Genomic DNA, 57,671 nt, shown 5'->3' on the forward strand with positions numbered 1-57,671 from the left:
TCAAGTCCGCTCGACTTGCATGTATTAGGCACGCCGCCAGCGTTCGTCCTGAGCCAGGATCAAACTCTCCAAGAAAGTTGGAAGAATCTGCTCACCCGAAGGGAGTAGCTTTCCAACGAAAGTTTGTAGCTCATTTTGAATCTGACGAGATTGATTTAATCTCAATCGCTCCGGTCATAAGACCGTCGCGTTTATACTCACTCGTTGTTCAGTTTTCAAAGATCAAACTTCGTTTCGTTACCGCCCAGTGTTTCAGCAGCAACTCTTATAATATATCATGTTCATTTCTTAATTGCAAGCTTTTTTTAATTTTCTTTTTTGCTTGCCGGTGCCTTATCAGCGGCCGGATTTATAATGTACCACGTCAGTACTTTTTTAACAAGTTGAAAAATATTCCATTTGCGGTCACCTTATAACATGGAACTCAAATTGAGTTTGTAACTAAAATGTTCTGCTGTCCCCCTCCAAGCCAGCTAAATAATATATGAAGTTAGGAATTCGTTCTTTGGGAATTTCGACTCCATCATGTACCCTACTATACAATCAGCCGCGATCGCTCGCGGCTGCGCAATACATATAAGCTCGAATCGAAGATCGCTTAGAAACCGCGCTCCCTTCTTCTAGCTACACCTGAAGCATAGGCTGCCTGAACCACGGCTTCTTTTACCTTTTCTGCTACATGGGGGTTAAAGACACTAGGGATAATATATTGCTCGTTCAGTTCCTCCTCCCCCACAACGGAAGCAATGGCCTTAGCGGCAGCAATCTTCATCTCCTCCGTTACCCTGGAAGCCCGGCAATCGAGCACGCCGCGAAACAATCCCGGGAAACAAAGGACGTTGTTTATTTGGTTCGGGTAATCTGATCTTCCGGTAGCAATCACCCGGACGATCCCTTCGGCTTCCTCCGGCGCAATCTCCGGGGTTGGGTTTGCCATCGCGAAGACGATCGGATCGGGAGCCATTTTGCCGATATCCCCACGACTTAAAACCCCGGGACCCGACACACCGATAAAAATGTCAGCATCCACAATCACGTCCGATAAGGTTCCCGACTCTTTGTCCGGATTCGTATGCTCGGCGTACCATCGCCAGGCGTCATGTGTATAATCGTTCCCGCGAACGATGGCACCCTCCCGATCCACCCCCACGATCCGCGTAACGCCGGCGGCTTGGAGGATCTTGGTACAAGCGATGCCGGCAGCGCCGATTCCGCAAAGGACGATTTTGCAATCCTCAAGTCTCTTTCCGACCAATTTCACTGCATTATAAAGGCCCGCCAGCAGCACGACAGCCGTCCCATGCTGGTCATCGTGAAACACGGGGATGTCCAGTTCCTCGATCAGCCGCCTCTCGATTTCAAAGCAGCGCGGAGACGAAATGTCCTCCAAATTAATGCCTCCAAACGCGGGAGCAATCCGTTTGATCGTCGCGATGATTTCCTCCGTATCCTGCGAGTCCAGACAGATGGGAAAGGCATCCACGCCCGCGAGCTGCTTGAACAGCATCGCTTTTCCCTCCATCACGGGCATGGCGGCGAGTGGGCCGATATTCCCGAGTCCAAGCACGGCGCTCCCGTCCGACACCACCGCAACCGTGTTGCGTTTGATGGTAAGGGTATGGGCACGGGACGGGTCCTCATGAATCGCCATACATACGCTGGCAACGCCGGGTGTATAGACACGGGACAGATCATCCCGGGATTTGATGGCCATTTTCGGCGTCACTTCGATTTTGCCTCCCAAATGCATCAGGAAGGTCTGGTCGGAAACCTGCAAAACCTTAACGCCGGGCAGCTTATTCAGCACCTGGACAATTAAATCCTTCGCCCCCGTGTCCGTAATGTTAACTGTCAGGTCCCGGATCGTCGTTACTTTACCGGTACCGCTGACATCAATAGCTACAATATCTCCTCCTGAATCCCCGATGGCCATGGCAATTCTTCCAAACGCTGCAGAGGCCTTGTCCATTTCCACCCGGACGATGATATTCGTGCTCCCTGATTTAGGCACAGCCATGTTCATCCACTCTCCTCCGTCAAATTTCAACCCTAAGGCCGTGCCTGACAAACGCCTCTTTCATCGCTGTTGTGGCCGCCGCTTCGTCAGGACCGTAAATTTCAAGCTGATACTGCTCCCGGCTCAACAGCGAAAAGCTCAAACCGAGGATGCTCTTGGCATCGATCGCCCGGCCACCGGCCTTAAGCACGATACTGGATGTAAACCGGTTAGCCGTCTGATTAATATCCACAATCGCCTTGGTCTCCAAACCACTCATGTGTTTACCTCCGTTCTTTATCTTTGTGGGGTACTTGCACCTGCATCGGTCCGGGATTCATGCATTTGACGGTAGTGCTGCAGCAGTCTGCCTCCCAGGACAATGCCAATAGCGAGCACCAGTGGAATAACCGTGTGAAGCGTATTAGGCAAGGCATCCGTGATATTGGCCAGCCTCTTCTCTTTTAGAATCATTTCACCCGATGTGTACCCGAGAAGAGCAACGCCAACAATAACAATAACCGGAAAACGGCCCATTAGAGTCATCAGCAGTCTGCTGCCCCAAATAATCAACGGAATGCTGACTGCAAGTCCAAGGGCAATTAAGAGATAATTTCCTGACGCCGCTCCAGCCACGGCCACCACATTATCAAGGCTCATCACCAAATCAGCGATCATAATCGTTTTAATGGCTTTTGCCAGGCGGGTGCTTGCTTCAAGCTTCCCCCCTTCGGCTTCACCCTGCATGAGTTTAAGCGCAATCCAGAGCAGCAGGATGCCTCCTGCCAATTGAACAAAAGGTATCTGCAGCAGCCAAACGGCTGCAATGGTAAGTACGAAGCGAAGCACGATCGCTCCGAAGCTGCCGAAGAAGACCGCCTTCTTCCTCTGTTCGGGCGGCAGGTTTTTGCAGGCGAGAGCGATAACGACAGCGTTATCGCCGCTCAGCACAATATTAATGACGATAATTTTTAATAGACCTAGAAGTAACCACTCCATATCCATAAGTGCCGTTTCCTTTCCTAGCCTTCCTCATTAACAAGAACTCTCCTGCCTTTCAGCTTCAGGATTAACGGAATCGTAATCCACAGCAGTCCAATGATCAGAAACACAAGGGAGACCGGCTTCTGGAGGAAGATCATAAAATCACCGTTGGAAATCGTCAGTGCGCGCCTCATGTTATTTTCCATCATGGGTCCAAGGATAAGTCCCAGAACGAGGGGAGCGAGCGGAAAGTCGTTTTTGGATAATACATAACCGACCACGCCGCAGCCCATAATTAAGAGAAGATCGAACGTTGAATACTGAACGGCGTACACTCCGAAGACCGAAAAGACAATAATTAAAGGGATCAAGTACTTGGCAGGCGTCTCGATCACCTTGGCGAACAGCTTGACGAGCGGCATGTTGAGAATCAGCAGCATCAGGTTGCCGACAAACATGCTGGCTATAACGCCCCAGGCCAGCTGGGGATGATCCTGAAACAGCAATGGGCCCGGCTGCACATTGTACATAATGAAGGCACCCATCAAGATGGCCGTCGTACCGGAAGACGGAATCCCCAGACTGAGCAGTGGAATCATGGCCCCGCCGGAAGCCGCATTATTTGCCGATTCGGGCGACGCTACGCCTTCGATGGCGCCTTTCCCGAATTTCTCGGGATGCTTGCTGATCTTTTTTTCTACAATATATGCAAAAAAGGACGCGAGAATGGCTCCTGCTCCTGGCAGCAGACCGATAAAGAAGCCAAGAATTGAACCGCGCGCGATCGGTGCGGCGCTATCCTTCATATCCTGCTTCGTTGGCAGAATGCGGCTGATTTTTGCGATTTCCCCGTCGTTATGGTCCCGTTCCAAAATGGTTTTGAACACTTCACCTACCGCGAACATACCGACTGCGATCGTCAAAAATTCCAGCCCCTGATAAAGCTCCGGAATCCCGAAGGTAAACCGTTCTACGCCAGATACGCTGTCGATCCCGATCGTCGCCAGAAGCAGGCCGAGTGCCGTCATCATCAGCGCCTTGACCATCGATTTGCCGGCCAGGCCGCTGATCGCAAGGAGTCCAAGCACCATCAGCGAAAAGTATTCGGCGGGACCAAATTTGATAGCAACAGCCGATAATGGGCGGGCCAGGAAGATGAGTCCAACCAAAGAGATAATGCCTGCGGCAAACGAACCGATGGCCGATATCGCGAGCGCTGCACCCGCCCGTCCCTGCTTCGCCATTTGATATCCGTCTAGAGTCGTGACGACAGACGAGGACTCGCCCGGCGTATTGAGCAGAATGGAAGTCGTGGAGCCGCCGTACATGGCGCCGTAATATACGCCAGCCAGCAGAATAATGGAACTTGTAGCCGCTTCTTCCGGACTCAGGCCTGATGTCATGGTTGCGGTAATAGGAATCAGCAGCGCCACGCCGCTCATCGGACCGATGCCTGGCAGCACGCCAACGACGGTGCCGATCAAGACGCCAAAAAACACAAAGACCAGATTATGCCACTGCATTGCCGTCCCAAGTCCATGCAGCAAATATTCAACTGTGCTCATTGTTTAACCCCCTAGAATAAGACTAACCAAGATGGAAAACCGGGCAGGGTACCATCCAGCACGTTGACATACAGATAATACACACCGTAAGAAAAACAGGCGGAGATCACGACCGATATCCAGATCCGGCCCCGCTGCATCGTTTGAAAGCCGATCATCAGGAACAGGAACGTTGAAATAACGAATCCGATATCCTCCAGGAAAAGGGCGTACAGCACGGCGGCCGTAAAAATAATACCGAAACGCTTGTAATCGAGCTTTTCCCGATTTTGCTGCTTCTGCTGCCTGCGGAAGGTTTCATATATCAGCCTAATGCTCATCAGCGAAAGAAATGCGCCGAGAAACAACGGAAAGATGTTCGCGCCGACGTTGCTGCCATAAGCGCTTGTCGATATGCTGGTGCTTCCGATGACAAAAGCGATGCCGACCGCACAAAATACGATGCCGGCATAGCGGTCAAATGAATGATTCATAGTCTTCACACCTCCTCTTCAGACAGGGAAAAGGGAAGTCCCCATCCCTTTCCCTCCCCCTGCATGGCCTAAGCCGTTACTTCTGCATGCCGAGTGCCGTCAGCATTTCTTTCAGCTGATCATTTTGTTGAGCCAGAAAAGCCTTAAAATCGTCGCTGTTCTTATAATCGCTTTCCCAGTTGTTCGCCGTCATCTCGGCCGCCCACTCTTTCGTCTCGGTCATTTTTTTGATGGCCTGATCCCAATAGCTCTTCGCTTCAGCGCTCATTTCCTTAGGTCCGAATATCCCCCGCCAAATGAGGAATTCCGCGTCAATTCCCTGCTCCTTCATCGTCGGCACGTCTTTCAAGCTTCCTCCCAAACGTTCAGGCGCGGCCACGCCAAGCACTTTGATTTTTCCGGCCTTTAAATACTGGTCAAGCGACGAGGCATCCGTACCCAGTACATCGGCGTTGCCGCCAAGCAGTGCGGTAATGGCTTCGCCGCCCCCGTCGTAAGAAACGTACTTGACGCTCTTAGGGTCGATCCCGTACTTGAACGCCGGCAGAATGGATACGAGATGATCCATAGAGCCGGGAGCCGATCCGCCGGCGATCGTGAACTTGGTCGGATCGGCTTTCAAGTCATCGAGCAGCGACTTCAGATCGTTGTATTTCGAGTCAGCCGCTACGGCAATGGCGCCATAGTCCTTCGTCAGCTGAGCCAGCGGCGTCGTATCCTGATATCCATATGGCGAATTGCCCTCCTTTTTCAAATTGTTGATCAGGATCGGCGGAGAGTTGACAAACAATTTGTAGTTATCCTTCTTGTCCTTGGTCGCATACTCGGCCATAAACACGGCGCCGCCTCCGCCCGGTTTATTTTCAACCGTAATCGCTTTGCTGACAGCCTTTGTCTCGGTCAATACTTTCGCAATGGTACGGGCCGTCATATCCCATCCCCCGCCCGCACCCGATGGGGCCACGAGCGTTAACGCTTTGTCGGGATAATTGGATTTTTTGGCCGAAGTCCCCTCTTTTGCTGCTCCCCCGTTGGCACAAGCCGCCAAACTAAGCGCCAGAATGGCCGCAGGTATTACTTTCCAGGTTTTGCTCATCATTTTTTTATTCATCTGGATACCCCTTTCGAAAAGTTCATCTAAAGCCTTATCAACTTGGTGTCATCGCAATGTATGCGCTTTCTTTTTGTGGTTCCCAGCATATCACCCGCGGCAGCTTTAGCAAATGTTAAGCACATAAGATCTAAAAACACGATTATGGGCATTTTGTTCATTTTGTTCACGATAAAATGAAAGCCCTTTCAAGGCCTTTATGCTACAATAAAAGCAAAAAACGGAGGGGCGCACGGTACAACATGCGGCTGCAGACAAAACTGATTTGGATCATCTGTTCCCTGATTGCCTTTATCATCCTCAGCTTGAGCGGTATTTTTTATGTCGTGATCACAAACATTTTTGAGGATCAGATCGGTCAACGCGCCCTAAAAGTAGCTGAAACTCTAGCGATCATGCCGGAGATTAGAAAAGCCTTTACTGAGCCGGATCCTTCGGCCGCAATCCAGCCTATTTCGGAAAGCGTCCGGATCAAAACCGGCGCCCAGTATATCGTTGTGGGGAACCGCGAAGGCATCCGGTATTCGCATCCCCTGCCGGACCGGATCGGCAAATCGATGGTCGGCGGCGACAACGGTCCGGTACTTGCGGGGCATTCGATCGTGTCCAAGGCCACCGGTTCCATGGGGCCTTCCGTTCGTGGGAAGGCTCCTGTTATTGCGGATGACGGGACGGTGATCGGCATCGTGTCTGTCGGTTTTCTGACCGACAACATTGACCGGATAAACGACGTGTACCAAAATGAAATATTGCTGGTCTCGTTGGTCGGTCTGGCTGTCGGGGCAAGCGGAGCCGTACTGATCGCACGCAGCGTCAGGCGTTCCATCCATGGACTTGAGCCCAAGGAAATCGGGGCGCTGTATACAGAGAAAAAGGCAGTCCTCGAATCGATCCGCGAAGGAATTATCGCCATTAACCGGGATGGTTTCATTACGATGGCTAACCGTTTCGCTCTTCAGCTGATGAATCTGTCGGAGAATGAAGCGATCATGGGAAAACATATTGAGGATGTCCTTCCGAACACGCGGCTGCTCGAGGTAGTCCGGAGCGGCGAAGCCGAGTTCGACCGGGAGATGCTGATCGGCGACCATGAAGTGATCGTGAACAGGCTTCCTATCATGGATATGAACAATCAATTAACCGGAGCGGTCTCCAGCTTCCGCAGCAAGCCGGAATTATATCGGCTGGCCGAAGAGTTGTCCCAGGTCAAGCGTTTTGCGGAGTCGCTCCGGGCGCAGACGCACGAATACTCCAACAAGCTCTATGTCATATCCGGCCTGATCCAGCTGGAGTCTTACCAGGAAGCGGTAGACCTGATCAACCGCGAAGTGAACGTCCATCAGCATTTGATTCAGTTTGTGATGAGGGAAATCCCGGACCCGGTCATCGGCGGGCTGCTGATCGGCAAGTACAATCACGCCCAAGAGCTGAAGCTTTCCTTTGAGATCGATCCAGAGAGCACGTTCGCTGACATCCCGGACCATATGGACCGCAGCCTGCTCGTGACCATTATCGGAAATTTGATCGACAACGCGATGGAAGCCGTTCTTGCGCGGCAAACCTTCTCCGAATCCAAAGGCGAAGTCACGCTGTTCCTGACCGATTTGGGTGAGGACCTGATCATCGAATGCGAGGATAACGGAATCGGCATTCCGGAAGACATCGGAGATACGATCTATGAAAAGGGCTTCTCTACCAAACCGGGGGAACACCGCGGGATCGGGCTTGCCCTTGTCGTTCATGCGGTCCATAAGTTAAACGGTTACATTACGTTCCATCGGAATACGGCGGGCGGCGGTACGGTCTTTACGGTGGCGATCCCCAAACAACCCGGTCTATTCAGAAAGGAGCATCCTCATGGAAATGTCCGAAGTAAATCCAATGATTGAGGTGTTAATCGTAGAGGATGACACCAAAATCGCAGAGATAAACAGGCGATTCGTAGAACAAGTGCCGGGATTTAAAGTCGTCGGCATCGCCACGGATGAAATGCAGGCGAAATCGCAGCTGGAAATCCTGGAGCCCCAATTGGTACTTCTGGATATCTACCTGCCTCAAGCCAATGGCCTGGATCTGCTGCTGTTCATCCGCCAGCATTACCGCAGCACGGATGTCATCATGATTACCGCCGCCCGGGAAATCGAACCGATCCGGGAAGCCATCCGCAGCGGGGCGTTCGATTACCTCATGAAGCCGCTCATCTTCGACAGGCTGAAGGAAACGCTGCTGCATTATGCGGCATTTCAACGGGAGTTATCCCGGCTGGATACGGCTGGGAGCATTGGCCAGAGCGACGTGGACCGCCTGCTGGCAGGTCCCGTCAAAGCGGAGCCGCTTCCTGTGAATACGGCCGACGTTTTCCTGCCCAAAGGCATCGATAAATTGACGCTTGAAAAGGTCGTTCAAACCATTTCGACGGTGAACGACGGGCTAACCGCCCATCAAGTGGCCAAACGGATCGGCATCAGCCGCTCAACCAGCCGGAGATATCTGGAGCATCTCGTCGGGTTCGGCATTGTCTATGCCGACCTGTCCTATGGGGTCGTAGGACGGCCGGAGCGCGTATACCGGAGCAAAAAATAACCCGTCTGCAGGTGCAGGCGGGTTTTCCTTGCTATCGGATAATTCTTACCGCGTGCACGCCCGATACTCCGTCGGCGACATGCCGGTATGCCCCTTGAACTGCCGGGAAAAGTGCGACAGCTGCATTCCGAGCTGATCCGCAATGTCCGCTACGGGCGCGTTCGTAAATGAAAGCAGGCGTCTGGCTTCCTCCATACGCTTGCGCTGGACGTAATGCATCGGTGTGCAGCCCATCGCTTTTTTAAAATAAGGGATAAAGTAGTTCGGATGCAGATGGACGATCTCGGCCAGCTTTTCGATCTCCATCTGTTCACGAAGATGGTCATGAATGTACTGCAGCACGCCGCCCAGCTTGTTCCCTTCCGTATGGTGCATGAAATCGATCCAATAGTCGGTGTATCCCCCCTCTTCCAGGCAGCAGGCCAGCATGTACAGCAGACCCGCCTGCATGCGCAGGGCCGCGAAAGGACCTCCCGCCTGAAATTGGCCGATCATCTCGTTAAAAGTGCTTCGAATAAACTCCGGGTCGCCGACATCGCTGATATAGAGCTTGCTGTCTGCATGGAACAAAGGCCACTCCCCCACCTGGGCGTCAAAATGGCAGAAATACCGCGTGTATGGATTCTCCTTGGACGTGTAGGTCGTCTGGCTCGTCCCCGCAGGCATGATCATCAGCTGGTTCGGCTTGGGGTAATAGGTCACGCCGTTGATGACGACCGATCCTTCGCCTTCGGTGATGTAATAGAGCCGGTGGAAGCTCGGGGCGACTTCAGCCCGGTTCCAGTCGGGAAAGCCGCTTTTGAGCTGGACGTGACTGATATGTACCCGAAGCCCTTCCGGCAGCCGTGCGCCGAGCTGCATGGCCTGTGCCATAAATGACCCTCCTTATTTAGAAAATAGTCGTCTAATGTAATGCCATTGTATCATCCCCATTTTACGAAAACACCTTAATTTTGTGCAAAACCCTCTTAATCTTAGCCATTTGCTTCCCATGCCATTCGGGCTAAGCTTGAGGGAGATGTAATGGCTTACATGCCTGCAAACTTTGATCATAATCCATGGGAAGGCGGGATCATTTAGATGGAGCAAGTACGATACGGCATTATCGGCATCGGGAATATGGGAAGCAGTCATGCACTGAATTTGGTGGACAAAATCAAGGGGGCGCAGCTGACGGCGATATGCGATACAAGCCCCGCCCGTCTGGAGTGGGCACAGGCCCATCTGCCGGAATCGGTTCAAAAATTCGACACACCGGAGGCGTTCTTCGCCTCGCAAGCGATGGATGCCGTCCTGATCGCCGCTCCGCATTATGATCATCCGGTATTGGCGATCCAGGCTTTTGAGAACGGTTACCACGTCATCGTCGAAAAACCGGCCGGAGTCTACACCAAGGCGGTTCGCGAAATGAACGAGGCCGCTTCCCAATCGGGCAAGCTGTTCGGCATTATGTACAACCAGCGGACCTCCCCGCTGTATACCAAGCTGCGCGACCTGGTGCAGTCCGGAGAATTGGGGAATATCAAGCGGACCAACTGGATCATTACCAACTGGTACCGCTCGCAGAGCTACTATAATTCCGGCGGTTGGCGGGCCACCTGGGCCGGCGAAGGCGGCGGTGTGCTGCTGAACCAGGATCCGCATCAGCTGGACCTGTGGCAGTGGACGACCGGCCTGATGCCGAAGCGCGTGCGTGCTTTCTGCCACTTTGGTAAATACCGCAATATTGAAGTCGAAGATGACGTCACCGCTTATGTCGAATATGAAAACGGAGCTACCGGCGTATTCGTGACCACTGTAGGCGAGGCACCCGGAACGAACCGGTTCGAGCTCTCCGGTGATAACGGCAAAATCGTCGTCGAAGACGACAAGATCACCTTCTGGCGCCTGCGCGTGCCTGAGCCGCAGTTCAACGCGGAATATACAGGCGGATTCGGCCAGCCGGAATGCTGGAAATGCGACATTCCGGTGCATGGGGGACACGGCCCGCAGCATAACGGAATTTTACAGAACTTCACTAATGCCCTGCTGCATGGCGAAAAGCTGATCGCCCCGGGCGAAGAAGGCATCCGCGGCCTGACGATTTCGAACGCGATGCATCTGTCGGCCTGGACAGACGATTGGGTGGACCTTCCGCTCGACGAGGATCTGTTCTACGACAAGCTGCAGGAGAAGATCAAAAACTCGACGTTCCGCAAGGAAACCGCCGGCGGTAAGGTGCTGGACGTATCCGGAACTCACTGATAGATATCCCATTTTCGATAAGAGGAGAATCGCCCTATGAAACTATCGGTATTTACCGTCGTCACCCCGGATCTGACCCCTGAAGAGCTTGTACTGGCCGCCAAGGAAGCCGGACTGGACGGCGTGGAATGGCGCTTCAAGGAAGTTCCCGCAGGCGCTGCAGGCGAGAAGCCGTCGTTCTGGAGCAACAATTTGTGCTCGATCGACCCTTCCCTTCCCGCGGACCAAATGCAGAAATTCAAAGACCTGGCCCTTGCACAGGGGCTTGAAGTCGCCAGCATCACTCCCTATCTGAACCATCTGGACCTAAAGGATACGGAGCATGTATTCCGGACGGCCCAGCAGCTTGGGGCGAAAATGATCCGCCTCGGCGTGGCCGGGTATAACGCATCCGCCGACTATAACGAGTTGTACGACAAGACAGTCCGCTATTTAAAAGAAGCGGAGCAAATGGCCCAGCAATACGGCGTCAAAGGCATCATCGAAACCCATCACGGCACGATCGCGCCGAGCGCCGGTCTCGCCCACCGCCTGGTCAGCCACTGCAGCCCGGACCATATCGGCGTCCTGTACGATCCGGGCAACATGATCCACGAAGGCTTCGAGCATTCCCGGATGGGCCTTCAGCTTCTCGGTCCCTACCTCGCCCACGTTCACATCAAAAACGCCGAGTGGGTCCGCGAGGGAACGCGTGAAGACGGAACTGTAAAATGGCGTTCGAAATGGGCGCCGATGCGCGAAGGCATCGTGGATTTCACCTCACTGCTCAATGACCTGAAATCCGTCGGCTATGACGGCTACTTGGGCATCGAGGATTTCAGCGAACAATACACGTCGCGTGAGCTGCTGAAAGAATTCGCCCAGCTTATGCGCGAAAGGATGTGACCTTCATGACCGCACAACATAAAGACGGAATGAACTACGCACCGGAAGGCAAGCCGAACCATGTTGTTGAACCGGGCGAGTTTGTGTTTGCGGCGGCGGCTCTGGACCACGGGCATATTTATGGCATGTGCAACGGGCTGATCGAAGCCGGGGCGACGCTGAAATGGGTTTACGATCCGGAGCCGGCGAGAAGCCAGGCTTTTGCCGACAAGTTCCCGCAGGTTCAGATCGCGGACAGCCTTGAGCAGGTGCTCGGGGATCCGGAGGTCCGATTGGTGGCCGCAGCCGCGGTGCCCAGCGAACGCTGTGCTCTTGGGCTGCAGGTGATGGACGCAGGAAAAGACTATTTTACGGACAAAACGCCGTTCACTTCGCTGGACCAGCTGGAAGCGGCGCGCCGGAAGGTGAAGGAAACCGGCCAGAAATATGCTGTCTATTACAGCGAGCGGCTTCATGTGGAGTCAGCGGTCTATGCCGGACAGCTCGTGCAAAAGGGAGCCATCGGCCGTGTCATCCAGGTGACCGGCTTCGGCCCGCACCGGCTGAATGCGCCATCGCGTCCGGACTGGTTTTTTGAGAAGGATAAATACGGCGGCATTCTGTGCGATATCGGGAGCCACCAAATCGAACAGTTCCTGTTCTATGCCGGCTGCAAGGACGCCAAGGTTCTGCACAGCAAAGTAGCGAATTACAACAATCCGGACTATCCCGAGCTCGAGGATTTCGGCGACGCGACCCTGGTAGGCGACAATGGCGCCACCCAGTATTTCCGGGTCGACTGGTTTACGCCGGACGGTCTCGGCACCTGGGGCGACGGCCGGACGATCATCCTCGGCACCGAAGGTTATATTGAGCTGCGCAAATACATCGACATCGCCCGCGATCCGCGCGGCGAACATGTCTACCTGGTGAACGGGGACGGCGAGCAGCACTTCGAAGTCAAAGGCAAGGTAGGGTACCCTTACTTCGGCCAGCTCATTCTCGACTGCCTGAACCGGACCGAGAATGCCATGACCCAGGAACACTGCTTTAAAGCAGCCGAGCTGTGCCTTAAGGCGCAGGAGGCAGCCGTACGCATCGATCAGGTGCTGCAGACGAATTCATAGCCACAATTCTTGCCTGACCGCGCGTTAAATTAACGGGCTGCCAGGATTGACGACTTTTCCATAAGCAAAAAGCTCCCGTATCGCGCTCCCCCTCTGTGTAAAGAGGTTAGGAGCACGGCGGGAGCTTTTTTTCATTCCATCCGGATTTGGATCTATTCTGTTAGGGCATCCATCGAATAAAGAATAGCCATGCCATTCGGTTATATGTCATGCACGTGCTGAGGCTGTGGCTATTATTCTGTCACTACTCCCCGTAGACGTTGGTAAACGCCTCTTCGATTTTCGGAACGATGTTCTCCCAATCGGCATCCGGCATTTTGCTGACGGTGACGAACGTCCCGATGCCAAAAATGTTGTCCACCCCGTCGATGCTGAGCAGCGCGCCGGCGAGCGGATGGTCGGTGTCGTCCCCTTTTTTCAGTGAGGTACTTTTCGGTCCTTCGAACAGGCTCTGGCTCGCATTGACTTTAAGCGAGTGCGGGTTCGGTGTCTGCTGAATTTGAATGGATACGGCCATGCTTAATCACTCCTTTCTGCTTATAACTGTACCATATTGTCCATTTTCCACCAAAACCAATTCGCCCTTCAGAAGTGAAAGCGACATCATTTGCGCTTGGCGAAACGCTGGATTACAATAAAAGGAATTGAACGGTTAGGGAGAGGTGAAGAAATGAGCGACAGCAGACTGCAGCCCGGAATGGACGCCACGTACATCGTTTCCGGGGACTCGATTTCCAAGGGGGTCGTGTATGATGAAACGCGCAGCAAATATGTCATCCTTGAGGATAATTACGTATCCCTTCTTCAGGACAAACTAAAGGGAGCCGTGAAAAACACGGCGAGATTCGGCAATACGCTGATGAAGGGCATCGGCAGCCTGAAGAAAGAAATTCTGAAGGGCAAGCCCAGCATGGTGCTGATTGAATACGGCGGCAACGATTGCGATTTTAACTGGAGCGAAATTGCCAGCAATCCGGACGCGGAGCACCGTCCCAAGACGGATTTTACGCTGTTTGAGAAAATGCTGACGGATACGGTGAATTTTCTGAAAAGCCAGTCGATTACGCCGGTTCTCATGAGCCTCCCTCCCCTCAACGCGGATAAATACTTCAAGTGGGTCAGCCAGGATAACCCCGAAGCGGAGCGAAACATCATGAAGTTTCTCGGCAGCGTCACCAAAATCTACTGGTGGCAGGAGCGTTACAATTCGACGATCCTCAAGGTGTCCGAGCTGACCAAGACCAAATACATCGACGTGCGGGGTGCTTTTCTCGCCCATCCGGACTTTACCCAATTCATCTGCTCCGACGGCATCCATCCGAACCAGGACGACCATCGTATCATTTACGACAAGGTTCTCGAGTTCGTCAAAGCCAATTACGGGCATTTGCTGAAGGACAATACGATTGGCTGCGAGGCGTAAATGATAGGATCATGCGAATATCCAATTCAATAGGCGTACCTTGCTTCTAGACTTGCTTGGTTTGTACTAAAAAAGGCTGCCCTATCAGGTGACTTCACCTGGGGAACAGCCTTTTTGTCATTCGGAGTTTTCTCATTCTGAGTTTCGACATTCGGGATTTCGTCACTTGTGATTTCGCCATCCGTCATTTCTTCACTCGTGATTTCCACAGCCTTCCTTCGGGGAGAGCCGCAGAGTGAACGTCCAGTCATACGGCGTCATCAAATTGACGACCAGCGTGCGGCAGCCGGCAGGAAAGCCGGTGTTGTTCAGCGCCTTCGCCCAGTGTCCGTGCTGCCCGCCCTCCATCTCGATCCAGTCCGTGCCGGCGCTGCAGCGGACGCCGCCCTGCTTCCAGAACAGCACGCCGCCGGACTCGTCTGCGGGAAACAATCCTTCCCCGGCGAACGCCGTTTCGCCGCCGAAGACGAAGGATATCTGCGTCATCATGCCTTCAGGTTCCCGGCACTGCACGCGAAGCCGGAACCCCTCTTCATCCGCGGTCAGATCCGCTTCGGCGCGATGGTGCTGTTCATGCGTCATCTCGCGCAAATGATGCGGCAGCAAGTACCACGGGCTCGTCCCGCCACCTGCCGCGGTCTGCGGCAGTGCTGTCCGGGGAAGAGGTCCGTAATAGCCTTTGGCCTCGTGGCCGGCCAAACGGTATCGGCCTGGCAGCTCTTCGAGCGTGTTCATTTTGACGTAGCCGGGTTCGAATGAGGAAGCCAGCCGGACGCCCAGCAGCCGCACAGCCCCATGCCGGAGGGACAGGAACGAGTCCGTCTCGGCCATGACGGTCAGGCTGGTCTGACCGTCCCGCTGCCGCCCGACCGGAGCGCCGAAATCGGTGTGCAGCCGGCTGTGGTAAATGCGGCCGTAATGGCCCGCGCTTTCCAGCTGCCGGAGGTACTGCCCGCGGTCAAAATGCCGGTTGATCATCACGCGGTAGCGATCGGGAAGAGGAGACGGCTGAACCCGCCGCTCACGGAGCTGCGGATAGCGCAGATAGCCGATCATCGCGTTGTTCGGCAGCCAGCCCGGATGGACAATCGCCTGACCGGCGGCATCGGCGAGCGCCGCAAACAGCGGATCCCGGTCCATATGCTCCATCAGTCGGCTGATTAGAAAATAGCCGGATAGGTCATGCCTCACCCCGTAATCCTGGCGGCCGGAATAATCGGTGACCACCTCACCGTCCGGATGGATCAGGTAAGCCATCATCCGCAGGTTCCGGCGGACCGGCTCCAGCAGCTCCGGCCGGTTCAGCTGTTCCGCGGCATAATACAGCACGATGTCGCTGACCCCGTTATAGATTCCGTTGCTCCGCTCGGTCCATTCCCCGTCCTCCGTGCAGTCCATCCCTTCGGCCAGCCAGGCTTCGGCCCTATCCTTCAGTTCCTCCTTGCCGGTGAGCCGGTACAAAAAGCCAAGGGCGGCCGTGAGTACCCACCGGTGGTTGGGGGTATGGCAGCCGCCTGTCAGCAGTACAGGGGCGGTCCGGATAAGGAACAACCGGATCAGGCCGGCGGCTTTCTCCAGCTGCTCCCAGCCTTCGAGATGGGCCTCGAGCAGCTCGTGCACCTGAGCAAGACCGCCTGCTACGAACGCCGTATCCGGCGGGGAGTGCATATTCGTCCAGCCCGGGGAGATGGAGCCGTCGGCATGCTGGAATCTCAATAGGAATTCGGCTCCATACTCCAGTCTGCTGAGCAGCTCTTCGTTATGATAATAACGCGAATCGGGATTGATCAATGCCGCGGCCCAAAGCGCCATGACCATCGGCGTGCCGCCATGGCTGGCCCAGGCGATGCCGTTGACCGGGTCCGTGACACCTCCATGATAACGGCTGCCCTCGTCAAGCACTTGACGGCTTAGGCTTTCCTCCACGCATTGGTCGTTTATGGCAACCAATTGTTCATACATGCTTTATTCACTCGCTTTCGGGTTCATCATGCCACCGTATCCTTACTCCACACCACTTTCGTTAACCGGAATGTGTCACGTCCCGGTCCGGCCGCCTGCTGTGCGCAGACGCTCCAGCTTGGCCGTCAGCAGCCCATGGCTGCGGTCGATCTCCTCCGGCGTACAGGCTGATTTCAGCTCGTAGACCTTCACGGGCGCGGCTTCGATCACCGGCAAAAACCGGTCGAAATAAGCCATGTCGCCGCTGTGGACATAGGGGCACCAATGGTCGGACAAGCCTACGCTCTCGTGGATATGAATCCCGGCGATATGGTCCATGATCAAGCTCATATCCTCCGCGTTGTCGTACAGACCCATCCGCTCCATCATCATGCCGTGGCCGAAGTCGTACCACAGGCCAATCTTAGCGCCTTGAAGGCGGTCAATGATGCCGCGCGCTTCCCTCAGTGTCGGCATCTGGTAGCACCGCGACCGGGTCTCGATGCCGATCGTTACGTCCCATCCCTTGGCTGCGATCCGCCCGCAGGCGTCTTCCAGGCTGTGCGCGATCCGCTCCGCATAATGCCCTCTCAGCGAATCCCGCCGCTCCAGCATCTCTTCCCACAGGCTGCGGTATGCCGGCGAATCGGGCCCGTGCTCCTTGTAGAGCGCCTTGAGCTCCTGATCGATATTGGCCTCAAACGGCACCTCACCCGGGTGGACGACCACGGCTGCCGCTCCGTAACGGGCGGCATATTCCGCCGACTGCACCAGCAGATCGACCGCCCGCTTCCGCTTGGCTTCATCGTCAAATCCGAGCAGCACCGAATCGGTCCCGTAATCGGGATCGTCAATCAATGGGAACGTATTATGCACGCTGGAAATAACGATTTCGCCGCGCTCAATCATCGGTTCGATCGTGGTCAGCATTTCCCGGGTGACGTTATAGTTGAGCTCCACGCGCTTAAAGCCCAGCCCCCGGATTTCCTCGATCATATCGCTTCCCACAGCGTGGCGTTTAATATTCCAGCAGGTTGAAAAGGAATACTCCCCTTTGTCCAGAACCATCAAGCCGCCTCCTTGTATTCGATTAAAAGCGTTCCGCCCCTCGAAGGGCATCGCTCACTCAATCTCAAACTCAAACCAAGCCTCATATCCTTCTGCCGAAAAACCGGTACAAGCCGACAAATTTATTTTCCATTCCCAATCGCCTACCCCTTAACCGCGCCGATCATAACCCCGTTCACGAAATACCGCTGCAGCCAAGGGTATACGAGCAGAATCGGAACGGTGGCAAAAATAACGCTCGCCGCCTTCAGGCTCTCCGGCTGCATCGGACTCACCATTGCGCCCTCCATCTGCATCAGGTCGGACACCATGTTGTTCTGGATCAGCTGATACAGCTTCAGCTGCATCGGATAGAGTTCAGGACTGGTAATGTACAGCAGCGTATCCGTAAACCCGTTCCACCGGCCCACCGCATAGAACAAGCTGAGTGTGGCGATGACCGGCATCGACAGCGGCAGAATAATGCTGATGAGCGTCCGGAAGTGGCTGCTTCCGTCCAGTTCGGCCGATTCCTCCAGGCTATCCGGGATGTTGTTGAAGAACGAGATCAGGATGATCAGGTAAAAAGGGTTGATCAGGCCGGGCAGAATCAGCGCCCACATTGTATCGATCAGATGGAGGCTGCGGACCAGAATGTATTCCGGGATGATGCCGCCGCTGAAGAACATCGTCACCACGATCAAAAACATGATCAGTCTGCGGCCTTTCAGCTTTTTCTGGGTGAGGGGATATCCCGCCGCAACGGTCATCAGCATGCACATGACGGTATGCATCACGGTGAGCAGCACCGTAAAGCCAAGCGATCGGATCATCGACAAGTCGCTGAACACCTGCCGGTAAGCCCCCCAATTCAGCTCTACCGGGAGCAGGCTCACCTCTCCGGAGAGAACCGGGCGGCTCGAACTGAGGGATATAGCCAGAATATGAAGGAACGGGGCCAGGCAGACCACCACGACGATGCCGAGCAGCACCGCATTGACGATATCGAATCCCCTGCCGGACGTTTGCGATCTCATCTTCGTTCACTCCTTTCTCGTAAAAATGCTCCTGCCGCGCTACAAAATGCCTTCATCGGTCAGCTTCCTCGAAACAAAGTTCGCCCCGAGGACGAATACCAGCCCCACCACCGCCTGGAACAGGCCGACAACGGTGGCAAGCGTATACTGTCCCGATTCGAGACCGATCCGGTACACGAACGTGCTGAGCACGTCGGAATAATCGCGTACCATCGTGTTGCCGATAATGTACGGGCGCTCGAAGCCGATCGAGATCATGTGGCCCAGGTTGATGATCAGCAGGGTCACGATCGTCGGCTTGATGCCGGGGAGCGTAATGTGCCAGATGCGCCTCATCCGTGTAGCCCCGTCCACTTCCGCCGCTTCGAACAGCTCTTTGTTAATGCCGGTCAATGCCGCCAGATAGATGATCGTCCCCCAGCCCGCGCTCTGCCATACCCCGACCAGCAGATAGGTGATCAGCCAGGTATTTTTATCCGTCAAAAAGGGAACCTCCGGAAAACCAAAGGCCGTAATGACATTGTTGATCATGCCGGACTGCGTGCCGAATACCTGGTACACGATGCCCCCGATGATCACCCAGGAAATGAAATGGGGAATATAGAGGATCGTTTGGGACAGCTTCCTGAACCACGCGCTCCGCAGCTCATACAGCATAATCGCCAGGATCAGCGGAGCCGGGAACGAAACGAGCAAATCGAGAAAATTCAGCATCAAGGTGTTGCGCAGCGTTTTGTAAAAGTCCCGCATGCCGAACACTTCCTTGAAAGCGTCCAGTCCGATCCATTCGCTGCCGTTAATGCCTTGAAACAGATTGAAGTCTTTGAAAGCGATCTGAATGCCATACATCGGTCCATACCGGAAGATAATAAAATAAGCCAGCGGCAGAAGCAGAAGCGCATACAGCTGCCAATATCTGCCCAAATAACGCGTCATTTTCACAAGCCTTGCCTCCTCTGTTGACGGGCCTAACCGCACGGTTTATTTCGACTTCATTTCGCCGTACACTTTGGTCCGCTCATCCAGAACGGCCTGACCGCCGCTGGCCATATAATCCTTCATGAGGGAATCGTACACCGCTTCGAACTGCTCCGGTTTTGCCGTCGTCGTCTTGACGATCATTTCGTTGAACTTGTCGAGCAGTGTATTGCCGTATTTGGCCTGGGCTTCGATCGGACGATCCATCAGTACCGGAGGTACCGTATCCGAGTTGGAAATCTTCAAGGCTTCCCGGGCACCGTCCTGATACTTCGGCGGAAACTGGAGCGCTTTAGCCTCCTTGTTCTTCTCAGGGCTTCCCAGCTGCTGTCCGTTGGTAATGAGGGTCATATCGCCGGCGTTGAACATCCGGTTCTTCGCTTCCTCCGTCGGATTTTCCAGCGCCACCGGGATGCCGTCCTTCATCGTATAGTTCTCGCCCTCGACCCCTGTCTGCATGTTGAAGAGCACGTCGCCCGATGCCATCCAGTCCAGGTATTTCACCGCTTCTGCCGCATGCTTGCTGGATTTGGGGATCATAACGTACAAGCCCACCGGCGCGTATTCCGGCTTGGCATGCTCGCCTTTTTCATTCGTATATACATCCACCGCCTGGAGTTCCGCACCCTTGACATTGGACTGCAGCGTCTCATAGGTACCGTCTGCATAGTAAATATTTGTGTCGTCCTCGCTGAAGAAGCCGACCTTTCCGGTGGAGATATCCTCGCTCATCTTCTTTTTGTCCTCGTCCAGCCCGAAGTCCCGGCTCATCAATCCCTCGTTGTACAGCTTGTTCATGAACTGGAGCGCATCCTTGAAGCCGGGAAGCAGGATCGGATAATCACGGGATCCGAGCTGCTGGGTCAGCGTATATTTCTGCTCCTCCGTCGTCTCCTTGATGAAAGACCAGATCAGCGGTTCGTACTGCGCCGGAGCGATCGTCATGCCGAGCGGGATCACTTTGCCCCCGGTTCCGCCCGGATCCTTTTCCTTAAAAGCTTTCAGCGCCAAGTACAATTCGTCCGTCGTCTGCGGCACAGGCAGGCTCAGCTTGTCGAGCCAGTCCTTGCGGATAAACGAGGAATACTTGCCGAGGTTCGACCGTTTGGCTGGAACGGCGTACAGCTTCCCATCCACCTTTCCATAGTTCAGCACCTCGTCGCCAAGAAACTTTTTCAGGTTCGGCCCGTACTGATCAATCAGCTCCGTCAAGTCCGTCAGCCCGCCCTGCAGCGCATATCGGTAAAAGGTGCTGGAATCATACGTGAACACGATGTCCGGCACATCTCCGCCGCTTGCCATCAGCACGTTCAGCTTCTCGACTTCCTCCGAACGCGGGACGGGAACGTAATTCATCTGAATCTGATTAGGGGTGCCGAACTTTTCCTGAACCCAGCGGGTCCAATAATTATCTTTGATGGTATACCCAGAAGGCGAATTGCCGCGGTCGAACACCTCCACCGACAGGGTCACCTGTTTGCCTGAGGACCCGGATCCTGATCCGGATCCTTCCGAAGCGGCCTGTTCCGATTTGGGCGAACATGCAGACAACAGCATACTGCCCGCGACCAGCACGGCTGACATGAAGCGAACCGATTTTGCCAAAGATCTTGTGTTCCTGTTCCCAACCATTCGTATCATCCCTTCATCTTTTTCATGCCGGCTCCGCTGAATGGCAAGCGGATTATTGTTTACGCTTTCAATCGGGCCGGTTACCGCATCAGCGGGAATGCCCACAGTATGTCACGGGATGCGGCGGCTGGACAATAAACCAGTTTCGGATCGATAAACCGTTTGGGCGTAGAGGCGGAAAACCCATAACACCCTGAAGAGCAAACCATTTTCCGGCAATAAACTATTTTCAAAACACCGCTCAGGCCAGGAGCTGCAAGGCTTGGTGGACTGCTTACGGCTCCTGCATCTGCCCTCGAACGCGTTCCTTAAATCGGAACGTCACTCTGCGACTTCGCCTTTAATTTGCGGTAATCGCCCGGGGTCACCCCCACTTCCCGCTTGAACGTCCGGCCGAAGGTAATGGAATTGGCGTAGCCGACCTGAAGCGCAATATGCTGGACGGTGTCGTCGGTTTCCAGCAGCAGCCGCTCTGCTTTGGCCATCCGCAGCTGGACCATGAAGTCCACGAACTTCATGTTGAACTCTTCCTTGAACAGGTAACTCGCGTATTTGCCTGAGATCTGAAAGCGGTCGCTCAGATGCTTCAGCGACAGATCCGGATCGGCAAAATTCTCTTCGATGTACGCCTTCATCTCCACGATCATCGCCCGGTGGCTCTTCGTTTCACTGACGGCGACAAACGTACGGTAAATCTCTGCCAGCTGCTCCGTAAATAAGGATCGCAGCCGTTCCAGCGACGTCGTCTCTTCAACAGCCCGGCGCCAAGATCCGGCCCGCTCGCCCGTAAAACAGGACTGCAGCTGTTCGGAAAGGTCCCCGACCTCCCGCGCCAGCATTTCCATCATCGTCAGCAGCAGCATGCGGATATCCTCGTCCTTCAAGGCATCGGCTTTCAGGTCGTCAAAAATCCGCTCAAGACGGCTCCGCCAATCGCCGTCGGACAGCCGGAACTGCTTTACGAATTCGGCGATGCCCTGCAGGTGGGTATACGTTCGGGTCGCCGCATTAACCGGCATGTCCTCGCTGAGAATAAACGCCCTCTGGCCAAGCGACAGCTTATGCTGCAGCGCCCTGGCCGCAGCCTGATACGAGGCGGACACCTCTTCCCACGAGTCCGAACGCGGTCCGACGCTGACCATCAGGGACAAGCCCAAATGGTCATGGGTCCAGGCGATGCCCCGCTCCGACAGCCTTCGAATCCTCTCCTGCGTCTCTTCTTCCGTCACATCCGGGCTCACACCGAGCAGCAGGCCCATCCGGTTCGCTTCCGTCCATTCCCCCCAGCCGTGCAAGCCTTCGTCGCGGGCCATTTCCTGCAGCACATTGGTCAGCGCAAACTTGAGCGTGCTCTGGTCCTGAACCGAAAAGCCCTGCTGAAAACGCGGAAATTCCAGTATTTCTACGAGGACCAGCAGATACGGCCCCGTGACCTGTACCGGCAGCGGTTTCAATCGGTCCAGACGCTCGCCTGCATCACCAAGGCGTTCCCCCTGAACGAGGTCGATGAACAGCTGCCTTCTGGCGATCAGCATGTTCTCCTGCTGCTGCTTCTCGTAGTCGGCGGTCTGCCGGATTAAATTTTCCAATGCCCGGTCGATCAGAAGCAGCTCGTCGCTCTTGGCGCCGCCCGGAGGATCCATCCGGTCACGGACCGTTTCGATCCGGTGCATCATGGCGCGGATCGGTTTATAATTGCGCTTGGTGATATACAGTAAGTAGGCGACGGCTGCCAGCACGGTGCCCACGCCGATGACGATCCAGATGTACGAAACGACCGACACCCACATAAACAGCTGGCCCGCTGCAATCCCGCTCTCAAACGTCCAGCCGGTGGCTTGGAACGGAATACGGTTCAGAATACGGCCTTCTGCAGCCTCTGCGTCTCCCGGTTCGGACGGACGCGTCGAGAAGATCAGATTTCCTTCCCGGTCGCGGATTTGAAGGAAGGATACATCGGTATCTTTCATGGTCCGGATTTTCTGCTCCAGCGCATACATGTTGACGTTAATGACGACAAAGCCCTGCGTACCGAACGGAAGCGGGGCCCGTTTGTACATAGAGATGACCCGCCGCTTCGCATCGCTCCCCATTTCATGATAGTCGCGGATCGGGGACCAGCCCTGGTATGCTGGCTGGCCCAGCGCCAGCTCGACAAACGGCCTGTCGGCAAACTCGTCCCACTCCAGGAGACCGCTCGTTGTGAGCGTCTGCCGATCGCCGCTGCGGTACACATACACAGAATCCACGAGCTCGTCTTTGGCAGCCAGGGTTCGCAGGCTATCCACGACCGCATATACCGCATCCCGCTCATGCGGACCGTCCGCCTGAAGAAAATCGTTGTAGCGGCTGTTCCGCTCCACCTCATCCAGTGCGTTCATTTCGATTTCCTTGAGGGCCATCTGGACCGTGTCCACGATATATCCCGTAGAAATCTGATCCGCCTTAACCGTCTCCTTCTGGGAAATTTCATTGACGACGAGGAAAGACAGGAACACAAGAATCGTTACAGTGATCAAAAAAATGGGGAAATACGAAAGCAGCATTCGGCGGTACCAGCTGTTCCGCAATGCCAATCACTCCTTTACAACGGGTTGTTTGCCATGGAATCACGATAACGGATCAAAGGGGCCATGGTAGTCGCCAATTTTTTTCGACATGAGGTAAGCGCTTTCTTTATTCATTTTATTCTATCGGATGGGACGGTTCGGAATCAATCCATAGGCGCTGGATCATATAAAAAGAGGGAAACGCAAAAACGGCAGCCCGGGACATGACGTTCATGTCCGGACTGCCGCTCTTATAGTTGATGATCTATATAGGATAAATAGAGCGATAAGCGTTTATTTTCCGTGGCACTTCTTGTACTTCAGCCCGCTGCCGCATGGGCACGGCTCGTTGCGTCCCACCTTCGGCACAGTATCCGCTGCGGAAATGTTCACCAGCTTGACCAGCTCCGGCTTAACGCCGTCGGCAATGGCCTGAAGCTCCACCAAGGTGTGGCCGTTATTGGCCCACATCCGGGTATGGTTATAAACTTCGGTCAGCAGCTGAATCGTCTGCTGGGCCTGAAGCGGGTTTTTGAAATTGATTTTGCGGCTCTCGAATTCGTAGATCAGATCCTGAATCGACGAACCTTTGGCGCACGCCAGCTGGAGATCGTCGATCAGGTATTCCACCGTCTCCTGGTCCTTGCAAAGCTCCCGCAGCACGTACTGCTGCAGCGCGGACAGCTGCGGCGTCATTTCAAAATACGTCTCGTCCGCATACCGGAGCAGCTCCTCCTGCTCGGGAACGTAATACGGTTTCCCTTCGACCTTCGCGATCCAGTCGTTGATCTTCTGCTCGTCCAGGTCGTGGAGCAGATAGCTGTTCACGATGTATCCGCTGTGAAGGAGCAGGTTCTCGCCCCGGCCGATCGCCTCGTTCACTTCATTCAGAAGCTCCTCCGCACTCAGCGCCTGTTCATTCTGGTCGTTGTAGATCTCAAGAAGCTTGTCCACCTTGACCGCTCCGTACAAATGGGATGCGGCAACAATATATTGATAAGCCAGCTGGTGCTGGCCGTGCTGCTGTTTCAAAGCAGGCAGATCAGCCTTGCGGATGGCGTCCCTTATTTCTTCCGGCATGATCAGGTGCAGCTGACCTTCCGAGAAAAAGCTGAATACGAGCCCGCGATCCAGCAAAAAGGCATAATCCCCGTATGGAATCGTATTATCTTGAACGGAAGACTCCTGAAGGAGCGTCTCAAACAGGCTCCATTCGGCACCATCCATCTGGAGCAGCATGGACGACAAATGCTCCGTATTCGTGACGTAATCCGACAGCGCTTCGGCAAGCTCTTCTTTCTTCATCTTGGAACGACCTGTGATGCTGTGGACGGAAGCCAGCGCGGACAGCCTCGTCTTGGTCAGGCTCAGCAAAATCTCGGACAAGCTGGTCATGGGTTCGCCGATGATGGCGTGCTGTATGTTTGTTTGTTCCAGTTGTAACGTAGGGTCTTCCAACATGTACACCTCTTCTTCGTTATTAAGCATGCGCAGCATGACCAGTTAAGGCATCACTCTGCGCCCTTCTACCATTATACACGATGTTCGCTTCGCAGCCCGCCCTCCGGCAAAAAAAGGAACCCGGCCCGGAGGTCAAAACTCCGGCAGGCCGGGTTGTACCGCCTGTCAGGCATTCTGCCGCAGGTCGGGAGGAGCTTGGCTTACACCATAATTTTGCAGATATCGTTCGTAAATTCGACCGGATCCTGGATCGGCAGCCCTTCGATCAGCAGCGCCTGGTTGTACAGCAGGTTCGTGTACAGGCCCAGCTTCTCGCGGTCCTTGTCATAAGCATCTTTCAGGGACTGGAACACCTCGTGGTGAATGTTGATCTCCAGCACCTTGTCGGCCTGGATGTCCTGGCCGCTCGGCATCGCTTTGAGCACCTTCTCCATTTCGATCGACAAGTCGCCTTCCGTGGACAGGCAGACCGGGTGGGACTTCAGCCGTTTGGAAGCCTTGACTTCCTTCACTTTGCCCGAGAGAATGTTCTTCATCTCCTCGAAGAGCTCCTTGCTCTCCGTCTCCGCCGCTTCATCTTTCTTGTCTGCTTCCGTCTCGATACCGAGATCGCCGCTTGATACCGACTTGAATTCCTTGTCCTTGTACTTCATCAGCATCTTGATGGCAAATTCGTCGATATCGTCGGTGAAGTACAAAATTTCGTAACCCTTATCGGCCACCATTTCCGTCTGCGGCAGCTTCTCAAGCCGCTCCACTGATTCGCCGGCGGCGTAGTAAATATATTTCTGATCCTCCGGCATTCCGGATACGTATTCGTCCAGCGTTACCAGCTTCTTCTCCTTGGAAGAGGTGAACAGCAGCAGATCCTGCAGCACGTCCTTATCCGCGCCGTAGTTGTTGTACACGCCGAACTTCAGCTGTCTGCCGAACGCCTCATAGAACTTCTCGTATTTCTCGCGCTCATCCTTGAGCAGCGTCTGCAGCTGGCTCTTGATCTTGCTCTTGATATTTTTCGCGATCAGCGTCAGCTGACGGTCATGCTGCAGCATTTCTCGGGAAATGTTCAGCGACAGGTCTTCGGAATCGACCATCCCTTTGACGAAGCTGAAGTAATCCGGGAGCAGGTCGCCGCATTTTTCCATGATAAGGACGCCGTTTGAGTAAAGCTCAAGCCCCTTCTCGTATTCCTTCGTATAATAATCGAACGGGGTGTGCTCCGGAATGAACAGGATCGCGTTGTACACAACGGCGCCGTCCGCCTTGATGTGCACATGCGTCAGCGGCTTGTCAAACCCGTAGCGCTTCTCGTTGTAAAAGTTGACGTAGTCCTCTTCGGTCAGCTCGCCCTTGTTCTTGCGCCAGATCGGAACCATGCTGTTCACGGTCTGCTCTTCGCTGTATTCCTCGAACTCGCCGTCCGCGCCCTCTTTCGGCCGATGTCCGGTGACGTCCATCTTGATCGGGTACCGGATGAAATCCGAGTACTTCTTGATGATCGTCCGGAGGCGGTAATCCTCCAGAAATTCATCGTAATTGTCTTCTTCCGTGTTTTCTTTGATTTTCAACACAATTTCCGTACCCACGGTATCCTTCGCCGCAGGCTCGATCGTATATCCGTCCGCTCCCGCAGACTCCCACTTGTACGCCGTATCGGAGCCAAGCGCCTTGGTGATGACCGTCACCCGGTCCGCCACCATGAAGGCCGAATAGAAGCCGACCCCGAACTGGCCGATAATGTTGTGGCCGTCCTTGGCTTCGTTCTCGTTCTTGAAGGCCAGCGAACCGCTCTTTGCGATGACGCCCAGATTGTTCTCCAGCTCCTCTTGTGTCATCCCGATGCCCGTATCGGAAATCGTCAGCGTTCTGGCTTCTTTATCCGGGGTGATCCGGATGTAATAATCGTCTTTATTGAAAACCAGCTGGTCGTCTGTTAGCGCTTTATAATAGATTTTATCGATAGCGTCGCTGGCGTTGGAGATGAGTTCGCGCAAAAAGATCTCCCGCTGCGTATAAATGGAGTTGATCATCATTTCAAGCAGTCGTTTCGACTCGGCTTTAAACTCTTTCATGGCCATCTAGCATACTCCCCTCAACGAACATAGTATCTTAGCACTCAAACATAATGAGTGCTAATTATTCTTATTTTTATATAACATAAGTTCATTTTTGAAGTCAACAATTGGTTATCCGCACCACTTTCGCATCCCTTCCGGCCATTCCCGGCAAACGCCGAACAGGGCTGCCCCCGCAGCCTTTTGCAAAGCTTGCGCGGTCAGCCCCGTCCTTCGTTGTCGCTGTCATGTTTTGCCTATCGGGATCCGCTATTCCTTGACCGACCCCAGCACGATACCGTGAATGAGATATCGCTGCAGAAACGGATAGATCAGCAGGATCGGGATCATGGACACGAGAATTTTAGCCGAGTTGAGCGTGGTGTTGGAGATCTTGTTGTACTGCTGCAGCTGCTCAACCGACAGATTCTGCATTTGGTCCCGGGTCAAATTCAGCTGCTGCAGGTACGTTTGCAGCGGGATCTTATGACTGTCGTTGATCAGCACGATCCCGTCGAAGAAGTTGTTCCAGTGGCCCACGATGACAAATAAGGTGATCGTCGCCAAGCTGGGCAGGGACACCGGGATAAAGATATGCCACAAAATTTTCAGCGGACCCGCCCCGTCGATAAAGGCCGCCTCCTCCATCTCCTTCGGAATCCCTTTGAAAAAGTTCATCAGCAGGATGACATTGAAGACCGGTACCGCGCCGGGCAGCACAAGCGCCCAGATCGAGTTGATCAATCCCAGCTTGCTGATGACCATGTACCAGGGAACAATGCCGCCGCTGAACAGCATCGTGAACACGATAATCCACATATAGACGTTGCGTGCCCGGAACTGCGAGGCCGTTCTCGACAGCGGATACGACATCAGAATTGTCAGCACCATGTTAATGGCTCCGCCCAGGGCGACCCGCTCCACCGACACCAGGAAAGCCCTCCAAAACTTCTCGTCGTCCAAAATTTTAACGTAAGAGGAGAAGTTGATATCTACCGGGAGAAAATACACCTTGCCCGCGTTGACCGCCGTGCTGCTGCTCACCGACACCATGATCGTATTGATGATCGGGGCCAGGGACAGGCAGGCGATGAGCACCAGCACCAGGATGATCAGGAAGCGGGAAGCCTGCGCCCCGAACGTTCTTGATTGTATCATGCAAATCAGCGCCCCTTTCTAGAAAATCCGGTAACCGGCGTATTTGGAAGCCAGCTTGTAGGATACGACGATCAGCACAAAGCTGATGACCGATTTCATCAAGCCGACCGCAGTGGCAAACGAATACTGCATCTGGATCAGGCCCATCCGGTACACGAACGTATCGATGATGTCTCCGGTCTGATATACCAGCGGATTGTACATATTGAACACCTGATCGAAGCCGGCATTCAGCACATTGCCCAGGCTCAGCGTGCCGAGCAGGATGATCGTCGGTAAAATTCCCGGCAGCGTAATGTTCAGCGTCTGCTTCCACCGGCTTGCCCCGTCAAGAGCAGCCGATTCATACAGCGAAGGATTGATGCCCGTCAGGGCGGCCAAATAGACGATCGTTCCGTAGCCGAACTCCTTCCAGGTGTCGGTCACGATCAGCAGCGGTCTGAACCAGGTGTTGCTGGCCAGAAACATCGTTCTGTCCATCCCAAAGAGCTGCAGAACGTTGTTCACCATGCCGTCGTAAGAGAAGATCATCGTCATCATCGTGCCAAGCACGACCCAGGACATGAAGTGGGGAAGGTACACGATCGTCTGCACGGTGCTTTTGAACACCTTCAGGCGAACTTCATTCAGCAGCAGCGCAAACACGATCGGCACGATCAGCCCCAGTATGATTTTTCCGACCGCGATCACCAGCGTATTAACGAAAATTTGCTTCGCGTCCGGGAGCTGAAACATATACGTGAAATTGGTCAGCCCGGCCCATTTGGAGCCGAAAATGCCTTTGGCCGGGATAAATTTCTGAAAGGCCATCACGATGCCGAACATCGGGACGATGGAGAAAATGAACAGCAGCACCATGCCCGGCAGCAGCATGAAGTGATACGTCATTTCATGAAAGGCTTTCCGTTTCTTCCGTATGCGTCCCGAAACCTGCCGTTCCGTATGGAGACTTGCTTCCAGCGAAGACATGCTTATCACTTCCATTTATCCAGGATGTATTGACTGGGACTTACCTGCTGCTCATCTCTTCCACTTCCTGCGTGATCTCATCGCCGCCGGTCTTTTTCCAGGTCGACACGAATTGATCAAAAGCATCGATGCTGGCTTGGCCCATGATGATCTTCAGCATCATTTCCTGCTCCATCTTCTGCAGGTTCGCCCATTTCAGCTTCATCGTCTCCGTCGTGCCGTAGAAGCCGGCCGGAATCACTTCGAGGTTCGGGTTGTTCGCCTCCCGCTGCCCCTCGATCCGGGATAGATATTCACCGTACGTATTGGCGTCGACCGCAGTCCCCTTTTGCTTGAACTCCTGGTACGCTTCATAGGACACGACGCGGTCCTCTTGAATTCCGTCGGCACTGCCTGCTTTGTCAGCCTTCATGATGTCATCGTAATAACGCTTGAGCACGTCGTCATAGTCCACCTGCATCGGAATTTGCGTCGGCTCGTTGTTCCAGCGGCTGTGGTCGGTCAGCCCTTCGCTGGCATGCTCCTTCTTGTACTGGACGGCGTCGTCCGTCAGTGAGTACAGGAAGTCCGTCGTCAGATTGATCGATTTCATAATCGCCTCGGGATGAGGGTAACCTTTGCGCACGACAACAATGCCTCCACCGACCGGGTCCTGCCGGATCGTTTTAAATTTGCCGTTCTCATCTACAGGTGCAGATACCGCCACCCATTCGGCTTTTGGATCCTGCTTGATGGAGTCCTTGTAGTTCGTGTATCCGATCCACCATGGGTTAAAGAGCATGCCAGCCTGGCCGTTGATGACCAGCGCTTCCTTCTCTTCGTCCGAGCGGACCGCAAACTGCTTGTCGATCAGCCCTTCCTTGTAATGCTCGGCCAAATCGGCGAGCGCCTCTTTCATTTCGGGCTGCACGGAGCCGTACACGACCTTGCCGTCTTTCTTGATCCACTGGCCTGGAAATGCATTATAAGCTGCAAATATCGGTGAAAAATTCATCGCGTCCTGATTCATCCCGAACCCGATCGTCTTGCCGGTTCCGGAGGCATCCTTCTCCACAAAGGTTCTGGCCAGGTTCCACACATCGTCCACGGACTGCGGCAGCTTGCCGCCGACCTTGTCCAGCCAGTCTTTGCGAATCCACAGCAGCTGATGCTGGTTGCCGATATTCGTCATCGGAAGGCCCATGATTTTGCCGTCCACCTTCACTTGGTCGAGCAGCAGATCCCCATAAGAGGAGTAGATGTTTTTGACACCCTCGGAGGCGGTTTTTTCGTAAACCTCGGTCATATCTTCAATGAGGTCATTGTCTACGAGCTGATTGAAAATCGTGCGGCTGACCAGCATCACGTCCGGCAGCTCACCGGTCGTCATCGACAGGGACAGCTTCTGGTCCATATCATCGGTCTCCCAGGCTACCTTGGCCTTCACGTTCACTTTGCTCTCGACGTAGCGGGTCGCCATGTTGTTTTCAATCGAATCGCCCTTCGGCAGATTGTTCGTATGGCTCGTATTGCGTCCGATGGTAAACTCCACCGGGGACTCGTACTTGCTGTATGGCTCGTAGTCCTTTTCGCTGACAACCTTGTCCTCCGCTTTGCCGCTTCCGCCGCCGCATCCGCTGACGATGAGCGCTGTGATGCACGTGACGGCCAGCAGTGACGATATTTTTCGTTTGTTCATCCGTTTGAACCCCTCTCTTGTCGATTCCTTGTACAAGTAAAATTGTATGCGGTTGCAAAAAAATCGTATATATCACATTTTTCCGTTCTGTGTCACTTTTTTCATGAATGCCCCGCCGGCGGATTCGACACACAAAAAGAGCGCCCCGAAGGAACGCTCTTTGGCTCTGGCGGCAGCTACCAGACGTTGAGCAATCATGGGAATACCCCGGTATATGCCAGCAGGCAGCACGACAGCCGGCTTCACACAGCCTCACCGATGATAGAAGCTCAACCTTGAACGGGATAGTCCACTACCACGACCTGCTCGATCAAGCCATCGAGCCTGCGGACAAATGTTTGATGCGCCGGATGTGGCCCGTAGGCCTGCAGTGATTCGCGGTCTTTGAAAGTCACGCGAAGCCCAAGGCTGAACCCGTGGATGTTTTCCATTTCCTCCGTTTCATTGAGGCCGGCCGTAAGCTCAACAATGCCGGGAATCTGATCTTTCAGCCCCCACAGCAGTCCAAGCAGCTCATGCTCCAGCTCCGGTTCAAGGATGCGATTAAATTTAAATGAGACCAAATGTTCAAACATATGGTTTTTTCCTCCTCATGCGCTCTTTCCTTCTTTACCTTCTTTCCATACGGAAGCCGGCTCTTCCTTCTGCGCGTTGAAAAACAGGATTGCCTGCCGGCCAACGGCGCTTCGAAGCGGATACACGCCCCATTCGCTGCCGCTGATCTCCGCCCTCTATGGACCGGCAGCCGCGCTCTCGACTAGCCCCTTCGGCGCCGTGTCCGCCGGCTCCGCAGGAAACGTCAGGGTGACCGTCGTGCCCATCCCGGGGACGCTGTCGATGGCTAGGCCGTACGGCGGCCCGTAATACAGCCTCATCCGGTCGTTGACGTTCTTCACGCCGGTTCCCCCGTTCTCTGCCGACAGCAGCTTGGCGGCCTGGACAGGGGTCATTCCGACGCCGTTATCCGTTACGCTCAGCGTCAGGATGCCCTCCTGCCGACGCGACGCAATGACGATCCGCGGAGTTTCCTCAGCCTCCGGATGGGTAAACCCGTGCTTGATCGCGTTCTCCACGATCGGCTGCAGCACGAAGTGAATGATTTTCAAATCCGCCGTATCTTCATCCACTTGAAACTCCACGTCAAAGTCCCCGTCATTCATGACGAGCTGCAGGTCCAGATACGCCCGGATATGCTCGATTTCGTTCGCGACCGTCGCCATCTCCCTGCCCCCGTTCAATGTCGTCCGGTAGAACTTGGCCAGCGTCGATACCATATACCCGGTTTCCAGGTCACGCTTCTTTTTGGCCCGCCAGTGTATAAAAGACAGCGTGTTGTACAGAAAGTGGGGATTGATCTGATTAATCAGCCGCTGGTACTCGCTCTGCTGCCTGGCGATTTCCGCCTGGTACACCTGGTGAATCAGACTGTTGATGCGCCCCAGCATCTTACCGATGCCGTTCGTCAGTTCCCCAAACTCATCCCGGGAAGAGCTCTGGATGACCACGTCCAGGTTGTTCTGCTCCACCTTATCCACCTTGTTTTTGAGATGAATGATCCGCCTCGTGAAGTTGTTCGACACGATATAGATCAGGAAAAAGGCGACGAGCAGGCTTAATCCAATGACGAGCAAGGTGATTTTGAAAAACGTCAGCGCGTTGACATACGCATTCGCATTGGACAGGTAATAATGGATCGTCCAGCCGTTGCTTTTCAGCGTCCGGTCGAGCCGGGTGGCCCCTTGCGCGGGCGGGTCCGCCTTCTGTTCACGGAAGATCGGCTGGTGCTGCGGACCCTCGATCTGCACGGTAATATGATCCGACAGCTTGTCCATATCCGAGAAAATGCTGTCGTAATTGACCGAGATCACCATGTAATTGCTGTCCTTCAAATTGCTGATCAGCTCCTGCACCAGATAGACGTGACTGCCGTCCACCACCCAATGCCTGCCCCGGTACCCGTCGAACCACGGCTTTTGCTTCAAATCGCTGAGCGGCAAAATGTTGTCGCGGATGCCGAGCAAATCCCCGGACGTATAGAACGTAATGCCTTCGATATTGTCGTCCATCGTTTTCGTATTGGAGATGAGCGGGTCCATAATGTCCCGGAAATCAAGGAACATCTCGAAGTAATTGCCGGCATAGTTCCGGGTAAACAATTTCGAAAAGTCGCGGTTCAGCACGATAAATTCGCTCAGCGTGTTGTAGCGGTTGATTTTATAATCGAGAATGTTCGCCACTTGGTCCAGACTGGCCGCGGCTTCGCTCTTCAGCTCCTTCATTTGGATGCGATAGGATTGGATAAAAGCGAGAACGCCGAGCAGCAGAATAGGAATCAGCGCAATAAAAAGGTGGGACAGCAGCAGCTTGTTGCGGAACCGGATATCATTGAACCTGCTCTTGATCCAGTGAAGCATGGACATTCCCGCTCTCTCTATACTGTAATGGGCTCACGCCGTAGTTGGTTTTGAACAGCCGGCAAAAATAAGAGGTGTTGTCGATGCCGACAAACGCCGCGATGTCGTTAATTTTCATATTGGAGTTCAGCAGCAGATAGCCTGCCTTGCGGAGGCGAAGGTCGGTCAAATATTTGGAAAAGTTCATCCCGGTTTCTTTCTTAAACAAAATGCTCAAGTATCCCGGGGACAGATACACCTCATTGGCCACCTCCGTCAATGACAGGTCGCGCTGAAAATGGTCCTTCACGAACTCCTTCACCTGGCGGATCACCTTCGATTCCTCCGATTCCACTTCCGGCCCGCCGGCATGGGGGCGTATATGCGTAATTTCCTCCATCACCTCCAAAAATTCCTCAGTCACAAGCGGCTTGAGCAGATAGTTGACGACGCCCAGCTTAATGGCAGTTTTCGCGTATTCGAATTCGTCGTACCCGCTGCAGATGACGATTTTGAGGTTGTCCTGCGTTTTTTTCGCCAGCCTGCCGAGCTCGAGGCCGCTCATCAGCGGCATTTTGACATCAGTAATCAAAATATCGATCGGGTGGCGGTTCAAAATGGTTTCGGCCGCGCGGCCATTGTCGGCTTCAAGCACGTGGAACGGAAACCGGTATTCCGATATCAAATCCTTGATGCCCTCTCGTTGAACATGCTCATCGTCTACTACAAGAACATTAAACATCGTACGGACTCGTCTCCTTATGAACTAATGATATGCAGGGATAGGACCTTAGGGGTAAGCGGCTGCTGCGCTTTAACGATGCAAACGGCGGAAGTGATTGATATATTAGGTATGTCTGCTTTCATTGCATTATATCATATGAAGTGAAAGTGCTTTCAATAATTTGTTCGCTCGTAGAGTAACGATGGCCGGCGGTTAAAAAAAAGAGCGCCGGCTTCATCGCCAGCGCCCGTAACCTGTACATTCGGGAAAGTTTCTCCGAAATGGCTGCAGGTCACTTTTTCGAGAAATTTCGCTTAAAATATCGCTGTATCGTTTAACGGCTCATCCACTTTCCGTTCGTGAAATCCGGAATCGCCACCGGATGACCGCCGAGCGCAATCGACTCCTCGGACAGGGCCGAGATGCTCATCCAGGCGGCCATATCGTACACATCAAGCGGCGTATCCGTGCCGTTCTTCACGCATTCGATAAATTCGGAGTAGACCAGCCAGTCCATGCCGCCGTGGCCGCCCTTCACGCCCTCGCTGATGAACTTCTTCCAGATCGGATGCTCATACTGCTCACGGAAGGAGTCGGCGTTGCCCCATTGGTTTTTCCAGTCAAAGTGGTGCTCGTCATGCTGTCCGTCGATGTAAATGGAATGGTTCTCCTCCACATACATCCCCTTCGTGCCCCGGACCGTAAACCCTCTGGAGTAGTAGCGGGGGAGCGTAGTGTCGAGCGTGATCGTAATCGTTTCGCCATGGGCACACTTGATCACGGTAGTAACGATATCGCCCTGCATAAACTCGGTCTGGGCAAGCGCCGAATCGGCGCCTCTCTCCCGGACAACGTATTCATGCATGCCTTTGGCCTTGGAGGACATGGAGACGAGGGATACCATCCGGTTGCCGTGGTTGATGCCCAGGATCTGAGCAATGGGTCCGAGCTCATGCGTCGGGTAGTTTTCACAGTTGCGGTGAATATAGTTGTTCAGGCGGTAATGCCGGTTTTCGATGCCGTAGGCAATTTCTTCGCGCAGATCGTGATGGTAGCCGCCGGCGCAGTGAACGATGTCGCCGAATACGCCCTGCTTGACCATGTTCAGCACCATCAGTTCTTCGCGTCCATAGCAGCAGTTCTCCATAATCATGCAGGGTACTCCAGTACGCTCGTACGTCTCTACCAGCTTCCAGCACTCCTGCACCGAATAGGCGCCGCCAACTTCGCTGGCCACGTAGATTCCCGCTTCCATGCATGCCGCAGCAATATGAATATGGTCCGCCCAGGATGCGCCGATGACAACGGCGTCCAGCCCCGGCAGGGCCACAACTTCCTGATATTTGGTCGTTACCAGCGGTCTGGCGGTTCCTGTCTCTTGGACATATCCAGCCGCCTCCTCGCAGCGGTCTTCATACAGGTCGCAAACCGCGACAACCTCAACATCTTCCATATGCAGGATGATCCCTCTCAGCAGCCCCATGCCGCGTGCGCCGAGACCGATCATTCCAACACGCACCTTCTCCTTCACCCTCGATCACTCCTCCAAATATTTGGTTGTTTTGGCTGTGAACAATGCAGTCCATCTTTGGCTGTTTTATGGACTATACAAGCATAGTTCTCTATAAAACGGGTTATTCCTTCTCCAAATTTTTCGTGTTTTTTGGATAACGGGCATAAGGGAACCGGATGACCTTTTCCTCCCCCGGATCCGGCTTGGCCAGCCACCCCCATTATGTCTAAGGGGCCTATATTGGGCCAAGTCCATAAAAAAGAGACCAAAGCCATCGGTTCGGCTGTGGCCTTGGTCTACAAGTTCATTCGTGGTTACTTCACTGCTGACGGTTCGGTCTTCTTCAGATAGGCGCGCCACGTAATGCACCACTGCCGCGGATCGTCCAGGGACGATTCGTCGTTGCGGTGAACCGTGCTGGCATGAGGAGCTGTCCGGACCATCTCGGGATTCGTGTACGCTTCATTTGAAATATGCTCCAGCGCCTGGATGTACTCGTCAAGATCTTCCTTGGAGTACGATTCGGTCGGCTCGAGCGTAAACGGCTGCGGCACGATGTACGGATGATGGGACGTCCAGTAATGCAGGCCGAAGTCGCACATCCGCCGCGTAATATCTTCGGTCGTGACGCCGGTCTCGTCGGTCAGCTGCTTCCAGCTATAGCGGACCTGCTCCAGGCGTCGGCCCTTGATGTATGGCGCGCTTGCCCCGCGGATCTGCAGGATTTTGTGGTACAGATAGTTATTGTTCAGCACAGCGGTCTGCGCCACATCCTTCAGTCCTTCCGCGCCGATGCTGAGAATCCACGCGTAGGCGCGGAGCACCGTCTGGGCGACGCCGTGGAAGCTGCGGACCTTGCCGATGCTGCTGCCGCCCTGCTCCCGCAGGACATAGCTCCCGTCCGCCGCCTGATCCACCAGCGGTCCCGGCAGAAACGGCTTCAGCGCATCGGTCACGCCGAGCGCGCCGGTGGCCGGTCCGCCGCACATATGCGGCGCGGCAAACGTCTTGTGCAGGTTGAAGAAGCACATGTCAAAGCCCGCTTCCTTCGCGCGGGTAATGCCAAGAAGACCGTTGGCATTGGCCTGGTCGTAGTAGCAGACCCCGCCGGCGGCATGCACCACGTCCGTAAACTCGCGGATCCGGTGGTTATAAATGCCGGTGTCTTCCGGGTTCGCCACGACGAAACCGGCGGTCCGTTCGGAGACCGCAGCCTTCAGCTTCTCCAGGTCCGGGAATCCGTCCTCGTCCGGATGAAGGGTGATGATCTTGTAGCCTTTGACGGCAGCGGTCGCCGCCTGGGACGGATGGGAGAAGATCGTCGTGATGATCTCGTCGCGCTTCTCCCCCTCCCCGCGCGAGTCATGGTAAGCCCGCACGATGGAAGCCATGGCCAGCAGCGCCTGCGTGCCGCTGCTCGGCTGGAAGCTAAAGGCGTCCATGCCGGAAATCTCCCGCATCGCAAGGTCCAGGCTGTGGTAGATTTCCAGCATGCCCTGTACCGAGCTCACATCCTGGAGCGGATGGAGCTCGGTCATGCGGGGGCTGCGGATCAGCATTTCGTTGATCCGCGGGATATATTTCATCGTGCAGGTGCCCTGCCCGATTTCGACGTTCAAATCCGAGCCCAGCGTCTCCTGGGAGAGGCGCAGGTAATGGCGCAGCACTTTGGCCTGGCCGATCTCCGGCAGGGCAGGCGCCTGGCTGCGGCGCATGTTCGCCGGAATGGCGTCCTGCACGCCGCCGGCTTCCGCTGCAACGGCCGGCTCGGCCTGCGGCGGGATGACGCCCCGCTCTCCCGCGCGGTGCAGTTCAAAGATGACCGGCTCATCCCATTTGGCTTGGTGGAACTGGCGGACCTTCCGGTCCCTGACAATCCGTTTCATGGCGTCTGCTCCTCTCCTGATGCTCCGGCCGCTGTAGCACCTGCGCCTACGATGGCGCGGACGGCTCCGGCCAGGCGGTCCAGGTCAGCCTGGGTATGAATTTCCGTGACGCAGTACAGGGCGCACTGCCCCCAATCGGGATAGCTTGCCGACAAATCCTTGCCGCCGAAAATCCCTTCATCAAGCAGCCGGCGGTTGATGTCGGCCACGGTGCGTCCCGTTCCGTTGAAGTCGACGACGAACTCCTTGAAGAACGGCGTGCCGCCAAAGCGCAGGGATACGCCTGGAATACCGGACAGCTGAATGGCCGCATACTTCGCCTTCTGGACGATCGTTCCGCCCACTTCCTGCATGCCGCTTGGTCCCATCAGGGCCAAATAGACGCCGGCCGTAATGCCCCATAGGGCGGTCTGCGTGCCGACGGATTCTTTGCCCTTCTCCCGCAGCGCAAACGAGGTGCGCTCGTACGCAACGTCGCCGAAGCCGTACTCGCCCTCCACTTCCGTCGGCACGATGCCGAACAGCCGGGACGGGTATTCCATGACGAATTTCTCTTCGTCGCGGGTTGCGATAAATCCGGCCTGTCCCCCGCCGTAGTTCATATGCATGCCGAGCGGCTGCAGGTCCCCGCAGACGATGTCCGCGCCGTAGCGGGCCGGCGGCTCCAGCACGCCGAGGGAGATCGGGTCCACGCCGACAATCGACAATGCCTGAGCGGCATGGGCGAGGCGGGATATTTCCGATCCCTGGTCCTCGATGATGCCGAGATACCCGGGATTCTCGAAATAAACGGCGGCGGTGTCCCCGTCCAGCTTGGATTCCAGATCGGCCAGGTCCATTTTCCCGGTGGCCGGGTCGATCTCCACTATGCGGATGTCCATGACCGGCGTGCAGTAATTGCGGATGATGGCGACCTTATCCGGATCGACAGAGCGCGGAATCAGGGCAGTGCGCCGCCCGGTGATGCGGCCGGCCATGCGGATCGCCGTGGACGCCGCCTGCGCCCAGTCAAAAGTCGGAACGTTAACGACATCCATATCCACCAGCTCGGCCAGCAGGCTCTGATACTCAAACAGCGCCTGGAAGCGGCCGTGATCCTCATAGGGCTCGCCGGCATAGGCCGTCACGAACTCGGAGCGCTGGTTGATTTCGTCGCAGACCGCGGGGATAAAATGCTGCCAGCAGCCCGCCCCTAAAAAATTCAGGTAATCCGCGCCGTGCTTGTTCTTGGCGAGTATGCCTTCGATATGCCGGCGCAGCTCATATTCGTTCATGGCCGGCGGGAGGTCCATCTCCCGCTTCAGCTTCAGGTGATCGGGAATGGCGTCATGCAGCTGGTCCATGGACGTCAGTCCGATTTCCCGCAGCATGGCGTCCCGGACTTCCGGGACGGTATTCGGTATATAAGGATGGGCATACATTCTGTGTTCTGCCAAAGTAAACGCCTCCGTTCTGTACAGAATGAACTAAAGAAATGAATGGATTGTTGTAAGGGTTGAAAAAAATCGATAAGCCTTTGGGGTCAGGCGATCCCGCCGCCGTCGACGACGAGCACGCTGCCCGTGACCCAGGCCGACAGGTCGCTCGCGAGAAACAGCACCGCATTCGCGATATCGCGCGGCGTGCCGAGCCTCTCGAGCGGGCGTCCCCCGGCGGAAGCGACGAGGAACGCCGCCTCATCCTGCTGCAGCTGCTTGGCTTCGTCCCGAAGCAGCGGCGTGTCCGTATCGCCAGGCGATACGCAGTTGACGCGGATGCCCGCCGGCCCATGGTCGATCGCCATCGCTCGCGTCAGGTTCACGACGCCGGCCTTGGCGGCGCAGTAGGCCGCGGCGCGGTCCCCGCCTTTCAGGCCCCAGCCGGAGCCCGTATTAATAATGCTGCCTCCGCCGCTCCGCTCCATCACCGGAATGACGTACTTCGATAGGAGATAGACGCCTTTGAGGGACACGTTGAGTACCAGGTCCCAATCCCGCTCCTCCAGCTCGGTCACGCTTTGGCGGCGGATGACGCCCGCATTGTTGAACAGAATGTGGATGCCTCCCAAATCGGCAGCAATTTCAGCCGCGGTCCGTTCGCAGTCCGCGGCCGAGGTGACGTCGCAGTGGCGGAAGGTGGCCAAGCCTCCTTCGGCCCGGATGCCTGCGGCCGCCGCCTCCCCGGCCGCCTCATTGATATCGATCAGCACAGCGTGAGCGCCGAAGCCCGCCAGGAGCTCGGCGGTGGCCAGGCCGATGCCGGAAGCTCCTCCGGTCACGACCGCCACTTTCCCCGACAAGTTCAAAACGTCCTGTGTATTAAGCATCCTCGTTCTCCTCCTTAAGTGGGTATCGTGCGGCCTCCCCGGTCATCTGCCGGCTCAGCCGCTCCGGCGCTTGGTCCTCCGCCATGTACGGCTGCAGCAGCACCCGGAACCGGAACGGTTCCGGCTTCACCGCGTGCTCCGGCGCCTGCGCCGGACCGCAGCTGTTGCTGCCGAGCCCGTTCTGCCGGTAGTCCAGGTTCAGCGTAATATAGTCGCGCGGCTTGAGCTCCGTCATGTGCTTCGCCTGCTCCAGGTCTTGATCCGTGTACCGCCTTGCGCTGAACTCCAGTACGGGCGAGCCTGCCGCAAGCAGTCCCAGCCCGACGCTGTCCGCCATCGAAACCCAGCGCACATCGGTGCGGTTGCCGTTCTCCTGCGGATATACGTACGGCGTAAACAGGCCGTCCACCGTGCTCCGGTACACCCCGAAGCGGCCGGCTTCCTTGCTGTCCGAGTAGCTCTCCCCGGGACCGCGGCCGTACCAGGCCACCCGCTCACAATCCCCCGGGAGCTGCAGCTGCAGCCCGATTTTCGGCAGCATGGACGGCGGCGTGCCGATCGGGGATCCTGCCACGTCCATGATGATGAGCCCGTCCGCCGTCACCGTGTACGACGTCTCGCAGCGGAAGCCCCAGTCGTATACCGGCGGCGCAATCCGCGAGGACCAGGCCAGCCGGACCGTGTCCGCGCCAAGCCGCTCCCAGCGGAAATCGTCCACCCGCTCGGTCAGCCGGTCCAAATGCGCCTTCCGCCAGTCCGCCAGCACGTACATATCGTTATCGATCGGCGCACGCCAGAAGTTCAGCCGCGGTCCGCGCCGGATCAGCTCTTTGCCGTTCATCCGAAGCGAAGTGATGCCGGGTTCAAGCCTGCTCGCTTCCAAGTGGAACCGGTCGCTTGCCAGAATCAGCGCATGCCCTCGTTCCTGAACGGAGAGGGCCCGGCGCAGACTCGCAGCCTCGGCGGACCGGGCTGCTTGATGCCGCGACGCCTCCTCTGCCGGAGCCACAACAGGCAGTGCCAGCTGTGTCCAAGCGACTTCATGCCCCTGCTCCGCCCAGCTGCAGTCGGCCGCCAGCGTAAAGCCGACGTTCAGCCACCGCTCCGTCCCGGCTTCCAGACCGCTTTCCGGACGGTCCCACGCAAAGGGGAGCGCGAGCTCTGCCGATTCCCCCGGCCCCACGGCTGGAAGGGTCAGCACACCGCTGCGCAGGGTAAGGCCATCGGCCGTCACACTGTAATCCGCCTGAAGATGTTCAAGCGTTATAAAGTCATACTTGTTCGTGATGCGGATGCGGCCTGCTTCCGCCCACTCCACACGAACCGGCTCAATGACTTTCTTGTATTCGATCAATCCAGGCGACGGCGTGCGGTCGGGGAAAACCAGACCGTCGAGACAAAAGTTCCCGTTGTTCGGCACGTCGCCGTAGTCGCCGCCGTAGGCGTAATCGTCACGCCCGTCGGCCGTGCGTCTGCGCAGACCGTGATCGATCCATTCCCAGACGAAGCCTCCCTGCAGGCGGGGGAACTTCTCGAAGGTATCGAAATACGCCCGCAGCCCGCCGGGTCCGTTGCCCATCGCATGGGCGAACTCGCACATAATATGCGGCTTTGGATGGTCCGTCAGCTTCCCGAAGCCCTCCATCTTCTCCACGGAGGAATACATCGTGCTGACGATGTCGCATACCTCCGCTTCCCGGTCCTCTTCGTAATGCACAAGGCGCGTCGGATCGTTCGCCTTGCACCACTCGGACATGGCGCGGAAGTTGCAGCCGAAGCCCGACTCGTTGCCGAGCGACCAGAAGATGACGGAAGGATGGTTGTGGTCGCGCTCCACCATGCGCCGGACGCGGTCCACATAAGCTTCCTTCCAGGCGGGATCGTCGCTCAGGCGCGAAATGTTCCCGAGCGGCTCAAACCCGTGCGTCTCCAGATCTGTCTCCTCCATCACGTACAGCCCGTATTCGTCACAGAGTTCATAGAACCGCGGATCGTTCGGATAGTGAGCCGTTCTGACGGCATTGATATTGTGGCGCTTCATCATCAGGATGTCTTCCCGCATCGTGGACAAAGTCACGGTTCGGCCGGTATCCGGGTGATGGTCGTGCCGGTTGACTCCTTTGAGGAGGATCGCTCTGCCATTGACGAGGAATCTGCCGTCCTTCACTTCCACCTGCCGGAATCCCACCCGCTGCGCGATGATCTCGGTCTGATTCCCGCGCGCGTCCGTTACCGTGATCAGCAGATGGTACAGTGCAGGATGTTCTGCGCTCCACAAAGCCGGATGAGCAACGGGCAGGCGGACATCCAAGGTACTGGAGCCATTTTGCACCGATTCATTAGCAGAGGCTGCTTCCTGCCCCGCAGGGTCCATCAGCCGCAGCGAGACGCCTCCTTCCGGTTCAACCCCTTCCAGGTCGAGCCGAACGTTCAGCACTCCCTGCTCAAACTTTGCGTCCAGCTCGGTAACCACCCGGTAATCGGCGACGCGGATCGAGGCGGGCTCGGCGATCAGGTAGACGTCCCTGAAGATGCCGCTCAGCCACCACATGTCCTGGTCCTCCAGGTAACTGCCGTCCGACCATTGATACACGCGGACGGCCAGACGGTTGACCCCCGGCTGTAAATAAGGCGTAAGGTCAAACTCCGAAGTCAGCCGGCTTCCCTGGCTGTAACCGACGAACGATCCGTTCAGCCACACATGGAAGGCGCTGTCCACACCGTCGAATTTGACGGTGATTCGCCGCTCCTGCCAATAGGGCGGCAGCTCGAATTCCCGGACGTAGCTGCCTGTTGGATTGTCATTGGGTACCCGGGGCGGATCCACCGGAAACGGGTAGTCCAGGTCCGTATAATGTGGACTGCCGTACCCTTGCAGCTGCCAGTGCCCCGGCACCCGAATATCCGACCAGTCCCAGCCGGCCAGCGCTTCTTCCCGAAAATCGTCCGGCGCCAGCTCCGGCCTGGTTGCATAGTGAAATTTCCAAATGCCGTTCAGCGATTGGAACCAAGGTGAGCTTCCGCGGTCGCTGCTTAAGGCCCCTTCAGCGTCCGCATAAGGAATGAAATAGGCTCTGCCTTTCATCCGTTTTTTTGCCAGCACGGCAAGATCGTCCCAATCCCGGGGCAGGTTCGTGTTGTTCATGCTTTCCCTTCCTTTCTCTCTCTGGATGCGTCTCCTCACTTGAGCAGGAAAGGCGTCAGCCTTTGATGCCCGTGCTCGCTATGCCGCCGACGATATAACGCTGTGCAAAGAAAAAGATGGCAAGCGGCGGAATGGAGATCAGGCAGGTGATCGCCATAATCGACTGCATATCGACGCCGTACATGCCCTTGAACTGCGACAAGCCCAGCGTCAGCGTGTATTTGGTCTGGTCGTTCAGAAAAATGAGCGGTCCGAGGTAATCGTTCCAGCAGCTCATCATCTGGAACACCGCTACCAGGATGAGCGACGGCCCCATCAAAGGCACGATCACCCGCATCAGTACGGTGAGCTTGCCCGCCCCGTCGATCGTAGCAGCTTCATCTAATTCCCGCGGTAATGTCATGATGAATTGACGCAGCAAAAAGATAAAGTATGCAGAGCCGAACCAGGACGGAACGATCAGCGGCTTGAGCGTGTTGATCCACCCCAAATAATTGAACTCCATATACTGCGGGATCATCGTCACTTCCCACGGAATCATCATCGTGGCCAGCACGATCAGAAACAGCAGGTTGCGTCCCTTGAATTCGAACCGGGCGAAGCCGTAGGCCACAAGCGTACAGGATACCAGCTGGCCGAGGGTGGAGAGCACGGTGACGATCAGCGTGTTTTTCAAAAACAGGTTAAAGGGCTGAATATTCCAGGCATCCGCAAAGTTGCTGAATCGGAAGACGGACGGAATCCATTTGGGCGGAAACAGGTACAGCTCCTGCGGAGACTTGAGCGCTGTCGTAATGGCCCAGAACAATGGCGCGATAAAGAGCAGGGACAAGAGGATCAGCGCAAGATAGCTCAGCGTCTTTTTCATCCTACCCTCCCTCCTTTCGCCGGCTTCGGCTTCTTCTGCGGTCCGCGCTTCATTTCGCCTTCGTAGAACACCCACGCTTCCGACGACTTGAACACCAGGAACGTCAGCGTCAGCACGATCAGGAACATGAACCAGGCGTTGGCGGCGGAGTAGCCCATTTTGAAATATTTAAATGCGTTCTCATACATGTACATCGCGTAAAAATACGTCGCCTTCATCGGTCCCCCGCCCGTTAAGAGCAGCGCCAGCGTCAGCTGCTGGAACGCCGCGATAATCGACGTGATCAGGTTGAACAGAATCGTCGGGGTGATCATCGGCACCGTGACGCTGACAAACTGCCGAAGCTTGCCTGCGCCGTCGATGGAGGCCGATTCGTAAAGATCCTTCGGGATGCCTTTCAGCCCCGCCAGAAAAATCAGCATCATCGAGCCCTGTCCCCATAAGCTGGCGACGACCATGGCGACGAGCGACCATTTGGTGTCGTTCAGCCAATCCGGCCCCTGAATCCCGAAGATCGACAGGAAGTAGTTCAGGATGCCGTAATCGCCGCTGTATACCCAGGACCAGATCATGGCCAGCGCCACACCCGAAATAACGGACGGGAGGTAGAACGCCGTGCGGAAAATCGCGCTGCCCCGAACCTTCTGGTTGAGCAGCATCGCAAGCCCGAGGGCGACAATGATGTTCAGCGGCACGAACAGAACGGCGAATTTCAGCGTCACCATCAGCGATTTCCAGAACAGCGGATCGTCGGTGAACATTTCCACGTAGTTGCCAAGCCCGATAAACGTCACTTTGCCGACGATCGGCCAGTCAAAGAACGAAATGACGAGCGAAAACAGCAGCGGTCCCAGCGTGAAAACCAGAAAGCCGAATATCCACGGAAAAATGAAGAGGTAGGGGGCAGCCCCACCCCGTCTGCGTTTCTTCAAGGCCTTGAGGGCGGCTGACTGTTCCCGTGCCGGGTGGAGGTAGGTTTGAGCCATCTCAAAAACCTTCTTTCTTCAGGTATTATTTCATGTAGCGCTCGCTGTCCTTTACGGCCTGGTTCAGCACATCCTGGGCATTGCTGCCGTGCATGACCGATTCCACCGCGGCGGAAAGCTGCCGGTTAACCTCATTCCACTTCGGATTCAGCAGGAACGCCGGGGTGTTGTCCGAGCGCTCCAGCATCGTATAGTACGGCTTGTAGAGCGGATCCTGGTCCTTTTTCAGCTCGGTCACGACGCTTTGACGCACCGGAAGGTCGGCAACCCGCATTTTGATTGACGCATCGGAAACGTAGAACTTGATGAACTCCCAGGCCAGATCCTTCTGCTTGGAATCCTTCGCGATCGACAGCGCCGACTCAGCCAGTACGCCTTTGACCGGTTTGCCCGGGAAGGCCGGCATTTCAACCGTTCCTACATCGACACCTGCCTGACGGAACGATTCCAGCGGCCAGATGCCGCTTTCCCACATGGCGATTTTGCCTGCCTTGAAAATGTCGTCGCCGCTCTGCTGCCCCTTTCCGCCGGTCAGCACGGCCGAGCCGTTCTTCACCATGTCGCCGAACATCTGGATCGCCTCTGCGGTTTCCTTGCTGTTCATGTAGCCGTCGATCGTCTTGCCGTCAGGAGAAATGAACGAGCTCCCGTTGCTCCATACGAACCCCTGCAGATCGTAAGTGTCATTCTCCGCGCGGACGCCGAAGCCGTACTGCTTCTTGGATTTGTCCGTCAGCTTTCCGGCCATCTCCTGGAATTCGGGCCAGGTCCAGCCGTCCTTCGGATACGGGACGCCCGCCTCATCAAACAGCTTCTTGTTGTAGTACACCACCCGCGTCGTAAAGCCCGCCGGAATGCCGTACAGGGTACCGTCGATTTTGCCGTAATTGAACAGGCCCTTGTAGAAGTCGTCAATATTTAAATCCTTGTCTTTGTCCGCATAGCTGTCCAGCGGCTCCAGCGACTGGTGGTATGTCGGAAAATCCCACATGTACATGACGTCGGGCGGATTGGCGGCGCCGAAGCCCGCGGCGAGCTTCTGATCAAAGCCGTCCGCGTATGCCTCCACCTGCACCTTCGTGCCCGGATGGCTCTCTTCGAACTTCTTGGCGATGTCCTGCTCAATTTTGAGCGCATCCCCCGTATCCCAGGTGGCAAAGCGCAGCGTCTTCTCCGATCCGGAGCCGCCGCCCTGGCCGGCCGTTTCGGCCTTGCCCCCGCTGCCGCCGCAGGCCGACAGTGACATCATCAGCGCCGCTGCAAGAACGATAAGTGAAACCTGTTTTTTCATATTGTCAGCTCCCCTCGCGAATGAGGCATCTCATTTTTGAACCGCTTTCATCGTAACGCTTTTGAAAGCGGTTCAAAACGTGCGATCATCGGCAATTTGGCGTCTTTTTGTTTGAACTTTCGGGCGGGGTGTCAAACTGTCCGGTCCGATTCGCCTTTTTGCACGGTCCGGTATTGGCTTGGAGTCTGACCCGTGCAGCGCTTGAACCATTTGCTGAAATACTTGCTGTCGCCAAGCCCCGTCCGCTCGGCGATATCCTGCATCGTCAGGTCCGTATCCCGCAGCAGTCCCTTGGCCAGCCGGAGCTTGCGCTTGTATTGGAACGCGATAAAGCTGTCGCCGACCGTCTTTTTGAACAGAATGGAAAAATGGCTTCGGCTGAGCCCGACCTCTTCCGCCAGCTCGCTCGCCGACCAGTCGGAACCGGGCTGCTCATGAAGCATGCGCACCGCCTTTTGAATCGGCTCGGGCCAGTCCCCGCCGGATACGCCGTACGCCCGTTCCAGCTCGGCCTCTTTATGCAGGGCGCGGAACGCTTCCGCGATGCCGCTGCTGGTGCCCAAGGGGCCCTTGGCGGACCACTTCAGCCGTCCGTGGCTGCCCTTGGCTTCGATCAGCAGGCTGTTGGCCGCCTCCTGCAGCCCTTCCGGCACGATCCAATAACAGGCGTCACCGCCATAGGGGATAACCGCTTCATTTCCCGTGCCATGCTGTTTCATCTTCAGCCATTCGGCCCACGGCATGCCCCAGCCCTCCGTCCGGACAAGGTACACATGCACGTCCTGGCCGCCAAAACGCCACGCCTCCGCGCGAAGCCGCTCCAGCTCGGCAGGAAATCTGCCGCTGCTGCCGCTGAGCCAGCCGAACAGGAGCGCCTCCAGCTTCTCCTCGTCTAACGGTGCCGGGGACGGACGCCGCTGTAGCTCCCGCCGCAGCTTCTCCAGCAGCCCTTCCAGCTCTTCGTCCTCAAACGCGGTCTTCAGAAGGTATCCCGAAGCCCCCAGCTGGATGCCCTGCTGCGCGTATTCAAAATCCCGGTGGCAGCTGAGCAGGATGATTTTCGTCCGTTCCTCGGCCTCCTTGACCTTGCGCAGCAGCTCGATGCCGTCCATCTCCGGCATCACGATATCGGTAATGACGATGTCCGGGCGGTGCTCCTTGAAGGCTTCCCACGCCTTCGCCCCGTTGGGCGCGTCGGCCACGACCTCCATACCGAACCGCTCCCAGGGCACCGTCGATCTCAGGCCTTTGCGAACGATGCTCTCGTCATCGGCAATCAGCACTTTCAGGTTGTTTGCGTTCTCCATCCGGATGCTCCTCCTTTTTGGGCCAGCGAATCAGTATCGATGTTCCCTCTCCTTTGATTGAACGTACCGTAAGTCCGTACCGCGGGCCGAAATGCAGCTTGAATTTCTGGTCCGCGTTTCTTACGCCGAGACCGCCGCGGCCGCGGGGCTCGGGATTCGGAGCGAACAGCCGCGCAAGCTTCTCTTCGCTGATGCCGGCCCCGTTGTCTTTTAGTTCCAGCAGCAGCTCCTCCCCCTGCTCCCGGACACGCAGCTCAATGACCCCGACCCCGTCAGTAAAGCCGTGGAAAAAGATGTTCTCAAACAGCGGCTGCAGCGTCATCCGCGGGATGACAAACCGTTTCAGATCTTCCTCGCAGTCCAGCCTATACTGGAATACGGCACCATAGCGGATCTCCTGGATTTTCAAAAAATGCCCGATCATCCGCAGCTCCCGCTCCAGCGTAACGAGCTCCTGCGATATATCGAGGTTGCCTTCCAGCACCATCGTCAGGTGATACAGCATTCGGCGGATCTCCTCCGCCCCTTCCAGCCTGGCCTTCCACTGGATCGAGTTCAGCGTATTGAAGAGCAAATGCGGATTGATCTGGTAATGAAACGCCTTCAGCTCCGCCTCCTTCTTGAGGCGCTCGCTTCGCTCCACTTCCTGGACGAGCGACTGCACGCCGCTGACCATCCGGTTGAAGCTGATATCCAGGCTCCCGAGCTCGTCCCGTCCTTCGACCGGAACCCGCGTGTCCAGCTTGCCGAAGCTGACCTTTTGCATCGACTCCTTCAGGGAACGGATGCGCCCCGTAAACCGGGACGTAAACAGATAGGCCAGCCCGAAAGCGAGCAGGCAGGACCAAACCGCAACGATGACCGTGTTCGACCGGATGACCCCCGATGACTGGTAAAACGCCTTGGCAGGCAGCCTTGCCTCGATCTTCCAATGATTGACGGACAGTGTCTTGTCCCAGATGATATCGTTATCTCTCGGCGTAAAGGATTCCGTGCTTTCGTAGACGGTCCGGCCGTCCGGCGCTTGGATCGAAAGATGCGCCTGCGTGTCCTCCTCGAACTGACGGAACATGCGCAGCAGCTCCCGTGCATCCTCCTCAATCAGGATCGTGCTGCCGTCCTGGGCGCCGCCCGGGTTCCGGATCGGCACGGCCAGTCCCAGCACCGCCGGACCGGCTTGCTCCGAGGCGGAAATCGCATGGTTTTGCATATAGAAGCCCAGCCAATAAGGGCCGCTATTCGTGTCGGGCATGCTCTTCCAGGCCGGAATGCCGGCGAGCTTGCCGACGTCGAGGTTATTTTCGCCGTAGTAATAACCGGAGGGCGTAATAATATAAATCCCGGCCGTCTGGTCGTTAGCCAGCGATCTCAGGACGGATTCGAAGTCGTTCTTCTCCATGATTTCGCCGTAGGTGACCGGCGGATCGCTCCCGAGGTCCGCATGGGCGGGATCCAGCAAATATGAGTAGATCGTCTGGCTCATCTGCTTCATGCGGACCAGCATGGAGTCCGACTGCTGCTGCAGCTGGGCTACCGCGTTCTCGCCGTAACGGCCGAACTGGGAGTTGACCGTCCTGGCGGACTGGTAGTAAGAAAGCGCCCCGAGCGAGAGCAGCGGGATCAGCGTCACAATCAGAAAGCATACGAGCAGTTTGGTCCGGATGCTGCGGTAAGCTCCGGCCGGAAGCCAGCGCCGCAGCGGTCCGTGCCGGCGGATATTCATGGCGGATCCCCTCCTCTTCACGGTAGTCGTCTATCTGCATTCTAGCATGGACGGACAGGGGACGGAGCCCTTTCGCCGCGCAATTGTTACCGCTTACAATAAATCCGTGGCTAAGCGCCTTGTTTGCGGAAGCCAGGCACCTTTCAGAAACGGGAAAAGCACCTCCCCGGAGGACTTTTTCAAAAAAGTCCCTTCCGAAGAAGTGCATCATCCCGCTAAAGTTCCCCGTATTCGTGCCCGAGGATCAAAAATACGCTCGACGTCCAGGTAAAAGCCCGGTCCCGCAGCCCTTCCCCCGTCAGCGCGTCGAAGTTCTCAGCCATGCCGCTCTTGTTCAGCATGCGGCAAAACCGCTGCGCCACCTCTCTGGCGAGCTCCGTATCCCCCGCCGCCGCGGCGCCTTCCACGAGCAGCATGGTCGACGGCGCCCAGATCGGCCCGCGCCAGTAGCCGTCGGGCTGGTAATACGGGCTGCGGACGCTTTCGGTCGCCCAGCCGTTGCTGGTGAGAAAACGGCCCTCCTCCCGCAGCCCCTGCAGCAGCGCGGTCCGTATCTCTGCCGGCAGCCGGTTACCGAGCAGGATCGGCACGAACAGCAGCAGGCTGTCGCCTTGCGAGCGCTCATGCGTCCCTGACCGGCATGCCGTGAACCGGCCGTCCTTCCAGAAGTGGCGGAGCATGGCGTCCAGCGTATCCCCGGCAAGCCGGCGCCACCGCGCCGCTTCCTCCGCCTTCCCCAACAGCCCGGCAATCTCGGCCAGAAGCTCCGCCTGCAAAATCAGAAAGGCCGACAGATCCGGGCTTTCCACCGGAATGCCGTTATTGAAGGCCGTGCTGTTGTCCCATCCGGAATCGTTGCCGTGATTGTACTGGGGAATGCCGTCGCCGTCGCCGTCCCGGTACCGGAACCACCAATCCGTCCATTTGGACAGCGGCCCGTATACTTCCCGAAGCTGCGCTTCGCCGATCCAATCGGTCCGGCGCATCATCCAGCCGAGCGTCCAGCCGTGGATCGGCGGCTTGTTGCAGTTCCACAGCTCGTACTTGTCGTTGATAAAATCGGGAAGCAGCCCGCTCTCATCCTGCCGGTCAAAAAAGATCATGAACTGGTCCCACGCCAGCTTCGGATCGTGGCGCACCAGCGCCATGGCGTTAAAGCAGTGATCCCAGCTCCATATATTCGTCATCCAGTTCTTCGACATGTACATCGCTGGGCGCGTCAGGCAGCCTTCGGCCGGAACGAGGCAAGACCACGTAATGTAAGCCGCCAGCTCCCGCCCTTCCTGCCAGTGCGCCGGGACCGTAAGGCTGTGATCCAGCCAGGCCGCAAATTCGGCCTCGGCTTCCTTCACCGCCGCCTCAAAGGGCTCCCAGGCCGGCCGCGGCTTCCACACCGTACGAAACTCTTCAATAGCGAATTCGGCCGTACCCGCGGCACCGTCAGCCCTGAACTCAGCCACGATGCGCGAGCTCTTGATCTTGTCCCATATCACTTCCATCTTCATGCAGCCTGCAAGGCGGGTCAGCATAAACCGGCATTCGTGCGTAAAGCTGTTCACTTCCCAGCTGCCGGGCACCGCCTCGTAGGCATAATCGTAAGCCGCCGGCTGAAAGGTCAGCCGGATGCCGCAGCCTCTGGTCCGGAAGCGCGCGGTGCGGCTGTCCGATATGCACAGCTCTGCATAAGTAGCGCTATCGAGAGCAGCCAGCTTCACGCTCGCGGGATTGGCTTCGGCCTTGAACGGCAAAAGCTCATCGGCATCATCCAGCAGCTCGATGCGGAACGCCTCCCCGAACTTGTCGTCCCCGCCCCGGACGGTGCGCAGGTACAGCCCGGCTGGTCTATTTTTACCCTCAGGCAGCTGCGAAACCGCCAGAAACGTCTCTCTGCGGCTGAAGGGTACTACGTTCAGGTCAAAGTTCATGGCTGTTCTCCTTTTATCCAGGAATATAACGCTTTCATTGTAAACTGCGGCGCCTGGAAGGGAAACGGCCAGGTGTTTCCATGTACCTGCACATTTGTTGGGGACGGCTTTATTTTCCGGGCAATCGTGTCTTTTTGTCAGGTGGGAGGGGGTGCGAATGTTAGATCCGGCAATTTGCCTCCCTCATACGCCCCATTCCTTGCGGGCATCGGCGACCGGCTTGGGCGTCGTTTTGCCCCATGCGTAATGCCCCTTCGGCTTGCGGCCCACCCATCTCTCATCGACCGGCTCCGATGCGAGCTGATAGCGGTTATCTGAGCTGATCCGGTAGCGGTCCGTCGTGTTGTTAAGCGAAGTATGCATCATGTACATGCCGAAAATAATGGCATCGCCTGCTTCGAAAGACGTTGTGGCCCATCGTCCCCCAAACGTATCGACGATCTCCACCGGGTCTTCGGAAAACCAGCCTGTCGCGACATTATCCCGGTCCACATCCATTTCGCCGTACGTTTGCCTAATTTTGCTGAAATGCTGGGAACCCAGGCACATAGCCAACGTTCCGAGTTCAAGCGGCGTGTCCCCGAAAGGGGTCCACATCGTATATACGTTTTTGGTGCCCCTTCCCATATACACGACGTCGTAATGCGCGCCGGTATTCCCGCCATGGGCCACGGCCCGCGGCCATTTATAGTCGTATGTCATCGATTTGCCGCCAAGCAGACGGTCAAAAAAATCCAAGACCGAAGGATGGTTCACCACATCCAAAAATCGGGGGAAGTCCGCCTGCAGCTCTTCCGCGCCGCCGCCCCACATCATGCTGCGGTTGTCTCGGGAAATGCGCCCTTCGTCCAGCGGAGTCCCCGGCTCCAACCTGCCCATGGCCTGGAGTCTGCGTAAAAAATCCTCCCTTGCGGACAGCACCCGCTCGCGGTCATGAAATCCGCGGATCAGCAGGTATCCCTCCTCCGCCAGACGCAATCTCAGCGCTACCGTGTCCCCCAATATATCGTTGCTGCTGCGCAGCTCGGTCAAATACCGGCTTCCCATCACAAGCTCCCTCGTTCCGATCGTCACGTTCATGCCGCTCTCTCCTTTCAAGGTATCACCGCGTTCCTGCCGGAAGCGGGAGATTCCCCCTCATCATAGCCTCTGCTTCAGGAGAAAGTCGTTAATCGAAACCCGCCACAATTTACGCAAAACCGGACCGGATGCCTCAATGATGGTCGCGGCGCTGCCTCGTTCTCCACTCCGACGGAGGACAGCCTTCTGTCTTTTTGAACCACAGCGAAAACGAGTGCAGCTGAGCAAAGCCGATCTGCTCGGCTATCGCCTGCATATCCTTGTCCGTCGAGCTGAGCAGCCACTTGGCTTCTTCCAGGCGGCACATCTGCTGATACTGCTTGGGCGTCATGCCGTAGGCTTTGAAGAACCGTTTGCGGAAGCCTTCCTCCGACAGGCCGGCCATCTCCGCGAGGCTGCCGATGACGATAGGTTCTTGAAGATGCCGGCGGATATAATCGCCTGTATGCGATACCGTGAACGACTGCTGGTCCGGGTGGGAATGCTCGTTTAAAAACAGCAGTAGAATTTCGATCCAGGCCAAATCATTTCGGACCGGCTCTTTCAGCGTAGACGAACGGCTCCTCAGCCATTCCCGGAACAGCCGCTCGTAGCGGTCCTGGTCGAGGCGGGATAAGGCAATGAGGCGCGGTTTGCCAAGGACAACCAGCCGCTCGAACAGCTCACCTATATGCATCGGCAGTCCGTCAACAAGCACAACCCCGAACCGGATCGGGGTCATCGCATGAAAAGAATGAGCGGATAAGGACGGGATCAGCGCGACATGCCCTGCTTCGACCCGCCTTTCCTCCTGTTCATGAACAAAGCGCCCGCTTCCTTCCAACACGACGGTGATTTCCAAATCGGGGTGGCTCCACTGCCGCTCGTCCTCCCAGTCCTTGTCGTGGGTTCCGATAAAACCTCTAATTTCAGGCAAAGTCGCTTCATCCTCCTTGTCCGCCAGCTTGGGCCAAGCCAGGCGCTTGATGATGTTATGTTCACTATACATCAATCGCGGAGAGGAGCTACAGTCCCAAGCTTTATTGCTTGTCCATACTTTTTCATATCTCGGATTTCAGGCTATGGTATAATCAGGAAAACTTATGTTTTAATGGTATATTGACAATAAGGGAGGAACTGGATTATGGGATGGTCGGAATTGCGGGCGGTGCCCAATGATTACGATGAGGAAATCCATGCGGTCGATACGCAGCTGATTGAGCTGCTCAACCACCGGAAAGCCCTTGCGAAAGGGCGCCGGTGTTTTCCGCCTAAGGAAGTGATGAAGGAGTTTGAAGAAAAATTCGACTTGAAGCCTCCCTATTTGAACTGGCTGTTTCATTCGATTAACGGAGGGTTTCATCGCCCACGCTCCGACGGTCCCGGCGAGCTGCAGGGCATCCTGCAGATTATGAAAACGACCGTGCAGGAAGGATACCAATACAGGATCACCCATGCGATGCAGCATGAGCATGGCAGTATCGTACATATCGAAATCAAACAGCTGGAGGATGTGGATGAATTCACTGATTTCCGCCCTCTTCTTCAGCTCGATGTTACTAGCCAAGATAAGGAATACAGTGTAGGGCGCAACGGTTCCCGCGGTGGTGGTGGAATCAGCTCCATGTCCTTTCTCGTCGAACCGCGCCTGCCGGAGCAGCTGGACACCGTTCACTTTGCGCTGATCCCGTTTGAGGAGCCTATGGATTTTAGCCGCAAGGAGATCTTTCTGGATCAGGAGGTTCGTTTCGAGTAAGCCGCTGTGGATGAGCAACAAAGGAAAGGGTCAGGCTCTAGGAAGAACCGAAACAAAGAAGCAGGCAAAATGCCTGCTTCTTCGTCATGATCTGAACCTATGGCCGGTAGTACGGCGTATGCCTCCGATGGCCGTTCCTACTCACTGCATTTCACCAGCCTTCTCCGATCCTGATCCCAACGCCACACAGGCTGGTCACCGCTCAAATGAACGCCTCCGTACCACCGGTCTATGCCGCACCGTTCCAGGTAATCCTCACCGCGTAAAACCCGGGTCCCCCATTCCGTGATCTGGACCTTGCTGTCCCGAAAAGACGGAGAAGGTCCCGCATAGCCGGGAAAAGCTTCCGCCCCCTCCAGCGTCAGCAGCGAACTTGGGCCCTGACACAGGCTGCGCAGAACATCCCAGTACTGCAGGTCGCCCATGCCCAACCCGTGCAGCCGGTCGCCGATCTGCCTGAACAGGTCCAGCGGCGAGTGGATCCCTTCGCTTACCTTTTCCAAAGTCATCTGCTCCACGATCCCCAGTCCGTTATAAACGGAAGGATAACGGGACAGATGCAGTTCAAATGCCTCCCGCACGAACGGAAGCGCCGAGGTATCCTCCTCCAATAGCTGCTGGAGCTTCATCGGATCAGGTGAGGTGTATGCCTCCCAAACCCTGCTGCCCAGCTTCAGCTCTTCCGCTCCGATATGATGCCACGTTCCGGACAATGTCTTCAGCTGGCTGGCCGTTAACTGACCGAGTCCACGGAACAGGCCGACTCCCGGATAATCTCCGATACAGAGCAGATTCAGCTTCGTCCCGCCAAGGGACTGCCGTCCAAACCAGTGCAGCAGATAAGACAGCATCGTTTGGTCAAACAGGTCATGCTCGAACCACAGCACGATTTCGTCATACTGCCGGAATCCGGCCAGTTTTTGCTCCTGCTCTTCGCAGTTCCGGATATATTCATCAGCCGGGATGCCCATGTCTTTCTCAAGGTATCCCGCGCGGACCGCACGGCTCTCCGATTCCGCCGGCTCCAGAAACACCGGGCCTTCCGAATATACCTCGCGCCATACGAGGATATCCCCCTGAACGACTCCCTGCTTGAGCGTCTCGGCGACCGTATCGCCGTTAACAATATGCAGCACGCGTTTTCCTCCTTCGTGTAAATGCTTGAATACATGCGCGAAATCAGCGACCGGCAGCGAGCCCTTCAGCTTGCGTCGTGCGTCGAACAGCCGCTTTTTCAGCGTCGTCACCGGCGTTCCCGCATACTCCGAAATTTCCTGCAGACTATAGCCGTGAAAATAAAACAGCTGGACCGCCTCCCGCATGCCGGGCGATAAGGCCTGGACCGAATCGTGAAGCATCCGGTACAGCTCCTGCCGCGCCACGACCTCTCCGATATCCGGCTGGTCGGGTGCAGTCACTTCCCCTTCCTCCAGCGCGGAAGTCTGCGGCTTTCTGCGAATCAAGCGATAACACTGGCGATGCACAATCGTCCGCAGCCACCCCGGAAAGGCGTCTGCCTGCTGCAGCCGGCTAAGGTGGACGAATGCTTCCGCAAACGCCTCCTGCACCGCTTCCTCCGCCAAATCGTGATCCTGCAGCTTTCCGTATGCGGCCGTATGCGCCATCGCATAATACTGCCGGAAGAGACGGTTTAGCGCATCCCCGTCTCCCTGCCGGGCTTGTTCAATGATCTGCCGCACACCCACTCTCCTCCCTTTGATCATGGTTTCAACCCTATAGTGCAATATCAGATCCGTAAGGTTACATGAGCCTCGGAATATTTTTTAAATATGCTGAGCCTGTTCAGACAAATCGCCTTAACGCGGCGTGACCACTGTTCTCGTATTTACATTATATCGATTAGATCGGCTGACCTCAGGTGGAAGTAAGCTCCCGTGCTCCATTCCCGTCACCGAACGCCCAGGCCCGGAATAGGCTGGTGTATACCATACAACGATTGGAGCGAACCGCATGCCTCAATACGTACCGCCGGTCACCATCCATACCGTCACCTTTACGGCCCCCGGCACGGTGATCCACTATCCGCAGGTAACCGGGCTCGCCGACAAAACGGCCGAAAACAAAATCAACCACACGATCATCCGTACGATCCAGGACATGCAGCGCGCCCAGCAGGCGGTCCAGACGGGAAGCCAGCCGGAAACGACCGGAAATTTCGAGATCAAAACGAACGAGCGCGGCATTCTCAGCCTCGTGCTGAGCAATTACACCTATTCCACACCGATGGCGCATGGATACACGATCGCCAAGGGATTGACCTTTTCCATGCAAACGGGGAACACCTATACCTTGTCCAGCCTGTTCAAACCGGGCTCCCCTTACCAAGCGGTCCTGACCGCCGCCGTCAAGAAGCAGGTGCAGGAGCGGAATCTTCCGGTACTGGATGCGGGGAGCATCACGGTCGCGCCTAACCAGGATTTCTACCTCGCCGACAAGGCGTTGGTGCTCTTTTACCCATTGTACTCGATCACACCCTATTATGTCGGTATTCCGATGTTCCCGATTTCGGTCTATGATCTGCAGGACATCGCCGCCGAAGACGGCCCGCTTACAACACTTGCCGCAGACGTCGTGTAAAGCGGCGCCCCAGGTGACAGGAGCTGAGCAGCCGGCCGTGATCCATTTTCGCAGCCTAAAGTCACCCCTATCTATAGACTGGATAACTCCAAAAAAAGCAAAGAGCTGCATCCATATCGTCTGAGAGACGAAGGAGCAGCTCTTTTACACGTAAGCCTGCGAACATGGTCACTGTGGTACACGTGGCACACAGCATACCTCTTACTTGACACCGTTATACACAAACGCTTTGATGATATGCTTTTGCGCCAGGAAAAAGGCGGCCAGAATCGGCGCGACCAAAATGACGTTGCCGGCCATCAGGATGTTCCAGGTGCCGCCGCCCTCGACCTCGCGGATTTTGGCGATGCCGATCGGCAGCGTCCGCGCCGTTTCGTTCGTCGTCATGACGAGCGGCCAGAAATAATCGTTCCAGTGCGCGATGAAGCTGAACAGGGCAAACGTCACAAGCACCGGCTTCACCATAGGCACCATGATGCGGACGATAATTTTCCATTCCTTGGCCTGATCCAGGCGGGAAGCTTCCACCAGCTCCTCCGGGATCTGCCGGAACGCCTGCCGGAGCAGGAAGATGCCGAACGCGCTGGACGCGAACGGGAGGATCAGCCCGAGATGGGTGTTCAGCAGCTTGAAGGCGCTCAGCTCCAAATATACCGGCAGAAAGATGAGCTGGGTCGGGATCATGAGCGTCACCATGACCAGGCTGAACAAAAAGCCGGAGCCGACAAACCGGTATCTGGCAAATGCGTACGCAGCCGGAATGATCGTCAGCATCTGCAGCAGCAAAATGCTCACCGAAATGACGGCGCTGTTCGTGATGTAATGCAGGAACGGCCCGGTTTGCCACGCGGAGGCGTAATTGCTCCATACCGGATTCCGGGGAATCCATTCCGGCGGGAAGATCATCGTCTCCGGCAGCGTTTTGAGGGATGTCGAGAGCATCCAGACAAACGGCATGGCAAAGATGAGGACCAGCAGCAGCAGCGCCGCCACATTCAACGCCTTCAGCAGCAGGACGGCCGCGGAGCGCAGAAGGGCAGGTCTGCCCGGTGTTTCCAGCATGCGTCCTCCGGGAACGGCGACGGTATGCCCGTCAAAGGCACGGTTTGCGGGTTCCACTCGGTTTTCCCCCTTTTCTAAGATCATAGAAGCAGAAGTTGTTACCGGTTAACGGTAATGAACGCGGCTGGACAGCAGCCTGAAATAGACGATGGTCAGGATGCCGACGATGAACAGCAGGATCACGCCGGCCGCCGAGGCATACCCGATTTTGAAGAAGCGGAAGCCGGCCTCGTAGATGTAATACACCAGCGTATTG

The 57,671-nt window shown here is 56.0% G+C and carries 47 protein-coding genes and 1 rRNA gene (1 of these 48 running past the window's edge); 8 read left to right on the forward strand and 40 right to left on the reverse strand.

Annotation, left to right across the window (positions count from 1 at the left end):
* The 7 genes from KI379_RS24300 to KI379_RS24330 all read right to left on the reverse strand — a co-directional run.
* Positions 1-75 (reverse strand): 16S ribosomal RNA (locus KI379_RS24300); the annotation flags it as partial.
* Positions 76-598: 523 nt separating this feature from the next.
* Positions 599-2,017: an NAD-dependent malic enzyme gene (locus KI379_RS24305; protein ID WP_212985171.1), complete on the reverse strand. Its 1,419-nt coding sequence runs from the start codon at positions 2,015-2,017 to the stop codon at positions 599-601.
* A 19-nt stretch (positions 2,018-2,036) separates the two neighbouring features.
* Positions 2,037-2,276, reverse strand: coding sequence for an HPr family phosphocarrier protein (locus KI379_RS24310; protein ID WP_076175710.1), 240 nt, complete (start codon positions 2,274-2,276; stop codon positions 2,037-2,039).
* Between the two features lie 17 nt (positions 2,277-2,293).
* Positions 2,294-2,995, reverse strand: coding sequence for a TerC family protein (locus tag KI379_RS24315; protein ID WP_076175739.1), 702 nt, complete (start codon positions 2,993-2,995; stop codon positions 2,294-2,296).
* A gap of 23 nt (positions 2,996-3,018) precedes the next feature.
* Positions 3,019-4,545 carry a tripartite tricarboxylate transporter permease gene (locus KI379_RS24320; RefSeq protein WP_076175708.1) on the reverse strand — a complete coding sequence of 509 codons (1,527 nt, stop codon included), beginning with the start codon at positions 4,543-4,545 and terminating at the stop codon, positions 3,019-3,021.
* A gap of 11 nt (positions 4,546-4,556) precedes the next feature.
* Positions 4,557-5,018 carry a tripartite tricarboxylate transporter TctB family protein gene (locus tag KI379_RS24325; protein WP_076175706.1) on the reverse strand — a complete coding sequence of 154 codons (462 nt, stop codon included), beginning with the start codon at positions 5,016-5,018 and terminating at the stop codon, positions 4,557-4,559.
* Positions 5,019-5,094: 76 nt separating this feature from the next.
* Positions 5,095-6,129 carry a tripartite tricarboxylate transporter substrate binding protein gene (locus tag KI379_RS24330; protein WP_076175703.1) on the reverse strand — a complete coding sequence of 345 codons (1,035 nt, stop codon included), beginning with the start codon at positions 6,127-6,129 and terminating at the stop codon, positions 5,095-5,097.
* Between the two features lie 242 nt (positions 6,130-6,371).
* Between KI379_RS24330 and KI379_RS24335 the strand changes: the two genes are divergently transcribed.
* Entirely contained in the window at positions 6,372-8,018 is a 1,647-nt protein-coding gene (locus KI379_RS24335) for an ATP-binding protein (protein ID WP_212985172.1), read from the forward strand.
* Positions 7,987-8,712 (forward strand): response regulator, encoded by a 726-nt coding sequence (locus KI379_RS24340; RefSeq protein WP_373309611.1) that lies wholly within the window; start codon positions 7,987-7,989, stop codon positions 8,710-8,712. The genes KI379_RS24335 and KI379_RS24340 overlap by 32 nt, the downstream gene beginning before the upstream one ends.
* Positions 8,713-8,757: 45 nt before the next feature.
* On the opposite strand, the gene KI379_RS24345 is transcribed toward KI379_RS24340, so the two are convergent.
* The gene (locus tag KI379_RS24345; protein WP_076175699.1) at positions 8,758-9,585 is read right to left on the reverse strand and encodes an AraC family transcriptional regulator; all 828 of its coding nucleotides are present in this window, start codon (positions 9,583-9,585) and stop codon (positions 8,758-8,760) included.
* Between the two features lie 207 nt (positions 9,586-9,792).
* Here KI379_RS24345 and KI379_RS24350 point away from each other — a divergent pair, with 207 nt between their 5' ends.
* Genes KI379_RS24350 through KI379_RS24360 form a run of 3 tightly spaced genes read left to right on the forward strand, consistent with a single transcriptional unit; the run spans position 9,793 to position 12,947 of the window.
* Complete coding sequence (locus KI379_RS24350; RefSeq protein ID WP_089548620.1) at positions 9,793-10,956, forward strand: Gfo/Idh/MocA family protein; 1,164 nt, start codon at positions 9,793-9,795, stop codon at positions 10,954-10,956.
* A 36-nt stretch (positions 10,957-10,992) separates the two neighbouring features.
* On the forward strand, positions 10,993-11,841 hold the full coding sequence (locus KI379_RS24355) for a sugar phosphate isomerase/epimerase family protein (RefSeq protein WP_163881300.1): 849 nt from the start codon (positions 10,993-10,995) through the stop codon (positions 11,839-11,841).
* 5 nt (positions 11,842-11,846) lie between these two features.
* The gene (locus tag KI379_RS24360) at positions 11,847-12,947 is read left to right on the forward strand and encodes a Gfo/Idh/MocA family protein (RefSeq protein WP_212985173.1); all 1,101 of its coding nucleotides are present in this window, start codon (positions 11,847-11,849) and stop codon (positions 12,945-12,947) included.
* A 244-nt stretch (positions 12,948-13,191) separates the two neighbouring features.
* Here the strand turns inward: KI379_RS24360 and KI379_RS24365 are convergent, their stop codons facing one another.
* A complete protein-coding gene (locus KI379_RS24365; protein WP_076175691.1) occupies positions 13,192-13,464 on the reverse strand; it encodes a NifU N-terminal domain-containing protein in 273 nt (90 codons plus the stop codon).
* Positions 13,465-13,617: 153 nt separating this feature from the next.
* On the opposite strand from KI379_RS24365, the gene KI379_RS24370 reads away from it, so the two are divergent.
* A complete protein-coding gene (locus tag KI379_RS24370) occupies positions 13,618-14,370 on the forward strand; it encodes an SGNH/GDSL hydrolase family protein (RefSeq protein WP_212985174.1) in 753 nt (250 codons plus the stop codon).
* A gap of 192 nt (positions 14,371-14,562) precedes the next feature.
* Here KI379_RS24370 and KI379_RS24375 read toward each other — a convergent pair whose 3' ends face one another.
* The 28 genes from KI379_RS24375 to KI379_RS24505 all read right to left on the reverse strand — a co-directional run bounded on the left by KI379_RS24375 (position 14,563) and on the right by KI379_RS24505 (position 52,936).
* Positions 14,563-16,332 (reverse strand): hypothetical protein, encoded by a 1,770-nt coding sequence (locus KI379_RS24375; RefSeq protein ID WP_212985175.1) that lies wholly within the window; start codon positions 16,330-16,332, stop codon positions 14,563-14,565.
* Positions 16,333-16,407: 75 nt separating this feature from the next.
* The gene (locus KI379_RS24380) at positions 16,408-17,379 is read right to left on the reverse strand and encodes a sugar phosphate isomerase/epimerase family protein (protein ID WP_212985176.1); all 972 of its coding nucleotides are present in this window, start codon (positions 17,377-17,379) and stop codon (positions 16,408-16,410) included.
* 143 nt (positions 17,380-17,522) lie between these two features.
* The gene (locus tag KI379_RS24385; protein ID WP_076175682.1) at positions 17,523-18,395 is read right to left on the reverse strand and encodes a carbohydrate ABC transporter permease; all 873 of its coding nucleotides are present in this window, start codon (positions 18,393-18,395) and stop codon (positions 17,523-17,525) included.
* Between the two features lie 39 nt (positions 18,396-18,434).
* Positions 18,435-19,331 carry an ABC transporter permease gene (locus KI379_RS24390; protein ID WP_076175735.1) on the reverse strand — a complete coding sequence of 299 codons (897 nt, stop codon included), beginning with the start codon at positions 19,329-19,331 and terminating at the stop codon, positions 18,435-18,437.
* A gap of 45 nt (positions 19,332-19,376) precedes the next feature.
* Entirely contained in the window at positions 19,377-21,005 is a 1,629-nt protein-coding gene (locus KI379_RS24395; RefSeq protein ID WP_076175733.1) for an extracellular solute-binding protein, read from the reverse strand.
* 308 nt (positions 21,006-21,313) lie between these two features.
* Positions 21,314-23,575 carry a helix-turn-helix domain-containing protein gene (locus tag KI379_RS24400; protein ID WP_212985177.1) on the reverse strand — a complete coding sequence of 754 codons (2,262 nt, stop codon included), beginning with the start codon at positions 23,573-23,575 and terminating at the stop codon, positions 21,314-21,316.
* Between the two features lie 273 nt (positions 23,576-23,848).
* The gene (locus tag KI379_RS24405) at positions 23,849-25,015 is read right to left on the reverse strand and encodes a YecA family protein (RefSeq protein WP_212985178.1); all 1,167 of its coding nucleotides are present in this window, start codon (positions 25,013-25,015) and stop codon (positions 23,849-23,851) included.
* A 200-nt stretch (positions 25,016-25,215) separates the two neighbouring features.
* The gene (gene htpG, locus KI379_RS24410) at positions 25,216-27,093 is read right to left on the reverse strand and encodes a molecular chaperone HtpG (RefSeq protein ID WP_212985179.1); all 1,878 of its coding nucleotides are present in this window, start codon (positions 27,091-27,093) and stop codon (positions 25,216-25,218) included.
* Positions 27,094-27,339: 246 nt separating this feature from the next.
* Positions 27,340-28,227 (reverse strand): carbohydrate ABC transporter permease, encoded by an 888-nt coding sequence (locus KI379_RS24415; protein ID WP_212985180.1) that lies wholly within the window; start codon positions 28,225-28,227, stop codon positions 27,340-27,342.
* A gap of 18 nt (positions 28,228-28,245) precedes the next feature.
* Positions 28,246-29,196, reverse strand: coding sequence for an ABC transporter permease (locus KI379_RS24420; RefSeq protein WP_212985181.1), 951 nt, complete (start codon positions 29,194-29,196; stop codon positions 28,246-28,248).
* Between the two features lie 40 nt (positions 29,197-29,236).
* A complete protein-coding gene (locus KI379_RS24425) occupies positions 29,237-30,874 on the reverse strand; it encodes an extracellular solute-binding protein (protein WP_076175671.1) in 1,638 nt (545 codons plus the stop codon).
* A gap of 72 nt (positions 30,875-30,946) precedes the next feature.
* Positions 30,947-31,072, reverse strand: coding sequence for a hypothetical protein (locus KI379_RS34265; protein WP_256992956.1), 126 nt, complete (start codon positions 31,070-31,072; stop codon positions 30,947-30,949).
* A gap of 71 nt (positions 31,073-31,143) precedes the next feature.
* Positions 31,144-31,449, reverse strand: a complete 306-nt coding sequence (locus KI379_RS24430; RefSeq protein ID WP_212985182.1) for a Dabb family protein — start codon at positions 31,447-31,449, stop codon at positions 31,144-31,146.
* A gap of 156 nt (positions 31,450-31,605) precedes the next feature.
* Positions 31,606-33,288 (reverse strand): sensor histidine kinase, encoded by a 1,683-nt coding sequence (locus KI379_RS24435; RefSeq protein WP_089550366.1) that lies wholly within the window; start codon positions 33,286-33,288, stop codon positions 31,606-31,608.
* Positions 33,257-34,009, reverse strand: coding sequence for a response regulator transcription factor (locus KI379_RS24440; RefSeq protein ID WP_212985183.1), 753 nt, complete (start codon positions 34,007-34,009; stop codon positions 33,257-33,259). Before KI379_RS24440 ends, KI379_RS24435 begins: the two co-directional genes overlap by 32 nt.
* A gap of 316 nt (positions 34,010-34,325) precedes the next feature.
* Positions 34,326-35,522, reverse strand: a complete 1,197-nt coding sequence (locus KI379_RS24445) for a Gfo/Idh/MocA family protein (RefSeq protein ID WP_144025526.1) — start codon at positions 35,520-35,522, stop codon at positions 34,326-34,328.
* Between the two features lie 296 nt (positions 35,523-35,818).
* Positions 35,819-37,390, reverse strand: coding sequence for an aminomethyl-transferring glycine dehydrogenase subunit GcvPB (gcvPB, locus tag KI379_RS24450; protein ID WP_212985184.1), 1,572 nt, complete (start codon positions 37,388-37,390; stop codon positions 35,819-35,821).
* The gene (gene gcvPA / locus KI379_RS24455) at positions 37,387-38,811 is read right to left on the reverse strand and encodes an aminomethyl-transferring glycine dehydrogenase subunit GcvPA (protein ID WP_212985507.1); all 1,425 of its coding nucleotides are present in this window, start codon (positions 38,809-38,811) and stop codon (positions 37,387-37,389) included. Before gcvPA ends, gcvPB begins: the two co-directional genes overlap by 4 nt.
* Before the next feature lie 101 nt (positions 38,812-38,912).
* A complete protein-coding gene (locus KI379_RS24460) occupies positions 38,913-39,695 on the reverse strand; it encodes an SDR family NAD(P)-dependent oxidoreductase (RefSeq protein WP_212985185.1) in 783 nt (260 codons plus the stop codon).
* Positions 39,688-42,840 carry a glycoside hydrolase family 2 TIM barrel-domain containing protein gene (locus KI379_RS24465; protein WP_212985186.1) on the reverse strand — a complete coding sequence of 1,051 codons (3,153 nt, stop codon included), beginning with the start codon at positions 42,838-42,840 and terminating at the stop codon, positions 39,688-39,690. Before KI379_RS24465 ends, KI379_RS24460 begins: the two co-directional genes overlap by 8 nt.
* Positions 42,841-42,895: 55 nt before the next feature.
* A complete protein-coding gene (locus KI379_RS24470; RefSeq protein WP_076175659.1) occupies positions 42,896-43,708 on the reverse strand; it encodes a carbohydrate ABC transporter permease in 813 nt (270 codons plus the stop codon).
* Positions 43,705-44,694, reverse strand: a complete 990-nt coding sequence (locus tag KI379_RS24475; protein ID WP_076175657.1) for a carbohydrate ABC transporter permease — start codon at positions 44,692-44,694, stop codon at positions 43,705-43,707. Before KI379_RS24475 ends, KI379_RS24470 begins: the two co-directional genes overlap by 4 nt.
* 25 nt (positions 44,695-44,719) lie before the next feature.
* Complete coding sequence (locus KI379_RS24480; RefSeq protein WP_076175655.1) at positions 44,720-45,985, reverse strand: ABC transporter substrate-binding protein; 1,266 nt, start codon at positions 45,983-45,985, stop codon at positions 44,720-44,722.
* Positions 45,986-46,116: 131 nt separating this feature from the next.
* Positions 46,117-47,292, reverse strand: coding sequence for a response regulator transcription factor (locus KI379_RS24485; RefSeq protein ID WP_212985187.1), 1,176 nt, complete (start codon positions 47,290-47,292; stop codon positions 46,117-46,119).
* Positions 47,252-49,015 carry a cache domain-containing sensor histidine kinase gene (locus KI379_RS24490; protein ID WP_212985188.1) on the reverse strand — a complete coding sequence of 588 codons (1,764 nt, stop codon included), beginning with the start codon at positions 49,013-49,015 and terminating at the stop codon, positions 47,252-47,254. Before KI379_RS24490 ends, KI379_RS24485 begins: the two co-directional genes overlap by 41 nt.
* 215 nt (positions 49,016-49,230) lie before the next feature.
* Positions 49,231-50,940, reverse strand: a complete 1,710-nt coding sequence (locus tag KI379_RS24495; RefSeq protein ID WP_212985189.1) for an amylo-alpha-1,6-glucosidase — start codon at positions 50,938-50,940, stop codon at positions 49,231-49,233.
* A gap of 183 nt (positions 50,941-51,123) precedes the next feature.
* Positions 51,124-52,020 (reverse strand): phytanoyl-CoA dioxygenase family protein, encoded by an 897-nt coding sequence (locus KI379_RS24500; RefSeq protein ID WP_212985190.1) that lies wholly within the window; start codon positions 52,018-52,020, stop codon positions 51,124-51,126.
* A 133-nt stretch (positions 52,021-52,153) separates the two neighbouring features.
* On the reverse strand, positions 52,154-52,936 hold the full coding sequence (locus KI379_RS24505; RefSeq protein WP_244879425.1) for an AraC family transcriptional regulator: 783 nt from the start codon (positions 52,934-52,936) through the stop codon (positions 52,154-52,156).
* Positions 52,937-53,143: 207 nt separating this feature from the next.
* Between KI379_RS24505 and KI379_RS24510 the strand changes: the two genes are divergently transcribed.
* Positions 53,144-53,755, forward strand: a complete 612-nt coding sequence (locus KI379_RS24510; RefSeq protein ID WP_212985191.1) for a hypothetical protein — start codon at positions 53,144-53,146, stop codon at positions 53,753-53,755.
* 137 nt (positions 53,756-53,892) lie between these two features.
* On the opposite strand, the gene KI379_RS24515 is transcribed toward KI379_RS24510, so the two are convergent.
* Positions 53,893-55,455, reverse strand: a complete 1,563-nt coding sequence (locus KI379_RS24515; protein ID WP_212985192.1) for a sigma-70 family RNA polymerase sigma factor — start codon at positions 55,453-55,455, stop codon at positions 53,893-53,895.
* A gap of 271 nt (positions 55,456-55,726) precedes the next feature.
* On the opposite strand from KI379_RS24515, the gene KI379_RS24520 reads away from it, so the two are divergent.
* Positions 55,727-56,353: a DUF3298 and DUF4163 domain-containing protein gene (locus KI379_RS24520; protein ID WP_212985193.1), complete on the forward strand. Its 627-nt coding sequence runs from the start codon at positions 55,727-55,729 to the stop codon at positions 56,351-56,353.
* A gap of 201 nt (positions 56,354-56,554) precedes the next feature.
* Here KI379_RS24520 and KI379_RS24525 read toward each other — a convergent pair whose 3' ends face one another.
* Positions 56,555-57,415 (reverse strand): carbohydrate ABC transporter permease, encoded by an 861-nt coding sequence (locus tag KI379_RS24525; RefSeq protein ID WP_084204199.1) that lies wholly within the window; start codon positions 57,413-57,415, stop codon positions 56,555-56,557.
* 105 nt (positions 57,416-57,520) lie between these two features.
* Positions 57,521-57,671, reverse strand: partial view of a carbohydrate ABC transporter permease gene (locus KI379_RS24530; protein WP_076175638.1) — the end only. 722 nt of this gene lie beyond the right edge of the window; 151 of the gene's 873 nt are visible here — the last part of the coding sequence; its start codon lies off the right edge, out of view — the gene reads right to left on this strand; it ends in the stop codon at positions 57,521-57,523.

It is taken from the genome of Paenibacillus cineris (genome assembly GCF_018333335.1).
GTDB lineage: Bacteria > Bacillota > Bacilli > Paenibacillales > Paenibacillaceae > Paenibacillus_AQ > Paenibacillus_AQ favisporus.

Bases quoted from the DNA above. Each gene is read 5' to 3' on its own strand.
- KI379_RS24305 (WP_212985171.1), bottom strand. From the start codon at position 2,017: ATGGCTGTGCCTAAATCAGGGAGCACGAATATCATCGTCCGGGTGGAA.
- KI379_RS24310 (WP_076175710.1), bottom strand. From the start codon at position 2,276: ATGAGTGGTTTGGAGACCAAGGCGATTGTGGATATTAATCAGACGGCT.
- KI379_RS24315 (WP_076175739.1), bottom strand. From the start codon at position 2,995: ATGGAGTGGTTACTTCTAGGTCTATTAAAAATTATCGTCATTAATATT.
- KI379_RS24320 (WP_076175708.1), bottom strand. From the start codon at position 4,545: ATGAGCACAGTTGAATATTTGCTGCATGGACTTGGGACGGCAATGCAG.
- KI379_RS24325 (WP_076175706.1), bottom strand. From the start codon at position 5,018: ATGAATCATTCATTTGACCGCTATGCCGGCATCGTATTTTGTGCGGTC.
- KI379_RS24330 (WP_076175703.1), bottom strand. From the start codon at position 6,129: ATGAATAAAAAAATGATGAGCAAAACCTGGAAAGTAATACCTGCGGCC.
- KI379_RS24335 (WP_212985172.1), top strand. From the start codon at position 6,372: ATGCGGCTGCAGACAAAACTGATTTGGATCATCTGTTCCCTGATTGCC.
- KI379_RS24340 (WP_373309611.1), top strand. From the start codon at position 7,987: ATGGAAATGTCCGAAGTAAATCCAATGATTGAGGTGTTAATCGTAGAG.
- KI379_RS24345 (WP_076175699.1), bottom strand. From the start codon at position 9,585: ATGGCACAGGCCATGCAGCTCGGCGCACGGCTGCCGGAAGGGCTTCGG.
- KI379_RS24350 (WP_089548620.1), top strand. From the start codon at position 9,793: ATGGAGCAAGTACGATACGGCATTATCGGCATCGGGAATATGGGAAGC.
- KI379_RS24355 (WP_163881300.1), top strand. From the start codon at position 10,993: ATGAAACTATCGGTATTTACCGTCGTCACCCCGGATCTGACCCCTGAA.
- KI379_RS24360 (WP_212985173.1), top strand. From the start codon at position 11,847: ATGACCGCACAACATAAAGACGGAATGAACTACGCACCGGAAGGCAAG.
- KI379_RS24365 (WP_076175691.1), bottom strand. From the start codon at position 13,464: ATGGCCGTATCCATTCAAATTCAGCAGACACCGAACCCGCACTCGCTT.
- KI379_RS24370 (WP_212985174.1), top strand. From the start codon at position 13,618: ATGAGCGACAGCAGACTGCAGCCCGGAATGGACGCCACGTACATCGTT.
- KI379_RS24375 (WP_212985175.1), bottom strand. From the start codon at position 16,332: ATGTATGAACAATTGGTTGCCATAAACGACCAATGCGTGGAGGAAAGC.
- KI379_RS24380 (WP_212985176.1), bottom strand. From the start codon at position 17,379: ATGGTTCTGGACAAAGGGGAGTATTCCTTTTCAACCTGCTGGAATATT.
- KI379_RS24385 (WP_076175682.1), bottom strand. From the start codon at position 18,395: ATGAGATCGCAAACGTCCGGCAGGGGATTCGATATCGTCAATGCGGTG.
- KI379_RS24390 (WP_076175735.1), bottom strand. From the start codon at position 19,331: ATGACGCGTTATTTGGGCAGATATTGGCAGCTGTATGCGCTTCTGCTT.
- KI379_RS24395 (WP_076175733.1), bottom strand. From the start codon at position 21,005: ATGGTTGGGAACAGGAACACAAGATCTTTGGCAAAATCGGTTCGCTTC.
- KI379_RS24405 (WP_212985178.1), bottom strand. From the start codon at position 25,015: ATGTTGGAAGACCCTACGTTACAACTGGAACAAACAAACATACAGCAC.
- htpG (WP_212985179.1), bottom strand. From the start codon at position 27,093: ATGGCCATGAAAGAGTTTAAAGCCGAGTCGAAACGACTGCTTGAAATG.
- KI379_RS24415 (WP_212985180.1), bottom strand. From the start codon at position 28,227: ATGATACAATCAAGAACGTTCGGGGCGCAGGCTTCCCGCTTCCTGATC.
- KI379_RS24420 (WP_212985181.1), bottom strand. From the start codon at position 29,196: ATGTCTTCGCTGGAAGCAAGTCTCCATACGGAACGGCAGGTTTCGGGA.
- KI379_RS24425 (WP_076175671.1), bottom strand. From the start codon at position 30,874: ATGAACAAACGAAAAATATCGTCACTGCTGGCCGTCACGTGCATCACA.
- KI379_RS34265 (WP_256992956.1), bottom strand. From the start codon at position 31,072: ATGATTGCTCAACGTCTGGTAGCTGCCGCCAGAGCCAAAGAGCGTTCC.
- KI379_RS24430 (WP_212985182.1), bottom strand. From the start codon at position 31,449: ATGTTTGAACATTTGGTCTCATTTAAATTTAATCGCATCCTTGAACCG.
- KI379_RS24435 (WP_089550366.1), bottom strand. From the start codon at position 33,288: ATGCTTCACTGGATCAAGAGCAGGTTCAATGATATCCGGTTCCGCAAC.
- KI379_RS24440 (WP_212985183.1), bottom strand. From the start codon at position 34,009: ATGTTTAATGTTCTTGTAGTAGACGATGAGCATGTTCAACGAGAGGGC.
- gcvPB (WP_212985184.1), bottom strand. From the start codon at position 37,390: ATGAAACGGATTGTCAGGGACCGGAAGGTCCGCCAGTTCCACCAAGCC.
- gcvPA (WP_212985507.1), bottom strand. From the start codon at position 38,811: ATGTATGCCCATCCTTATATACCGAATACCGTCCCGGAAGTCCGGGAC.
- KI379_RS24460 (WP_212985185.1), bottom strand. From the start codon at position 39,695: ATGCTTAATACACAGGACGTTTTGAACTTGTCGGGGAAAGTGGCGGTC.
- KI379_RS24465 (WP_212985186.1), bottom strand. From the start codon at position 42,840: ATGAACAACACGAACCTGCCCCGGGATTGGGACGATCTTGCCGTGCTG.
- KI379_RS24470 (WP_076175659.1), bottom strand. From the start codon at position 43,708: ATGAAAAAGACGCTGAGCTATCTTGCGCTGATCCTCTTGTCCCTGCTC.
- KI379_RS24475 (WP_076175657.1), bottom strand. From the start codon at position 44,694: ATGGCTCAAACCTACCTCCACCCGGCACGGGAACAGTCAGCCGCCCTC.
- KI379_RS24480 (WP_076175655.1), bottom strand. From the start codon at position 45,985: ATGAAAAAACAGGTTTCACTTATCGTTCTTGCAGCGGCGCTGATGATG.
- KI379_RS24485 (WP_212985187.1), bottom strand. From the start codon at position 47,292: ATGGAGAACGCAAACAACCTGAAAGTGCTGATTGCCGATGACGAGAGC.
- KI379_RS24490 (WP_212985188.1), bottom strand. From the start codon at position 49,015: ATGAATATCCGCCGGCACGGACCGCTGCGGCGCTGGCTTCCGGCCGGA.
- KI379_RS24495 (WP_212985189.1), bottom strand. From the start codon at position 50,940: ATGAACTTTGACCTGAACGTAGTACCCTTCAGCCGCAGAGAGACGTTT.
- KI379_RS24500 (WP_212985190.1), bottom strand. From the start codon at position 52,020: ATGAACGTGACGATCGGAACGAGGGAGCTTGTGATGGGAAGCCGGTAT.
- KI379_RS24510 (WP_212985191.1), top strand. From the start codon at position 53,144: ATGGGATGGTCGGAATTGCGGGCGGTGCCCAATGATTACGATGAGGAA.
- KI379_RS24520 (WP_212985193.1), top strand. From the start codon at position 55,727: ATGCCTCAATACGTACCGCCGGTCACCATCCATACCGTCACCTTTACG.
- KI379_RS24525 (WP_084204199.1), bottom strand. From the start codon at position 57,415: ATGCTGGAAACACCGGGCAGACCTGCCCTTCTGCGCTCCGCGGCCGTC.